Below are 56430 nucleotides of genomic sequence, written 5' to 3'. Positions count from 1 at the left end.
CCTGCGGGTCAGTGCCGGCACGTCGTAGCCGAGTTGATCGACCAGAATGCTCTCAAACGCGCCGGCGTGCTGATCGAACAGCGTCGCCACATAGGCTTCCGATGCCCGAGACGGCGTCTCGCCCCGCCCCATCGAGGCAAGCCGTACTGCTGCACCGCCGTGGTCGGCAGGGTCAAGAGCCAGCACCTCGCGATAGGCTTCGGCAGCTGCGTCGAAATCGCCGGCCTTTTCAAGCGCCAGAGCACGATTATAGGCCTCGGCCAGCGCCTCTTCATCAACGGCGTTGGCTGCTGCGTTTTCGGATGCGGGGTCGGACAATCTCTCTACATCCCGGTATAGACGGGGCCCTCGCCGCCCTGTGGCGGCACCCAGTTGATGTTCTGGTTCGGGTCCTTGATGTCGCAGGTCTTGCAGTGGACGCAGTTCTGCGCGTTGATGACGAAGCGGGCGTCAGCCACATCGCTGCCATCGGTGAGCGCGTTGCCGTCAGCATCCACCCACTCGTAGACACCGGCAGGACAATAGCGCGAGGACGGGCCGGCATAGACGGCGTATTCCGACGTCTTCTGCAGTTCCATGTCCTTCACCTGAAGATGAACCGGTTGATCCTCTTCATGATTGGTGTTGGACAGGAATACGGAGGAAAGACGGTCGAAGGTGAGCACACCGTCGGGTTTCGGATAGTCGATGGGCCTGTGTTTTGCGGCCGGCTCCAGCGAAGCCGCGTCGGTCTTGCCATGTTTCAGGGTGCCGAACAGCGAGAAGCCGAACAGCGAATTCACCCACATGTCGAAGCCGCCAATGCCGACGCCCAGAAGCGTGCCGAAGCGCGACCAGAGCGGCTTGACGTTGCGCACCTTCTTCAGGTCCTTGCCGATGTCCGAGGCGCGCCAGGCAGCCTCGTAGCCTTCCAGCGTGTCGTTGACACGTCCCGCTCCCAGCGCTTCCGCGACATGCTCGGCGGCGAGCATTCCCGAGAGCACCGCATTGTGGGAGCCCTTGATGCGCGGGACGTTGACGAAGCCTGCCGAGCACCCGATGAGCGCACCGCCAGGAAAGGCGAGTTTTGGCACAGACTGGTAGCCGCCTTCAGTGATGGCGCGGGCGCCATAGGAGATGCGCTTGCCACCTTCAAACGTCTTGCTGATCGCAGGATGCGTCTTGAAACGCTGGAATTCCTGAAAAGGTGAGAGGAACGGGTTTTTGTAGTTCAAGTGAACCACGAAACCGACCGCCACCTGATTATTTTCCAGATGATAGAGGAAGGAGCCACCGCCGGTTTTCATGTCGAGCGGCCAGCCGAAGGAATGCTGGACGAGACCGGGCCTGTGGTTCTCCGGCTTGACCTCCCAGAGTTCTTTCAGGCCGATGCCGAATTTCTGGGGTTCGCGATCCTCAGCAAGGCCGAATTTCTCTATCAGCTGCTTGGCGAGCGAACCGCGCACGCCCTCGCCGATCAGGACATATTTGCCCAGAAGCGCCATGCCAGGCTGATAGTTGGGACCGTGCGAGCCATCCCGCTCGACGCCCATATCGCCGGTAGCGACGCCGATAACCGCGCCATCGTCGTTGTAGAGCACTTCGGCGGCGGCAAAGCCCGGATAGATTTCAACGCCCAATCCCTCGGCATAGCCTGCAAGCCAGCGGCAGACATTGCCGAGCGATACGGCGTAGTTGCCGTGGTTGTTCATCAGCGGCGGCATCAGAAAATTGGGAATGCGCATGGAGCCCGCCGGCCCGAGAACCAGAAACTGATCGTCGGTGACGGGTGTCTTGAACGGGTGATCGGGATCATCGCGCCACTCCGGCAAAAGCCGGTCGATGCCGATGGGATCGACGACAGCACCAGACAGGATGTGTGCGCCGACTTCACCGCCCTTTTCGAGAACGACGACGGAAAGCTCCGGGTTCAACTGCTTGAGCCGGATGGACGCGGCCAGCCCCGCCGGCCCTGCGCCGACGATGACCACATCGAATTCCATGCTTTCGCGTTCCACTTCGCTCATTCCACCCTCCGCAGTCTTTTTCTCTCGCGCGCCCCTGCTCTCGTTTCGTGCCGGCGCGATCCGGATACCCATCAGTCCCGCATAACGGTTTCAACGCCGGGCTATAGCGCATCCGCGCGCCTGTCGAAACCAGAGAAGTTGCATCAACCCATTCCTGATTGCTGCAAACCAATATTACTTTAACGTAAACGTAAATAATTGAGAAATCGGGCGCAGGCAATTCCTGTTTGCCTCGCGGCTCGAATCCAAGCAGTTTCAGCCTGTTTCAAGATTGGGGGCAGGACGTGGACATCCGGGAAAACCGTTGCTGAGGGCCTACAGGCAAAGTCCGGTCTTGGTGACCGCTTTCTGTGTTCTCGCCATCCTTGCCATTCAGGCGCTGTTCCTGAAACTCATGGGGCAGACAACATTCTGCGACTGCGGTGCGGTAAAACTCTGGTACCCAGACCCATCTGGCCCCGAGACCTCCCAGCATATCGGCGACTGGTACACCTACTCGCATTTTCTCCACGGTTTGCTCTTCTACGGCCTCCTTTGGCTCGTCGCCCCGCGTATGCCGCTCGGATATCGTCTCGCGCTTGCCGTAGGGCTGGAGGCTGCGTGGGAGATGGCAGAAAACACGCCGATGGTGATCAATCGCTACCGCGAATCCGCACTCGCCCAAGGCTATTACGGGGATAGTGTCATCAATTCGCTCTCCGACACGCTTGCGACTATCGCCGGCTTCTTCGTCGCACGAATATCTCCGCTCTGGCTCAGCATTCTTCTGGTGGTGACGACGGAGATTTTCATGGCGGTCATGATCCGCGACAATCTCACGCTCAATATTCTCCAGCTTGTCTATCCCTCACAGGCAGTCTCCGATTGGCAGACGGGCGGCTGAGGCATGCTTTTTCGTTCTCCGGAACGTGAAATGGCGGTATAATGCGGAAGGAAGGGAGGTACTGCCCTGCCCCGAACCGTGTCCATAGTCTTTCTCCCTCTGCTCGCTGTCCTTCTGGGCGCCGGGCCGGGAGATGACGGTCGTTGGCAGGCTGGCCCCTATTCCTTTTCCGATGAGCTCGGCGGATTTCGCATTCTGGCTGTTTCAGGCACAGGTTCGCGCGGCGACCCCGTGCTTCTCCAACAGGAGCTTTATACGGCGTCTGCCGTCGTGCTCGTCATCCGCACCACCGGGGAGGTTCCGCGATATGCCTATGACGAAAGGGCGGGAGCGGGCTATCTCTTCATGAAGATCGACACACTCAATGCAAGCAACCTGCCTTGGGTCGAGTTTGAATTCGAGCTGCAAGAGTTGCGCGGCGTCTCGAGCGTCTACGGGGACGGCCTCTCCTTCGATCAGAGAAATGTGGGATCCGAGCACATCGGCTCCAATGCGTTCGCAGTGCACGATAGCAAACTCGAACCCTATGACCGGCTTCTGTTCCAGTCAGGCACGGTCAATGCCGGTCATTCCGTGACTTTTCAGCTTCTAATCACCGACCTAACCCCGAAACCAGTGTTTTATCTGGTGCAGGACCCACGCATTCCGGCTTCCTGAGCTTGCAACCAGCGGCAAAGAAAGAGAAACTGCCGCCTTTCACCCTCGCTGACGCTCAGGATACTGGACGCAATGGACTCCGCTGGACTAAGGGAGCTTCTGACTTTCTACGCTGATGCCGGTGTGGACGAGCCCCTTTTGGATGAAGCGCCCGACCGTTTTCAGGAAACGCGTGCGGAGGCGGAAAAAAGGGCCGCGCAACGACAGCAGCCAACGCCGCAGAAACCGGTGGCGACCACGCAGCCCCGCCCCGCGGCTGCGGCCGCAGTCAGAGCAGCGGTCCCTGACGATGCGCAGGCCGCGCGGGCGCGCGAGATCGCCAGAAGCGCTGAAAGCCTGGATGCGCTGCGCGATATGCTTTCGAACTTCGACGGCTGCAATCTCAAGACCACGGCGAAAAATACCGTCTTTGCAGACGGCAATCCACAGGCCAGCGTTATGTTCGTTGGCGAGGCGCCGGGCCGCGACGAGGATATCCAGGGACTTCCCTTCGTTGGTCGCTCCGGAAAGTTGCTGGATCGGATGTTGGCAGCCATCGGTCTTGATCGTACCTCCGTTTATATTTCCAACGTGATCCCGTGGCGACCGCCCGGCAACCGGGACCCCTCCCCGCTCGAAACGGAAATCTGCCGCCCGTTCATCGAGCGGCATATCGAACTTGTAGCACCCAAAGTTCTGGTAACGTTGGGGAATCCCTCAACCAAGCTGCTTTTGAACACGCAGACCGGTATCATGCGGATGCGCGGCAACTGGGCGATGCACAAGACGCCGTCTGGCCTAGACATCCCCACCATGCCCACCCTCCACCCCGCATACCTCCTTCGAAATCCGGCGCACAAAAAGCTCGCCTGGCAGGATTTCCTGCAGATCAAACTGAAGCTGGAAAGCGCTGGTTGAGGCGAAAGAAGAACTGAAGTTAAGCCTGCGTTAACCCTGTTGGCGCACGATTGCGTTTCGTAACAACGTCCCGGAGTCGAGCATGTGTGTTCGTGTCACTTCCGGGGGGCGCCTGTTTTTACTTTTTTCTTTCATCGTCTACGGATCATATCCGGCGTCTGGCGCGGATCTGGTGAGCTCAGATGTTCCTGTTCCGCCGAACGTCGAAAAAGCGCCCTTGCTGCTGGAGTTCAGCCCGCACTTTTCCGGCTTCGTCGAGGTAAATTCGGCACTGGGCAAAGCCCATTTTGATGAAGATCCTGCCAAAACCAGTGGATGGGGCTTGCGCGGCGTGGCGAACCTGCCGATCGGGGAGCGCTTCAATGTCCAGCTCGATGGCCGGTTTGAAAATCTGAAATTCGAGGATCTTGCCGACCAGACCATCGCATTCGGTGCGCACACCTACTATCGCAAGCCTGACCGCTTTGCTCTTGGCCTCTATGGACAGTATGAGCGGATCTCCAGCGAAACCCTGGCATTGGGGCCGAAGGAAATCGCTGTGGGACTGGAAGGTGCCGTCTTTCTCAGCCAGTCAACCGTTCTGGGCCAAATTGGCGTGGAAGCGGCACAATTGGAAGGGGAAGATGCATCCAAGCTCAATGGACTGATTGGTGCGCGATACTATCAGACCGACAATCTGCGTTTCGATCTCGATGCGGGCTTCGAGCGATTGATGAACGAAGATACGGTGCGAAAAACCTACTCTGTTTCCATGGCCGCCAACTACCGGCTTTCCAGTCAACCGATAACCGCGTTTGGTGGATACCGGTTCCGATCAAGCTCGTCGGCCACCGACGATCTGCCTGCCGGGGACACAACCTCTCACGGCATCGTGGCAGGTTTTCGCTATCATTTCGGCTCAACCAGCCTGAAAGATGAAGAGCGCAATGGTCCGCTCTGGACTGCTGCGCCCTATCTCAACTATTGAATGCAAAAAGGCGGGGCCGCACTCGTGTGCGGTCTTGTGCCTTTCAGCTGTGCGTCTCACGCATTGCAGCAAATTGAAGCAATGCGAATAGGGCAACCGCACATGCCTGAGCAATCACGAAGACCATGCCGAGCAGATTTGGAGAGACCCATCCAGTCGCGAGCATTGCGAAGCTCGACACGGCCCAACCGGCGTTGAGCAAGACCACATCGATAAGCAGAAGACGGGGCGTTGCTTCCCGGGAGGCAATCATCCACAGCACGATCACGAAAGGCACCAGCGCCACGCCGGCCCAGAACAGGAGCCCTTCGGGCAAGGCGAGAAGTCGTGACAGCGGTGCTGCCGCAACCAGCAGCAGAATTGCTGCAGCACCACTTGTGACGGCATCGAGCTGAAGTGTTTTTCTGAGTGCGGGTGTGAGCGTGAGCGGCATGGCGGTTTCCCTTCTTCACAGCGTATCTGGATGATCGGATGTCGAACCCGATGCCGGGCAAACTGACCGAAGAAACTCCTCCCGGCGATTACCCGGGAGGTAATGGAAATGGGCGCCGGTCGGCTCTACAGTCACCCCATGAAACCAGACATCACCATGGTCGCCCAAACCAGCGCCGGCGCCCTCATCCGGGAGTGGCGTCAACGCCGGCGCATGAGCCAACTTCATCTGGCACTGGAGGCGGGTATTTCCCAGCGCCATCTCAGTTTCCTTGAAAGTGGCCGCTCCAACCCCTCGCGGGACATGGTTTTGCTTTTGTCGGAAAGCCTTTCCATCCCGCTTCGTCAGCGCAACCGAATCCTCATAGCCTCAGGGTTTGCTCCAGGCTTCTCGGAGCGGGATCTCCATGATCCCGAATTGAAACCCGCCATGTACGCGGTGCAGATTGTTCTTGATGGCCACGCGCCCAACCCGGCCATCGCGATTGACCGGCATTGGACCATGGTCGCAGCGAACCAAGCCATCGCACCGCTGCTTGAGGGTGTGAGCAATAAAGACCTGCTGAAACCGCCTGTGAATGTACTGCGCCTGAGCCTGCACCCCGAAGGTATCGCCCCCAACATTGTGAACCTGTCTGCATGGCGTGCGCACGTGCTGGAAAGGCTGCGCCTTCTCATCGACCAGTCGACCGATCCGCAATTGACAGCGCTGGAAAAGGAACTGGCAGCCTATCCAGTCAGAAAAACCGGGCCAGACCCCAAACCCGGCGCCGCTGACATGATCGCCGTGTCCCTTCGTCTACGCCTCGGAGGAGCGGAGCTTTCCTTCATCACCACGACCACCGTTTTTGGCACCCCACTCGACGTGACACTGTCGGAACTTGCCATTGAAAGTTTTTTTCCAGCCGACGCTGCAACCGCCGCCTTTTTGCGACAGGTTCAGAGCCGGGGCTCATGAGGAAGGCGGCACGAAGCGGCGGGCAGCGACCCGTCTGAGGCCAAGGCGGCGCTCGCGCCAGATGATGAAGAGCCCGGCTCCGATCACAATCATCCCGCCAACCAGTGTGTAAAGGGTCGGCACGTCGCCGAAAGCGAAATACCCGATCACGATGGCGAGGATCATCGACGTATATTCGAAAGGTGCGATGGTGGAGAGTTCCGCATGACGATAGCACTCCGTCATCAGGATCTGCGCCACCCCGCCGCAAATGCCCGCGCCGGCCAAAGCAAGATATTGACCGCGCGATAATTCCGCCCATCCGAAAGGAATGGTGAACAGAGAAAGTACGGTGGCCGTCACCGAGAACCACAGAACAATGGTGGCCGTTTTCTCGGTCTGGACCAGTCGACGGACCAAAAGCATGGCGACGGCAGAGCCGGTCGCGCCACACAGGGCGGCGATAACACCCACGGCCTCAGCGGCCTCCAGACCGGCATCTCCTGTCAGAAGGGTCAGTTTCGGCCAGGCGATGATGATGACCCCCAGAAAGCCGACCGCAACGGCGCTCCAACGGTAGATGCGCACCACCTCCCCCATGAAAATGGCCGAGAAGACCACAACGATGAGCGGTTGAGCGTAATTGAGCGTGATCGCGTCGGGCAGAGGCAGGCGCGTAAGCGCAAAAAAGCCAAGCCCCATGGAGGTAACCCCCACAAGGCCGCGCAAGATGTGGCTGACAGGATGCGTGGTACGGAAAGCCGTTGCCAACTCATGTCGCCAGGCCAGCATGGCGATGATCGGGAATATCGCAAAGAACGAGCGGAAGAAGACGATCTGCCCTGAAGGCACCATCCCCGCCGATTTGATCAGCGAGGACATCATAACGAAAACCGAGACCGAAATAACCTTCAGCGCGATGCCGATCAGTGGTTTGCCTTCGGCACCGACTTCGGTCTCAGCGGGCATGATCTGATTTCCTATAAGGCCGGTAAAGAAGCGGGAGGGTGGAGCAAAACCATCGCCAAAAAAGCCGTCATGCCGCCTCTCTGGCCTGTCGGATCGTCTCCCACACCCGCGAAGGCGTGGTGGGCATGTCAATATGGGTGATGCCGTAGGCGCGGTAGAGCGCATCCGTCACAGCGTTGAGAACAGCCGGCGTGGCACCGATCGTGCCGGCTTCACCAGCCCCCTTGATGCCCATCGCGTTGGTGGTCGAGGGCACGTTGCGGGTTTCAAAATGGATGAACGGCAGATCATCCGCACGCGGCATCGCATAGTCCATGAAACTTGCGGTGACGAGTTGGCCATCTTCCGAGTAAATCGTGTCCTCCGTCAGGGCCTGTCCAAGGCCCTGGGCAACACCCCCATGAACCTGACCAGCCAGAAGGATCGGGTTCACCGTCGCGCCGAAATCATCGACAATCCAATAGGCCAACACCTCGGTGCGTCCGGTTTCCGGGTCAATTTCGACTTCGCAGATATGCGTGCCATTCGGATAGGTCGCCTCTTCCTGCACGAATTCACCGAAGCCTTCCAGATCTTCGGGTGCCTTGGCGGCCTTGGCGATGGCTGCAAAGTCGACCGCGCGATCCGTGCCGACAATGCGGGCGGCTCCATCGGACAGTTCAATGTCATCGACCGACGCTTCGAGTTCATCGGCTGCAAGCTTGCGGATTTTCTCGGCAAGGTCTTCGCCGGCCCGCGCGGCCGAGACACCGCCCAGCGGAATTGAGCGCGAGCCGCCCGTGCCGCCACCGGAGGCCAATTCATCCGTGTCACCCTGGCGCACGGTGATCCTGTCGATGTCGATATTGAGCTTGTCGGCCACGAATTGCGCATAGGCGGTGGCGTGTCCCTGGCCGTTGGACTGGGTGCCGATCAGAAGCGTGACGGTGCCATCCTCGTTCAGCCGCACATGGGCAGGCTCCGAACCGGCAAAGGCGCAGGCTTCAATATAGGTGGCCATGCCGATGCCGCGCAGTTTGCCGTTGCGCCGCGATTCCTCAATCCGCTCATCGAACGTGGCCCAGCCGGCGTTCTCCATGCACTTGTTCATGTGCCCCTCGAACTCGCCGACGTCGTAAAGACGGCCAGTCTGGGTGCGATAGGGGAACTGCTCGGGCCTGATGAAGTTGCGGCGACGGATCTCATCGCGCCCGATGCCAAGATCGCGCGCACAGGCATCCACCAGCTTTTCAAGCAGGAATGCCGCCTCCGGGCGGCCCGCCCCACGATAGGCATCCACCGGGCAGGTGTTGGTGTAGACGCCGTTGATCGTCACATCTAGCGCCTGAATGTCATAGACGCCGGTCGACATGGAGACGCCGACAAACGGGATGAAGGGACCATATTGCGAGATATAGGCGCCCATATTGGCCGTGAGATCGACCCGCAGGCCAAGGAAACGCCCTTCCCTGTCCATTGCCATTTCGGCAGTCACGACGTTGTCTCGCCCCTGCGCGTCGGTCATGAAATGCTCATTGCGGTCACCGGTCCACTTGACCGGGCGGCCAAGGCGTTTCGCCGCCTCCATGACCATCGCGTATTCACGGTAGACAAAGGTTTTCGGACCAAAACCGCCACCAACGTCCGGCGTGATCACGCGCAGATTTTCCGGCTCGATGCCGAAGGTTTTGCACAGAATGCCGCGCATGGAATGAACGCCCTGCGAGCCGGTGGTCAGCACAAAGCGGTTCTCGTCGTCGCGCCATTCGGCCAAGGCCGCGCGCGGTTCCATGTAGTTACAGACGAGGCGGTTGTTCACAAACTGGATGCGGGTCACATGGTCGGCCTTGGCGAACGCCGCATCGGACTTATCCTTGTCGCCCACATGGTAGAGGAAGGCACGATTCGACCCGAGCTCCGGCCAGACAAGCGGGGCATCCTCGGTCAACGCAGCTGCCGTCGATGCTATGGCCTCCTCGTCATCGAAATCGATCTCGATCAGCTCTGCAGCGTCTTGTGCCTGTGCGCGGCTGTCGGCGACCACGAGCGCCACCGCGTCCCCCACATATTGCACACGATCACGGCACAGGATCGGAATGTCACGGGTGGGGGCGCGAGTTCCGTCGGGCTGTTTCTGCATGGCGCCGGAGCGCAAATCCTTCAAATGCGCCACATCCGCGCCCGTCAGGACCAGATGCACGCCTGGCGCGGCCTGTGCTTCCTCGACCGAGGCGATCGTAAACTGCGCCTTGGCGACAGGCGAACGCACCACGTAGAGATGCAGTGTGCCTTCAGGCAGGAAATCGTCCGTATAACGCCCCTTGCCCGTGATGAACGCCGCATCTTCCTTGCGGCGCACGGAGGCACCCATCCCGAATTTCGGCGTCATCACAGTCATGCGGAATCCCTTCTGGCCAATCGTGGTTTGACCGATGTTCGGTGAGCTGGCTGGAAACAGTCGAGCGACATATGCTGTCTTAGTTTTGTCGAGCCTGATGATTGTGTAAAGAGCAGCTATCCGATTTTGTTGGACCAGACAGCCCACAGATTGCCGGCCCGCTCCCCAGGCCGTAGAAAGAGTAGCGATGCGTACAGAAAGCGGCCAGGTTTTTCGTCTCGAGGACTATCAACCAAGCAATTATCTCATTCCGGAGATAGCGCTGGATTTTCGGCTGGACCCTCAGGAGACGCTGGTGACAGCCACATTGAGGGTGGAACGGATCGCACGCGCCCCGGCCGATTCTCCATTGATTCTTGATGGCGATGGGCTGATCCTGGAAGCTCTGCAGATCAACGGGGTGGATGCATCAGCTGACAGCTATGACGTCTCCCCGGACCGACTGGCAATCACCCGCTTGCCGGCTTCTCGGCAATTCGAACTAACCATTGTGACGCGAATTGCGCCATCCACGAACACCACGTTGATGGGACTCTATGTTTCGAACGGCGTTTTTTGTACCCAGTGTGAGGCTGAAGGCTTTCGCCGCATCACCTATTTTCTCGACCGCCCCGATATCCTCTCGGTCTATACGGTGCGTATGGAGGCGTATCGCGAGAAAGCGCCGCTTCTTCTCTCAAACGGCAACCCGGTGGAGAACGGAGAACTCGCTGACGGGCGCCACTTCGCCGTCTGGCATGACCCTTTCCCCAAACCCTCCTATCTGTTCGCGCTCGTCGCCGGCGATCTCGGCGTGGTGAAGGATCGCTTCATCACTGCCTCGGGACGTGAAGTCGAACTTGGCATCTACGTCGAACATGGAAAGGAAGAGCGCGCCACCTATGCGATGGACGCATTGAAGCGGTGCATGCGCTGGGACGAGGAACGGTTCGGGCGAGAATACGATCTCGACGTGTTTAACATCGTGGCCGTTTCGGATTTCAACATGGGCGCGATGGAGAACAAGGGGCTCAACGTCTTCAACGACAAATATGTGCTTGCAGATGCTGACACCGCCACTGATGCTGATTTCGCAAATATCGAGGCGATCATCGCGCATGAGTACTTCCACAATTGGACAGGCAACAGAATCACTTGCCGGGATTGGTTCCAGCTCTGCCTGAAGGAAGGGCTGACCGTTTTCCGCGATCATGAATTCTCCGCAGATCAGCGATCGCGGGCCGTCAAGCGTATCGCCGAAGTGCGCGGCCTGCGGGCGCACCAATTTCCCGAAGACCAGGGTCCTCTCGCGCATCCCGTGCGACCACGCCGCTACCGGGAGATCAACAATTTCTACACGGCGACCGTCTACGAAAAAGGCTCCGAGGTCATTCGCATGCTGCGTACGATCCTGGGTGAGGACGCCTTCCGGGCCGGGATGGACCTTTATTTTGAAAGACACGACGGGCAAGCCGTAACCATCGAGGATTTTGTAAAATCCTTCGAGGATGCGTCGGGACGGGACCTCAGCCAGTTTGCGCTCTGGTACCATCAGGCCGGCACACCCAATGTGGCGCTTTCATCGCGATATGATGCCAAGAAGAAGGCGCTGACGGTGGAGATCGAGCAGTCCATACCGCCGACGCCCTCCGAAAGCCGCAAACGCCTGATGCATATTCCTCTCGCTTTCGGCCTTGTTGGCCCGGACGGCAGCGATCTCGACTATGAGAGCGCAGAGGGAGCAAACGTCGAAAACGGTGTGATCCACCTGCGAAAACGCCGGCACCAGATCACCTTCAAGGGCGTGAAGACGCGCCCGGTCCTGTCTATCAACCGGGGCTTCTCCGCTCCAGTCACCCTTGCCGTCGAGAGCAGTGCTGACGAACAACGCTTCCTCGCGCGCCATGACAGTGACCCGTTTTCGCGCTGGCAGGCGCTGAACACGCTGCTGACCAGCGCCTTGATTGCTGCCAGCAAAGCAGTGCGTGGGGGAAAAACACCGGTGTTCGATGACGAGATCGTCTCGGTCACGGTAGACCTCGCCGCTGACGAAACGTTGGAAGAGGCCTTTCGAGCGTTGACCCTGAGCGTGCCTGGCGAAGCTGATGTAGCACGTGAAATCGGGCGGGATATCGACCCTGATGCGATCCAGGGTGCGCGCAAGGCTCTTCTCTTCACCATCGCGCAGGCGGGTAGGGAAACCTTTCGCACGCTCTACGACGGGCTGCTCGACAACGTGCCCTTTTCGCCGGATGCGCGCAGTGCGGGGCGCCGCGCGCTACGCAACGCATTGATAGAATTTCTGACGTTGGATGATGCCAACCCCGCGGCCGCATACAGGCAATTTGAAGGCGCCGACAACATGACGGAGCGTGCCGGCGCGCTCACGGTTCTTGCTCAACATTTCCATGATACCAACGAGGGCAGAGCTGCGCTGGGGGCCTTTGAGAAGCGCTACAGCGACAATCCGCTCGTGCTCGACAAATGGTTCCAGATCCAGGCAATGATCCCCTCGGCAGGAACAGTTTCCTTGATCCGTAACCTGATGAAACATCCGCATTTTTCGCTCGCCAATCCAAACAGGGTACGCGCCCTGGTGGGTACGTTCTCGATGGCGAACCAGGCGGCCTTCCACAGTGCCGATGGCGAAGGGTATCGACTCGTCGCAGAGACGGTCACCGCGCTCGATGGCCACAATCCGCAGGTAGCGGCCCGCCTGGCCACCGCGTTCCGTTCCTGGCGCTCGCTGGAAAAGGGCCGGCGTGAGCACGCACGCCGGCTCCTCTGCGAGATCACCAACCGCAAAGACCTGTCTCGAGATCTGGCGGATATTCTGGAACGGACCCTCGCCTAAAACGGCTCATTAATATCTTTTTTACCAAGACCTCTGGACAAGGCGAATCACCTTTGATTCCTTATGGATGATTCGGCAGCAGGCGGAGCCGAATCACCGAACTTAACGAGGAACGAGGGAGCCCGTCGGATGGCGAAGGCAGGGGGTTGGGCTTTGCCCCTGATAGCGGGCATCGCAGCCGGGCCGCGAACCCGACGCGCTAGGCGCATGGGACTGGCAGGCAACGCCAAAATTATTGCAGCTCCGGCCTATGAGCGTCTTTTGGCGATAGAGCCCTATCTGCGCCGCTCCATTCCCGTTCTGATCATCATCTTCCTTCTGGTTCTTGCGGCAGCGCGGCTTCTCTCGCTCTTCACCTGGCGCGACGACATAGAACGCGACGCCAGAACCATGCTGGCGCTGGCCGCGGACTCCCTTGCCGCAAGCGTTGCGATCGACACCAGTGAAATGGCGCCCGGCCAAAGGGCGCGCATGCTTATCGAAGAGGCAATGCGCCGCGCTGGGTCGGAAGATGAACGTGTGCTTGCCATCACCGACGAACATTTTGAAGTTCTGGCGAGTTCACCCAACGGCCAAAGGCTCGTCGGCCGTTCGCTGGAAGACGTTTTGACGGGCGGCCAACCGCTCTTCCTGTTCGGTGCGCGTGCCGGCGTGATGAATGTGGAGATCGGGGGAGAACCGTGGCTTGCCTCGCTCGTCCATGTCGCAGGCCAGGACGGCGCGGCGGTGGCCCTCACCTCACGCGACAGTCTCTTCGCCGACTGGCGTCGTTCCGTCTCGATGAATGTCTCGCTGTTTGCCCTGACGGCGGGCATTCTGATGGTCATCCTCTATGCATATTTCAGCCAGGCCGCGCGCGCGCAGGCAGCTGACCGCATCTATATGGAGGCCCATCAACGCATCGACATGGCCATGGTGCGCGGCAAATGCGGCCTGTGGGACTGGGATATGGTGCGCGGAAAGATGTTCTGGTCACGCTCCATGTTCGAAATGCTGGGCTACGAAACCACCGAGGAGATGCTCTCGTTCGGCGAGGTGGCGGCGATCATCCATCCTGACGATGGCGATCTCTTCGAACTGGCCAACCGCATCATGGCACGCGAGATTGATCACGTGGACCGCGTTTTCCGGATGAAGCGCGCCGATGGGCAATGGGTATGGGTTCGCGCGCGGGCGCAGGTCGTGGACCCCAACGCGCCGGAGCTGCACCTGATCGGCATCGCCGTGGATGTGACCGAGCAACGCACGCTTGTGCAGCAGACGGAAGCTGCCGATCAGCGGCTACGTACCGCGATCGAGAGCATCGGGGAATCCTTCGTTTTGTGGGACTATGCCGAGCGGCTCGTCATGTGCAACACGAAGTACAAGCAGGATCTGGGGGTCGATGAGAGTCTCATCGTCACCGGCGCGCGGCGGCGCGATATCGAAGCATTGGCACCTGCTTTCCGCTCCGAGCGCCGGCTCGCCGTACCTTCCGGCAATGGCAATGGCGCGACCTATGAGCGCCAGCTGGCGGACGGACGCTGGCTGCAGGTGACGGAACTGAAAACCCGCGATGGCGGCACGGTTTCGGTCGGAACCGACATCACCCAGCTCAAGCAGCACCAGGGCAAGCTTGTCGACAGCGAGCGCCGGTTGATGGCGACCATTCACGATCTCAGCCTGGCGCGCCGCGCCGAGCAGGAGCGCACACGCGAACTCAGTGAGCTGAACCGCAAATACATGCGCGAGACCGAGCGTGCGGAAGCAGCGAACAGGGCAAAATCTGAGTTCCTGGCCAACATGTCCCACGAGCTGCGTACGCCGCTCAATGCGATTATCGGTTTCTCGGAAGTGATGGAGTCGGGGATGTTCGGGCCACTGGGCTCCGAGCGCTACGAAGAATATGTGCGCGATATTTGCGCAAGCGGGTCCTACCTGCTCGGCGTCATCAACGATATCCTCGACATGTCGAAGATCGAAGCCGGCCAGTTCTCGGTCGATTGCGAGGAGATCGATCTATGCCCGCTGATCCGCGAGACAGTGCGGGTGGTGGAGCTCCAGGCGGCAGAAAAATCCATCGCGATGAAGATGGACATTCCCGAAAGGATGCAGGTCTTCGCCGATCGACGTGCAATCAAGCAGATCGTGATCAATCTGCTGTCCAACGCCGTGAAGTTTACGGGCGAAGGCGGACACATATCTCTGCGTGCACGCAAGGTCGGACCGGCGGTCACGCTCACTATCGAGGATTCGGGTTGTGGTATTCCGCGGGATGCATTGAAAAAATTGGGTCGCCCCTTCGAACAGGTTCAAAACCAGTTCTCCAAAAACCACACGGGCTCGGGACTGGGCCTTGCCATTTCCCGCTCGCTGGCGGAGTTGCATGGCGGCGTGCTCAAGATCCGCTCGACAGAAGGCGTCGGCACCATCGTATCGGTGCGCCTGCCCGCCGGGGAACGCAAGAAACCGGCCGTGGCCGCCTGAATTAACCGACCGGGCCGACCAGCTCTCCAAACAGTCGACGCACCCTGCCCGCCGTCTCTTCGACATGCGCCTCGAGAATGCCCAGTTCCGGAAGATCGGTTTGTCGCAACAGCAAATCGGCAAAGCCGGGCGGCGCCTCGTCAGGATCAAAGCCGCCTTCTAGACAAAGCCGCGTGGTCTGCGTGAGGGTCATATAAAGCTGATGCGCGTCGACGAGTTCCTGTCGCGCTTGAGACGCACAAAACCCTTCTGACAGGGAGGACAGAATCTCACCGGTGGCGGTCGCCTCACTCCCCGCCCGGGTGTTTCTGCTCAGCACCGCCACCTGGGCGATGAATTCGAGGTCGATGAGACCGCCCGGCACAAGCTTCAGATCCCAGACGTCGCGGGCAGGCTTCTCCTCCTCCAGGAGCCTGCGCATCTCGGCTGCTTCTTTGCGGATCTTCTGTGTGTCGCGCGGCAGGGCCAGGATGTCGTGCACTTCCTTCTCAACGCGCCCGATCAGCGCCCGGTCGCCGGCGAAACCGCGTGCACGCGTGAGCGCCATATGCTCCCAGGTCCAGGCATCGTTGCGCTGATAGCGTGCAAACGCGTCTATGTGGGTGGCGACCGGCCCCTTGTTGCCCGATGGGCGAAGCCGCAGATCGAGCTCGTAGAGCACCCCTTCGGCAGTGGGAGCAGACACCGCGGCAATCAGTCTCTGGGTTAGCCGGGCGTAATACTCCGAGGGCGCAAGCGGTTTTTGACCATCCGAATAATCGGCGTCCTCATCGTGATCATAAAGCAGGATCAGATCTATATCGGACCCTGCCGTCAGTTCCCGGCTGCCAAGCTTGCCCATGCCAAGGACAGCAACACGCCCGCCGGCTATACGGCCATGGCGCTCTGCGAAATTTTCCACCACCGCGTCAAGCGCGGCCTCAACCGTGAGGTCCGCAAGATCCGAAAACGCCTTGCCGGCCCGCGCAGCGTCGATGGCTCCGGTGAGAAGCCGGATACCGATCAGAAACTTCTGCTCGGCTGCAAAAATGCGCAATCGATCCAGGATCTCTTCGTAAATCCGGGCGCCGGCCAGAAATGTTTGAAGACGCTCGGAAAGATACGCCCGATCGGGAAGCTCGGACAAAAGTGCCGGATCCAGAAGCCCGTCAAACACATGCGGACGCTTCGTGATGATGGCGGCCAGGCGCGGCGCAGCCCCCATGATGCTGACCAACATGTTGAGCAAGGCCGGATTGGATTGAAGCAGCGAGAAAAGTTGGATACCGGCCGGCAGCCCCGCCAGAAACGTATCGAAGCGCAAGAGTGCCTCATCGGCGCGCCGCGTGCTTCCGAAGGCTTCGAGAAGCGCCGGTGTCAGTTCCGTCAAACGCTCACGCGCCTCTGCCGATTGCGTTGCGCGATAGCGGCCATAATGCCAGCCGCGGATTACACGGCACATGTCACTTGGCCGTTCAAAACCAAGTTCGCTCAGCGTTTCCAAAGTGCCCGGGTCGTCCACGTCACCGGTGAAGACCAGATTGCCGACCCCGCGTGAAAGCTGAGGCGCCGTCTCGAACAGGTCCGCATAGTGCTGCTCCACGAGGCGAAGGCTTTCGCGAAAAGCTGCCGAAAAAGCCTCCGCATCCTCGAAAGCGAGCAGATGCGCTATGCGCTCCAGTTCTTCATCTTCTTCGGGAAGGGTATGCGTCTGCTCATCCGCCACCATTTGCAATGCGTGCTCGACATCACGCAGGAACCAGTATTGTCGCGTCAGTGCCTCTCGCGCCTCTTCGTCTATCCACCCGCAGCGGGCGAGTTCTTCCAGCATGGAGACCGTCCGCCGACCGCGGAGCTCCGGGAAGCGACCGCCGGCGATCAGCTGCTGGGTCTGGACGAAAAATTCGATTTCACGGATACCGCCGCGCCCGAGCTTGACGTTGTGACCACGGACGGCAACCTCACCATGTCCCTTATGCGCGTGGATCTGGCGTTTGATCGAATGGACGTCAGCAATGGCCGCATAGTCCAGGTATTTGCGCCACACATAGGGCTGCAATTCCTTCAGAAAGTTCGCGCCCCCCAACAGATCGCCAGCGATGGGCCGAGCCTTGATCATCGCCGCCCGTTCCCAATTCTGGCCCCGGCTTTCATAATAGTGGAGCGCCGCCTCGACAGGTATCGCCAGCGGCGTGGAGCCCGGATCGGGGCGCAACCGCAGATCGGTGCGGAAGACGTAGCCATGCTCTGTTCGGTCCTGAAGGATCCGCACCAGTCTGCGTGTCAGGCGAACAAAAAGGTCGATGGCCTCATAAGCCTCGATGATGGCCGGCGCGTGCGGATCGACCAGAACGATGAGGTCGATGTCAGACGAGAAGTTCAGTTCATTGGCACCGAGCTTGCCCATGCCAAGCAAGATCCAACCGCTGCCCTCAGCCGGTTTTGTACGGTTCTGGAGTTTCAGTTTCCCTGCCCGATCGGCATCAAGAAGCAAGAAATTGACGGCGGCACGGATGCATTTGTCCGCAAGAACGCTCAACCGCTCGGTCGTTCTGGCTGTGTCCGAGACATTGGCAAGTCTGCAGAGAGCGATAAGAAAATGCGCCTCCGCCTTCAAATCACGCAGCGCCTTCATCTGGCCGCTTTCGCTCTGCTCCTCGACAAGGGCACTCGCATCGATGCGCTCGAACAGTATGTTGAGCCGTTCGTCGGCTGGCGTGTCGAACAGGGCTTCAAGAGCATTCGGGTTGCGGCGCGCGCAGTCGCGCAGGAATGGCGAAAGCTCGAACACCGCCGAGAGGAAATCCGTCAAACCGGTATTGCGTCCGAAAAGATCGCACAGGCGCGCGCATTGAGCCTCCTCGGCCGCTTCGCGGACCATCTGGAGCGCCTCAGCGGCCTCATCCTGATCCACCGGCTTGAGAACGAGTACCGGCGCTCCAAACCAAAGACTTCCATCAGCAACCGCATCACGCTCCATCAAGCCCCCCTCTTCGGTCAAGCATTCTCGCTCGCCCGGCCACGTCAGTCGGAGGCTTCACGCTTCCTGAAGACCGTTTCGACTTTCCGTTTCGAATGTTCGACGGGAAAGACCATTGTCACGACGAGACCGGGCTCGTTGTCGGCCAGTTCGAGACGCCCACCATGGAATGTCATGACAGCCTTGGCAAGGCTGAGACCGAGGCCAGAACCCGGCTGTGTGCGGCTTTCTTCCAGGCGCACGAAGCGTTCGGTGACGCGGCGGCGGTCTGCGTCGGGAACACCCGGACCGTTGTCGCGCACTGTCAGTCGTATCTCGGAAGGCCCGCTTTGAAGTGAAACCTGCACGGCAGGCTTCTCGCCGGATCCCGCCGAATACTTGATCGCATTGTCGACGATGTTCGACAGGGCCTGTCCGATAAGCTCACGATTGCCCTGCAGGGTCACGGCTGCGTGGGCCTCAGCTTCCAGCGCAACTCCCTGCTCTTCTGCAAGCGCTTCGTAAAGTTCGACAACATCTGCAAGGATGGCACGCAGATCGATGGTCGAGGTGGCTTCGGCAGAATATCCTGCCTCCAGCCGTGAGATCATCAAAATGGCGTTGAAGGTGCGAATAAGCTGGTCGGATTCGGCAATGGTGCGTTCCAGCGCGGCACGATAGTCCGCCGTTTTCGGCTTGCCTGCAAGCGCAGCTTCCGCCCTGTTGCGCAGGCGCGTCAGCGGCGTCTTGAGATCATGGGCGATGTTGTCGGAGACTTCGCGCAACCCTTCGTTCAAGGCAGCGATGCGATCCAGCATCTTGTTCAGATTGTCCGAAAGACGATCAAACTCGTCACCCGCCCCCGAAACAGGCAGCCGCCGGCTCAGATCACCACCCATAATGCTACGGCTCGCCTCTGATACGCGGTCAATACGCTTCAGCGCGCGCCGTCCGACGAAATACCAGATCAACAGTGCGCCCGCGCACATGATGGCAAGCGTCACCACAAGAGCGCGCTGCATCACGCTGCGGAATTTTTCAGGTTCGCCCAGATCGCGCCCGACCATGACAATGATCTGGTTGGGCAAGCGGAAAACGACCGCCATCGCCCTGTGCTCGCCGCTGTTCCCGCGTGGTTCTAGACGGGCCTCCCCCTCGCCAAAGCGGCTGTAGGTGAACGGTCTCTCCGTCCACCCCATCACGTCGAGAACGCCAGGTTGCAGGCTTTCCACATTGCCGGAGAGGATCCGCCCATTTGCGTCGGCCAGGAGATAGAGATTCGCGCCGGGCTGGCGCGCGCGGGATTCGATGACGCGAACGAGGAACGGCAACCCGCCGCGACGATAGGCACGATCGAGGCCGCGCACCTCCTCATTGATCGCTTCACGTGTCTGGCTCACCAGCATGCGGGCTGAGAGCGAGGTCATGTAGATGACCAGAAATGTGGCGCAGACGGCGAAAAGGATCAGATAGAGCGCGGAAAGGCGCGCTGCGGTCGTGTTGAGAATTGATAGAAGCCGCGCCATCAGTCCTTCAGCATGTAGCCGGCGCCTCGCACCGTGTGGAGCAATGGCTTGTCGAACCCTTTCTCGATCTTGCCGCGCAGCCGCGAGATATGAACATCGATGACATTGGTCTGCGGGTCGAAATGATAATCCCAGACATTCTCAAGCAGCATCGTCCGGGTCACCACCTGTCCGGCATGGCGCATCATGTATTCGAGGAGGCGGAATTCACGCGGCTGGAGAATAATCTCCTGGCCGGCACGACGGACCGTATGTGACAGCCGATCAAGCTCGAGATCACCGACGTTATAAACGGTTTCAACATCCTTGGTGCCCGCCCGCCGGCGCAACACCTCGATGCGGGCCAGCAACTCAGAAAACGCGTAGGGCTTGGTCAGATAGTCATCGCCCCCGGCGCGCAGACCGGTCACCCGGTCATCAACCTCCCCGAGGGCCGACAGGATGAGCGCAGGCGTATCGTTGCCGCCCTCTCGCAATTCAGCGATGATGGAAAGACCGTCACGACGCGGCAGCATGCGATCAACGACAAAGACGTCATAGCTGCCGCTCTCGGCCATGGAAAAACCGCTATCGCCATCGCGGGCGATGTCTGCGGTGTGACCTGCTTCGGCAAAAGCGTTCTTGAGATAGTCCGCCGCTTCCCGATCGTCCTCTATGACAAGAATCTTCATATGGTCGTTATAACCCGCTCACCGATAAAACGTCTTCCAGAAAGACCGGGACAAAGCCCGGCTCCCCCGAAGAAACCGCGGGGGAACCGGATTGTCAGGATGATCAGCCTTCGCTGGTCGGAAGGGCGACAAAGCGGCTTGCCTCGTCGCGCTCGATCTGCACCAGAACGGCCTTGCGGCCCGCTTTCACGGCAGCAGCAACCGCGTTTTCGACATCCTTGCCCGTTTTCACCTTCTGGGAATTGACGGCGCGAATGATATCGCCGGGGCGGATACCGCGCTCCTCGGCAGCGCTGTCAGGCTCCACATCCGTCACGACCAGACCATCGCCATCCTCCGCCGGTGTGACCTTCAGACCGAATTGTGCATCCATTGTGCTGGACTGGGAGCCACCGCGGGCCGCTGCCACCGTCTCGATGCCGGGCATCTCGGCGAGTGTGACTTCAAGGGTTTCGGTTGCGCCGTCACGCCAAACCGTCACGTCGACTTCATTGCCCGGCGCGAACCCAGCGATCAGGCGTGCCAGTTCCTTCGGCGAAGCGACCGGCTTGTCGTCCACGGCGATGATGATGTCGCCGGAGCGGATTCCGGCCTTGGCTGCAGGCTCGCCTTCCTGTGCATCGGCGACCAGCGCGCCCTTTTCTTCGTCAAGACCGACAGATTCGGCGATGTCCTTGGAGACAGGCTGGATCTGAACGCCAAGCCAACCGCGCTCAACCGTACCGTCCTCGATCAGATCTCCAACAACCTGCTTGGCAACCGAGGCCGGAATGGCGAACGCGATGCCGACATTGCCGCCCGACGGCGAGAAGATTGCCGTGTTGATGCCGACGACCTCACCACTCAGGTTGAAAGCCGGACCACCGGAGTTACCGCGGTTCACTGCTGCATCAATCTGGATGAAATCGTCATAGGGCCCAGCGCCGATGTCTCGGCCGCGGGCGGAAACAATGCCCGCCGTCACAGTGCCGCCAAGGCCGAACGGGTTACCGACTGCAACCACCCAGTCGCCTACCCGGACCTTCTCGTCATCCGCGAAATCCACATAGGTGAACTTGCGCTCTTCTTCGACCTTCAGAACAGCAAGGTCCGTGCGCGGATCGGTTCCGACGAGCTTGGCGTCGATCTCCGTGCCGTCATCCATGACGACGGTGAAGTTGCTGCCGCCATCGACCACATGGTTGTTGGTGACGAGATATCCATCCTCGGAAATGAAGAAACCGGACCCCTGAGAAACCGGGCGGGGACGACGACGCTCGGCTCGGCGATCCTGCTCAAATCCGCGATCACCGCGGAATTCCCGGAAAAAGCGCTTGAGCGGGTGCCCGTCCGGCAGCTCCTCAAAGCCTGGCATGTCGAACAAGCCCGGGCCGCCACGGTTCGCGGTCATCTCGACATCAGCTTTCACACGGACGCTCACGACCGCGGGAGATACCTTTTCAACGATGTCTGCAAAGCTGGGGGCCTGCACGGGCTGCTCGAGCCGAACCGCTTCCGCCATGACGGGCACCGTCCCGCTTGTCACAGCGCCCAGCCCTATCGCCCCGGCGATTGCGACAGACGCGATGGTCGCCATCAGGCGCCCCCGCCTGCCTCCGACAATGCCCTTTTTCGATGCCTTGTTTTCCGCGTCGTGATGCATAGCAACCTGTCCTCTTGGAGAATTTCACTTCAGCGCGTCAACGCGCGTTGAGTGAAGAGATAGCGATCCGTACATTACGACGCCATTTCCAGCCGATGAAATTTTCGTAATGTTTGCGTCGATTTCTTCTCACGCATCTCTGCGCACGGCCGTGTGGACATGAACGAGGCTCTCAAGCGTTTTGTGAACCGGACATTTGCCGGCAATTTCAACCAGCTTATCGCGTATTTCGGGTGTCGTGGGCTTCTCCACATCGATGACGCGATCAAACCTATCGATGCGCCCCTGTGTCTTCGCGGCGTCGGAACAGTCTTCGCAGTCCCTGGCGTGGATCTTTTTATGGGAGACATCCACACTGATGCGTCCAAGATCCAGCTTCTTGCGATCGGCGTAGAGACGCAAGGTCATCGTGGTGCAGGCGCCAAGGGCGATGGACAGAAAATCATAAGGCGAAGGCCCTGTATCCAACCCGCCAAAACTCTCCGGTTCATCGGCAAACAGTCGATGCCTGCCGGCTTGTACCGCATTCTGAAAGGTGCCCTGACCTGTCTCCATCACACGCACATGCTCAATCGACACTGCACCCTGCGCCTCGTCGCCCGGCAAATAGCGTGAAAGCCAGCCACCGATGGCGCTCGCTGCAAAGGCTGCGTCCTCAGTATTGGTCAGCAAATGGTCGCCCTGATCCAGTGAGATGTAGCTTTTGGGGTGTTTCGCCGCGAGGAAAATCTGGGTGGCGTTGTCGATCCCGACAATCTCGTCAAGTGGAGCGTGGAGGATGAGAAGCGGTTTGCGCATCCCTGCTACAGCATCGAGAATTCTGTGCGAGCGGACATCCTCAACAAACTGTTTCTTTACGCGGAAAGCGCGACCCGCCAGTGAAACCTCCGCTTCGCCGCCCTGCTGGATGTCTTCCAGCGACGTGCCAAGATTCTTGAGCACATGCGCCGTATCAGCGGGCGCACCAATGGTTGCGACGGCCTTCACCGACGGCAGCCGCCCGGCAATGGCAAGGACGGCCGCCCCTCCCAGAGAATGACCGATCAACACGGACGGAGCTTCATAATGCTTCTCAAGAAAAGCTGTAGCGCTAAGCAAATCCTCGAGATTGGTAGAGAAGTTGGTAGATGCGAACTCTCCCTCGCTGGATCCGAGGCCAGTAAAATCAAAGCGCAGCACGGCAATCCCTGCCCGCGCCAATTCGGCGGCAATGCGCCGCGCAGCGAGCAGATCTTTCGAGCAGGTGAAACAGTGCGCGAAGAGCGCATAAGCCCTGATTGGTCCGTTGGGCAAATCGAGCCGGGCGGCAAGATCCGCGCCGGAGTGGCCTTTGAACGTGAGCTTCTGGGTTATCGCCGTCATGGGGTCCCTTTCGCAACTCTCCCGATCCTGCCGTCTGGCAGCCCGGTGTCAGGCTAAGTGGATCCGGTTCCCCCGTACAGGCTTGTGATCAGGAAACTCATTCACGGTCGCTCAAGATTTGGTCAAGGCGCTTCTTTTCTTCTGCACTCAGTCTCAATACAGCGCCGCCAGTCTTTTTGCGCCGCGCACCGGTGACGATCAGCACGCCGCCCACCAGCAGCAATATCACGGGGGCACCCCAAAGCAGTGCATTGCGATAGCTGAAACGCGGTTTCAGGAGAACAAACTCTCCATAACGATCCACCACATAGGCGATCACTTCCTCGTTGCTGTCACCTGCCTTGAGACGGTCGCGTACGAGGATCCGAAGATCACGCGCGAGCTCCGCATCCGAATCGTCAATGGACTGGTTTTGGCAAACCATGCACCGCAGCTCCGCAGAAAGCTCACGCGCGCGCTCCTCCAGCACCGGATCATCAAGGATCTCGTCAGGTTGCACCGCCAAGACAGGCAGAAGCGCCATATTCAGCAGCCCAAAAGCGGCGGTAAGCACACCAATGATCAAGCGCCTCATGCCACCCGTCCCTCCACCGCCGGCTTGCGGCGCGGCATAGGCGCGCCGACCCGCAACCGACGATCAAGAAGCGACACGGTCCCGCCCACCATCATCACGAGGGCGCCGAGCCAGATCAGCGTGACCATCGGTTTCCACCAGATGCGTACGACGATCTTGCCGTTGGGGGTCTGATCACCAAGGGAAACATAAAGCTGGCTTAGGCCAAGCGTTCTGATGCCAGCCTCAGTGGTTGGCATTTGGCGGGCTGTATAAAGGCGTTTGGACGACACCACCTCGCCCAGAGGTTTTCCGGTAACCCGGGACAGAACGAAGGTTGCCTGGTCTTCGGTGTAGTTCGGGCCTGTGAAGGGACGCAGGCTGTCGAACCGTAGATTGTATCCCTGAATCTGAACGGTCTCGCCTGGCTGCATCGCGGCGATGCGCTCAGTCTCCAGCGTCGTCACGGAGATGATACCGATCGTGGTCAACCCGATCCCCGCGTGCGCCAGAGCTGTTCCAAACACTGAGCGCGGCAATCCTTTGAAACGACTGAAAACCACGGACGGCGCCGCCTTGCCAACACCGGATTTGACGACGAGATCAGTCATCGCACCCAGCACGAGCCACACTCCCAGTCCAATGCCGAGTGCGGCCAGAACCGAAGCACGATCGACCAGAACGAAAGCAAGAAGCGCGATAGCGAGTGCGGCACCAAAAGCCCCGAAGAGCCTTTGAGACACAGCCCACAGATCGCCTCGCTTCCACGCAAGAAGCGGGCCGAAGGGCACGATCACCAGGAGAGGAAGAATAAGAGGGCCAAAGGTGAGATTGAAAAACGGTGCTCCGACGGAGATCTTGTCGCCGGTCACGGCCTCGACCAAAAGCGGGTACAGCGTGCCGATCAACACCGTGGCGGTCGCAGTCGTCAAAACCAGATTGTTAAGGACCAGCGCTCCCTCGCGCGAGATCGGCTGGAAGAGGCCACCCGGTGCCAGCGTTGCTGCCCTCCAGGCAAAAAGCGCTAAGGACCCGCCAATGAACAGCACGAGAATCCCGAGAATGAAAACGCCGCGTGCCGGATCCGTCGCAAAGGCATGGACGGAGGTCAGAACGCCGGAACGGACCAAAAACGTTCCGAGCAACGACAGCGAGAATGTCAGGATAGCAAGAAGGACCGTCCAGATCTTCAGCGCCGACCGCTTTTCCATAACCAGCGCCGAGTGCAATAGCGCCGTCCCCCCCAGCCACGGCAGCAGCGAGGCATTCTCGACCGGATCCCAGAACCAGAACCCGCCCCAGCCAAGCTCGTAATAGGCCCAGTATGAGCCCATTGCGATACCGCCTGTCAGAAACATCCAGGCTGCAAGCGTCCAGGGCCGCACCCAGCGCGCCCAGGCCGCATCCAGCCGCCCCTCGATCAGGGCCGCAATGGCAAAGGAAAAGGCAACGGAAAACCCGACATAGCCGAGATAAAGCAGAGGTGGATGAACGGCGAGCCCTATGTCCTGGAGAATGGGGTTTAGATCACGCCCTTCCATCGGGGCCGGGTCGAGGCGTGCAAACGGGTTGGAGGTCGCCAGAATGAATATGATGAAGGCACAGCTGATCGCACCTTGCACTCCGAGCACATTCGCACGCAGGGATAGAGGAAGGTTACGCCCGAAAACAGCCACCAGCGCACCAAAAAAAACAAGGATCAGCACCCACAGGAGCATCGACCCCTCATGGTTCCCCCATGTACCGGTGATCTTGTAGAGAAGCGGCTTGGCCGAATGCGAGTTCTCCCAGACGTTCAATACGGAAAAATCCGATTGGATATAGGCGGAGGTAAGCGCCATGAAGGAGAGCGCGACCAGCATGAAATTGGTCAGGGCCGCGGGCTCACCCACGCGCATCAGCGTGTCGTTCTTGATCTGAGCACCGATGATGGGCACCGCCATCTGAACCAGCGCCAGCGCGAAGGCGAGGACAAGGGCAAAATGACCGAGTTCAATGCTCATTGTGTCATCCACTCCAATCGATCCGTTCTGGCTGGTCCGGACGCGTTACAACGGCGTCAGTTTTCCTGCCAGACACCCTTTTCCTTGAGACTGTCGGCCACTTCGCGCGGCATGTAATTCTCGTCATGCTTGGCAAGCACGGTATCCGCAACAAAGATCTTGCTGTCGTCGAAAACGCCCTCGGTGACCACACCTTGCTCCTCTCGAAAAAGATCGGGCAGGATGCCATTGTAGCGCACCGTCACCGTGTTGCTTCCATCGGTCACCGTAAAGCGAACATGGGTATCGTCGGAGCGTACTATAGAGCCCTTTTCCACAAGGCCGCCGAGCCGGATGCGCTGACCGGCAGCAACCGGGTTTTCCGCCAGATCTCCTGGCATGTAAAAATAAGATGTCTGTTCGCCCAGAGCATAGAGCGTGAGCCCGGTGGCTGCTCCGATAAAGCCTAGGGCGCCTGCGATTATCGCCAGCCTTTTTTGTTTCCGTGTCACATCCAACCTATTCGATTGTCACGCCAAGATTGGCCGCGAACCCCTTCAGTTCTGCACTTTCGGAGGCTTTATCGCCGAATGCCGCCACAGCGCGCGCGAGCGCTTCCTTGGCGGCTTCAGGACGCTGAAGCACAACGTATGAACGAATGAGACGCCGCCATCCTTCCAGATCGGAAGGGTTTTCGCGCAGCTTTTCGTCCAACCCTTTCACCATGCCTTCGATCATCGCCTGACGATCGGTCTCGGAAAGGTCGGAAGCCGCAGCCACCTCGCCTGCCGCGGGGCCGCGAGCAGAATTTCCCTCGCCGCCGGATTGTGCCATGGCCTGCTGCGCTGCCTCACGCCATGGCGAGGCATCAGGAAGATTTTCCAGCATTCCGCGCCAGATCGTCCGCGCATCCTCGGTTGCGCCTTCCTGAGCACGCGCCAGCCCCAGGAAAAATCGCGCTTTCGGCTCGTTGGGGTCGAGCGCGAGGGCCTGCTCGAAAACCCCTTCTGCATCGGCCGTCACCATGCCGCGCGCAGCCCCGACCATCGCCTCTCCCAGCGCCGCTTTCAGCTCTGCTGTTTCGCCTGAGAGCCTCATGATGTTTTGCAGGGCGGTTTGAGCGTCCGCAAAGCGCCCCAGACGCATGTAGACCGGAGCCAGAACCTGCCAGCCGCGGGCATCGTCAGGATTGGTCGCCAGATGCGTCTCTGCGCGCGCGACCAACTCGTCTATAGACGCATCGGCGGGCTCGGCAGCTGTTCGCGCATGCAAAGGTTGTGCGGGCATGCCGGGTTCCCCGGTGAACACGTAAAGGCCCCAGCTCACCAATGGAATTGCGAGAACGGCCGCGGCAGCCGTCAATTGGGTAACACGACGATTCGACCTGGTACTATCGCGGATATCAGCAGCCTCGGAGACCTGCAAAATGCGACGTCCTATCTCGGCCCTGGCCTGTTCGGCTTCCTGCTGGCCAATCAGTCCGCGCTTCGCGTCACGTTCCACTTCCTCAAGCTGATCACGGTAGACCTCGATGTCATGGGCGCCTGCATCTTCGGCGGGCGCTTGGCGCACGGCGAAGGGTCGCAGCACTGCAAAGGCGGCAATGAAAGTCAGAAAGGCTGCAAGGATCCAGAACAACATGGATCCTAAATAGCCGCCGGGGAACGTGCTGCCAACTCGGCGCAGCTGCGGCCATTTGGCAAACTGGCCGCCCCCCGTTCCCCAACCCTGAGATTTTTGCTGAAAATCTTATCCCAGCAGCATCCAGCTTCCATCCTCGTTGCGACAAGCGGTTCCGCGTGCTTCCCGGGGCGTCCCGTTGATCTGGATGGTGTGGGTATATTGCCGACAGTCCTGGGAGCCCACGCGGTAAGGCTGCGCCGCGCGTACGGTTCCAGTCCGGCCGGAGCCGGCATCCTGCCACGACACGTCTTGGCCAGCGGGTGTGCTCTCGAGGGCCTTGTACTCAGCTTCTATCGCGATGCGTTTTTGCCGACGAGATAATTCAGCGCCGAATTCGCCACCAATCAGGCCACCGCCCTCCATGCCAAGTATGGCGGAACTGTCCGTTGCAGCCTGAGATGCTGCAAACTGATTGGGCTCGAGTTGCGCGCTCGACATGCCGTTGCTCAGGCAGCCGGACAAAACTGCGGATAGGGCTACTGCAAAAACTGCTGAGAGTTTCATTGATACCAATGGTCCCTTGAGACACATGTGTCGTTTGCAAGGTGTTTAAAGCTTCGGTTTGGCCCAATTTGGGCAATTCTGCTCAACTGGCGCCCTGAGCTTCCGCACGAGGCAGTGCAACAACAACTTTGAGCCCACCAAGCGAGGAACGTTCCAAAGCGAGAGAACCCCCATACTCTTCCACCAGATCTGCGACAATCGCAAGCCCGAGCCCGGTACCAGGCTTGGTTTCATCAAGCCGCCGGCCACGCTTCAACGCGTCCCGCGCCCTCTCTTCGGGAATACCGGGACCGTCGTCTTCAATGATAATAAGAAGCCCGCGGGCATCGCCCTGCGACGCGGCGTCCTTGACAGACAGGCAAACGCGCGTCCTGGCCCATTTCATGGCATTTTCCATCAGGTTGCCGCTGATTTCCTCCAGATCTTCCCGTTCCCCGGCAAAGATCAAAGGATCGTCAGGAAACTGCACTTCAAGGTCGATCGTGGGATTGAGCTTGCCCATGACCCGCGCCATGCGCTCGAGCGATGCCTTGACCGGTGTGCGAAAGACAAGACTGTCGCGCTGGGCTGCTGCTCGCGCCCGCTGCAGATAGTGATCGAGCTGACGCTGAAGCGCGGTGGCCTGGGCTGTGATCAGCTTTCCCCGTTCACCGCCCACCGCATGACCTTCGTTCATGAGAACGGCTAGAGGAGTTTTCAGGGAGTGAGCCAGATTGCCGACCTGTTTGCGCGAACGCTCAACGATACGTCGATTGTTGTCGATCAAGGCATTGGTCTCGTCCGCCAACGCTTCGATTTCGGTCGGAAACGGGCCCTCAAGCCGCTGCGTCGAGCCTGCTCGAATCTCTGAAAGAGCCTGTTGAACGCGATTGAGCGGGCGCAAGCCGTAGAGGATGGCAAAAACATTGATGGCAATCATCCCAAGGCCGAATATTGCCAGATAGCCGTAAAGTCTGCGAACAAATTGGCTGACTTCGTCCTCCAGCTCGCTTCGATTGCCCATGACGCGAAAACGCGCCACCTGGCCCTGGTCACCCACGACCAGTTCGGCCTCAACCACCTCGATCGTTTCGCCACCTGGCCCCATGGCCATGTAGCTGCGCTGAAATCCGGTGTTGAACGGCACATCATTTATGCTCGGCGATGGGACGGGCTCTGCCATGGAAGGCGAGCGCAATGCTCGGCCCAGGTCATCGGTCAGCGGTTCCACCGCCCAATACCAGCCGGATTGGGGCTGCAGAAAACGCAGATCATCGAGATTGGGGCTGCCCTGCAAGGTTCCGTCTTCCGCAAGCCCCACCGAGCCAATGACATTGTTGAGGTAAGCGGACAGGACGCTATCGAAACCGCGTTCTGAAACCTGACGAAACAAGGCGGAGATGATGGTTGCGATGACGACCAGTGCGATGATCGCCCAGAAGGAGGAGAAAGCAATAACGCGGACAGCGAGCGAGCGCGTTACAATCCGCATGAGCCAAGGCTGCTTCTTCTGATCCGCCATGTCAGGAAGGCCTAGCCGGCCTCCGGTTCGCGCAGTCGATATCCCATGCCGCGCACCGTTTCGATCAGGTCCACATCCCCGAGCTTCTTGCGCAGGCGACCGACAAAAACCTCGATTGTGTTGGAATCTCGGTCAAAATCCTGATCGTAGAGATGTTCGACGAGCTCCGTTCTGGAAACAACCGTGTCCCGATGGTGCATGAGATAGGCGAGCAGCCGGTATTCGTGCGAGGTGAGTTTCAGCGGAACCCCATCGACATCCGCCTTTGAGGCTCTGGTATCGAGGCGCACGGGTCCGCAGCGCAATTCCGTTGAAGCGTGCCCTGCCGCGCGCCTGATGAGCGCGCGCAAACGCGCGAGAACCTCCTCAATATGAAACGGCTTCGTCACATAATCATCGGCCCCGGCATCGATGCCGGCCACCTTGTCGCTCCAGCGATCACGGGCAGTGAGAATCAAAACGGGCATCTTGCGATCATCCTGACGCCAGCGTTCGAGCACACTGATCCCGTCCATCTGCGGCAGACCAATATCGAGAACCACTGCGTCATAGGGCTCCGTATCGCCGAGAAAATGCCCCTCTTCCCCGTCAAACGCCTTGTCAACGACGTAACCGGCGTCCGTCAACGCTTCGCATATCTGCCGGTTCAGGTCCTTGTCGTCTTCGACAACGAGAATGCGCATGAACCCCTCAACATGGTTTGTTTCAAAATTCAGTTTTGTCGCGGCTGCCGTGCGACGTCAATTTGCGGGGACCACGAATTCGGCCCGCTTCGGGCGTTCCCCATTCCCCCCGGGGATCACCACCACAACCCTGCAGACCGTCTGTCCGCCACGGTTCTCAGGTGTTGCCTGAACCAGTGTGCCGCCGTTTTGTGAGGCGACCCGGGAGCCAACGGAGTAACAATCCACGCCCGATTGGGCTGGAGATGTCGTCGGCCAGGCCATCGCCGGCAAGAGCGCCAGTGCGACGAAGAAGCCAAGTTTATATGTGCGGTGCCAGAACATGTCTGTGATGTAACCTATCGAGGCTGAATAGGAAATGAACAGCATGTCATTTTACCCCCATCCAGCCCCGTGGCCGCCGTACCGATTCTAGTCAGAACCGTAGTGTCGGCGGCTGCCTTCCCGTTGCTCCAGTCTCTCACCGGATAAGGCTGCGGGCCTGAACTCTACCGAAGATGGCGATCAGCCCGGAGATCGCGGTGACTACCCGCAAAACTTCATCGGACACGGCTGAACTGTCGATGTCTCCCAAAGGATAACCCAGCATGCTCGCAGCCGTAGCTGCAATCGTCACCATCGACGCCCATATCGTTCGGGAGAGGTACCATGGTTTGCTGTCACTCATCGTTCTTCCTTTCCTTCATTGCACACTCAACCTGCGAAGAACATTGTTGCCGGCAATCCTGGGCCGACCCGTTCGCTTAGCTGGCGGACCGTGAAACGAATGTCCGGCGACGCCTCCGCAAAATCCTCGGCCTTCATTTCCGGCGTGTAAGTCCAGTTTGTCGAAGTAGACGTGACGCTGCGCACGACAGTCCCGCTGCTGCCGGCCACGTCGACGCGGTAGCGCTCGCTCGCCTCGCCAAGGGGCACGTCGTCGCCCAGCCAGCTGTCGGCGTCCACACGCCCTCGCCTCACCCAGGACAGAACCACCGCTTCCGTAGCGGTTTTACGTGCCCTGAGGTGGACCGGTGACAAAGGCAGGAGCGCACGCAGGCCGCCCGTGCCCTGTGTCTGAAAAAACCGTGTGCTGCCAAGAGCTTCCCCGGCTGGTCCGATACGCCAACTGCGTTCAAGCCCGATTTCGCCAGCCCGTAGTCCCGCTGCCTGTACAGCCTGGTCTAGCAAGACAAACCCGGCTCCAGCCGGTGCGCCTGCTTTCATGGCGTCATCGGTTCCCAGTTGCCCCCGCAACAGACCGCTAAGACGCCACACGGACGGTTCAATCTCTTCGGCTGTGGTGAACTGCAATATCTCCCAGACACCCGCCTCGCTGAAAACGGCAGCTGCGTTTGCACCATTGACGAGTTGGGCCACCGAAACACTTTCCAATGCGCCGGAGAGAAGCTCCACTGAGATCGTCCGGCTTGTGTCCCGCCGGCCCAACACACCGCTTCCGAGTGGTTCTTTGAGGAAGCCGATGGTGGCACGCTTTTCAATCCGGCTGCGCAATTCGAAACCACTGTCCTCAGGCGAGGCAAAGGCGACATGACTGCTCCAGGGGGCTGAATGAACGGCGAGCCGAAACTGCTCGTGACTTTCGCGTGTGTCGGGCTGCCACGGCAGATCGAGCATCAAGGCAAAAGCAGCACTTTCCCCTTGTTCAGCATTGTCGGTCGGTAGTGAAGGAGCCGCACCTGTCGCTGGAGCTGGATTTCCAAGCACACGCCGTGCCTTGACCCGACGCAACAGGCCATCTTCCACCTCGGTGACGAGGTATCGACCTGCCCCCAGAATCTCGGGGAGATGCAGGATCGTGCCTGGCTCGATGCCGTGCTCTGACGGCGGCAAGGCGAACTGGGCTTCCTCCCGCGCAGCCCAATGGCGAAAAAGCCATTCCTTCGCCTGGATGTCAGCTTCCGGCGCCGTCAACACACCCGGGAAACTGAGAAAATGTGTTCTCCGCCCCTTCGCACCTATATGCAAAACACGTGTAGTGGCCGCCTGATGATCGCGCATCTCGTCACGGAAATCCAAATGCAATTCGGCAGGCAGGGCATGATCGGGCTCCCGCATCCGCTCCACGACCACACCTTCATCCTGCATGGCCAACTCCGTGATCTCTCGCTTACCGCTCAGAGCGGCGGCGAGTGAACGGAAACTGAGTTTTCCTTCCCGCTCATGAGCACCGATACCAAAAAGATCGAGGATCGGTTCGAGTGCTGCTCGGGCAGTGGTCGGATTGGCGATCGCATAGCCGGCGATCCAACCGTCCGCATTCTCCGTTTCGGCCCTATCCAGCCCATGATCGTCCAGTATGGCGTTGATAAGATCGCCGGCGGTTGCGCTGCTTGCGCGACCGTTGAGCCAATGCCCGGTCGCCCAATTGCCACCGTCACCCCAAACATCCGTTCGAACAGGAAAGGCCGGGAAGGGACGGGCATCCCAGGCCCAAAGGCTGAACATTTGCGGATCAACCATAGGGGCTTGATAAACCGGTGAAACCGGGTTGTGCGGACCCGTCTCGGCCCAGTAGTCAAAATGCGCCTCGAGCAGCCGATGCTGGGCCAGGTCCGAGCGCCCACCATTGGAGAAATACGGCAACGCGTTTTCGGAGGATTTCGCATCCGGAAATACGTTCGGCTGATTGGGGCCCTTGTCGACCGCTGGGCAACCAAGCTCGGTAAAGATGATTGGTTTGGAAGCAGGCAACCAGGCGGTCGGAAGGGCCTTTTCCACCCCGCCAATCCTGTCGAAATGCGGGTTCGACCACCAGCTAACAAGATCCTTGTAGCGGAAAACCCAGGGTTTTCCATAAGCCCCGTCCGCAATCAGGGTGCGAAACCGGGCGCGCCGATCTGCCTCACTGGCATAAAACCAATCGAAGCCCTCGCCTGAAGCGATGCCCGCCTTGAGCCCCACCGGGTCGTAGGGTCCATAAAAACCATCTGGGTTGCCTCCCGCATGATCTTCATCGCGCCAGTCGGACAGCGGCATGTAATTGTCGATACCCACCGCATCAATCGCATCGTCCGCCCATAGGGGATCAAGGTGAAACAGTACGTCACCGCTTCCGTCAGCAGGCTGATGCCCAAAATACTCGGTCCAGTCCGCGCCATAGGTTATCGTCGCTCCCGCCCCCACAATTGCGCGCACTTCATTGGCCAAGATCCTTAACCCCTCGACAAAGGGGAACTGACCGTTCTGGTTGCGCAACTGGGTTAATCCTCGCAGTTCCGAACCGATCAGAAACCCGTCCACGCCGCCAGCCACGGCGGCCACATGGGCGTAGTGAAGCAAGAAACGTCGATAACCCCATTCATCGGGATCACCGGTGAAGTCCACCGTATCCTCGTTAGGAGTGTAAGCGGCCGCCGCAGCATCTCCCAGCAGAGCAGCGACCTGCGCATCCGCCGCCGCGCTCTTGTCTGCAGTCCCCGGGCGACCCGGTCCCGGATAACATGTAATCCGCCCCCGCCATGGATAAACAGGCTGATGGGTTTCTCCATCCGGACTGGGGAGATCATTGCCGGCGGGCACATCCATCATAATGAACGGATAGAGCCAGACCTTTAGACCCCGCGCCCTGATCGCCTTGATCGCGGCTACCACCGTATGGTCGGACGGCGTCCCTCCATAAGCAGCGCCCTGCTCGGTGTAGGAAACCACTTGGGCGTTCTCTCGCTCCAGGCTCGAAACCTTCCATTTTTCATTCTGCCCGCTGCCCGAAAGGTGGTCGAGAAATGCCGGGGGCACCCCCATCAGTCTCCAGATATTTTCCCAGTCCAATGGAAACGCGCTGCCGCCGTGAGAACTCACCATAGGTTTGATCTGGCAGTGCCCTGCCCGCAGATCCGTACCGAACCATGAAACGACAAGGGAAACGCTCTTGAGATTCGGCATTAATGCCTGCAACTCATCCAGCGAGGCTTCGAAATCGCTTTCGGCGACGCGCGTGTTGCGGTTGACGACCGTGTGCTTTCCCGGACTGTTGCGAATTTCAACTGTTTTCGGAGAAAGGCCGAACTCGGTGGAGCCGGGGATAAGGGCCACGGATCCAACCTTCGCATTCAACGTGGAAACCGGCCGGAGCACTTCAAACTGAAGCTGAGGGATTCGTCGCCCGTAATCATCAATTGGCATGCGGTCGATCACCACATAGGCGGTTCCGCGATAGGCCGGCGCATTGCCGGTGCCTTGCTTTGCCTCGATCAGCGGATCGGGCATTTGGTCCTCTGTACCGCGGTAAACTCGGATACTGACCCTGCTTTGATCCACTTCCTGGCCGTCGGCCCAGATGCGACGGACACCGGCAATCTCACCATCGCAGACCGCAAATGCGGCGTTGGCAAAATAAGAATAGGTGGTTACTTTCGGCCCGCCCTTGCCGCCTTGACGCTCCGTGGTGCTGGTTTCTTCGAAACGCGTCGCCCAGATCAGGGTGCCGCCCGTGCGCACGGTTCCATAAAGTCTGGGCAAGGGAGAGCCTTCCTCCCCGGAAAATGGCCTTGCTGCGGAAAGCCGCGGTCCTTCGTAGTGCTGCGCTCCTCCAAACAGAGCCCTATCCACTACATAGCCGGCCAGAGCGCCCGCAGCTGTCCCTAGCGTCACGCCGACAGGCCCGAGAAAGCCACCGAGGAACGCACCGGCAGCCTGCAAGACGAGTGTAGCCATAAGCTTCTACTTTCCAGGTATCGAGGATGGGGGTAGTGGAAAGGCGAACACACCTGCAATCCGTCTGCGCCATTGCGGTACGAGCGCTGAGACCACGACTGCGCTCCCTTCATAGGCGTGCACGAAGGCATCCGTCGCCGTCATGATGCCCACATGCTTGGCTGGCAGATGTATGCGCCAGCGAAACAGAACGATATCGCCAGGCTTGGGGGCCGTTTGCGCCTGTTCAATGCAATGACGCCTGGCTGCAGAAAGAAGACGCTCTTCCCCGCCACACTCAGCCCAGTCCGCGCTGTAAACACCCGGGTCCTCTGCTTCGCGGCCCAGTACGTTTCGCCACACACCGCGCAACAGTCCGAGGCAATCGCAACCCACGCCCTTGCGGCTCGCCTGATGCCGGTAAGGGGTGCCGACCCAGCTCAAGGCTTCGTTCAGAATGGCTTCCCGCAGGGCCTCCTCGGTTGTATGGGTACGCTGTCTCATCGCACCAAAGCCTTGCCGTCGAAGACCCCCTCGCCCCGTACATAGCTGTAGGCTGCGTCATCGCCGGGCAAATGCGGAAAACCACGGAAGTTCAGGGCGTTTTGGAACTTCCCCTTGCAGGTGGAAAATTGCTTGTCACATCCGGACACGACGGTAAAAAGGTCGCCGGCCTCCCCAGAAAGCGGTGCTTCGCGCCAGAGTGAAAGCCGGGTCTCGCTTCCCGACTTCACATGCGCGATGACCCGTTCCTTGCGACCAGATTGCGCTCCGCTGGCCCAGGTCAGAACGCCATTGTCAAACCAGCCAGCCGCAAACGCATCGAGGCCATCAACCACCACAACGTCCCCTTCTTCAACGCGAAGGAAAGTGCCGCTGCCTGCAAAACGGTCATCGGTCAGATCCACTCCGCATCGCTGGTCGCCCAGTTCAGCATCGCAGCATCGTCCCACGGTTCGACCGCTTGGTTGATCAAGTGTCCATGCTTCGCTCTCCAATTCGGCAACGAAACGTCCATCCTGCCGCGTCACCTTGCCAATCACCGCCACGCGCAGTTTCTGAAACGTCGATGGATTTCGCCAATTCACGAGCAAAGTCTCAACCCTTGCACCGTCATAGAGACCTGAGAGAATGTCGTCTTCCAGGATTTCCGAGGCCGAAAGCGCTCCAGCCACATCGACCGTATCCACCGATAGTCCGAATGATGATCTGGCTTCGCTCGCCGTAAAACCCGTGTTCGGATGGAAACTCGTGCCATCGCAATGCAATTGCCTGTCGTGGTCGGTAAAACCGAGGATGACCCCGTCGGATCGGCTTAACCGCCAGCAATGGCAAAGACTTGTCACCTCCCCTTGAATGTGGGCTTCCAGCGTTTCTTCGGTCGACGTCATGCCAGGATCTCCACCAGCGGGATTGTGGGAATTTGCCCCGCCTTGAAAGCACTGAGGCTCACCGACAATCTTTCAATGTCGAAGCGGACGGGCACGTCGAATTCGAACCCCGCCGTGACCACAGCGCCTTCAGCGGGCACCGCCTGAGATTGGAACACCACTTCTCCGGTGGCGCTGTCGATGGCAAAGTCGAGTGAGGTCTGCTGAAGCACACCGTCGACGCCGACGAGAACCGTGTCCGCGACTGGGCGGGTGATCGGACGCGCAACCGCATCGGGTCCCTCGCCATATGTCTTCACCAACTGAAAGCGTGTGGTGACGCCATCGCCTACGCCGACAGACTGGTCATTCGCAGCCGGCGTCCCGGAAGGCCCACACGATTTCATGTCGAATGGATCGCGGAACCGAAACCCGTGAAGCGAACCGCGCCGCGCCTCGAAAAATGCGATCACTTCATGCACATCGTCGAGCGAGCGCAATCCCGTGCCGACGTCGTAATACCGCCGCGCTAGCGCATGTCTCGCATTGCGCTTCTCGCGGCCCGATGTCAGCTCCACGATTTCGTTGCGTCTTTCCGGCCCTCCAGTGGCCCCAAAGGAGATGGCCACGGGAAACCGCACATCGTGAAAGGCGTTCATGCCGGTTCTTCTCCTTCCTCAAAAGGTCTTCGCGCCACGCGATACAGCGCGTGCCAGCATGCCGGTGATTTGGGCCTGCGACTTGCGGAACGATGCCGCGTCCGGTGTCGAAACGTTGAAAACGATGTTTGGGGCGGTCGACCCGCTTCCTGCAGCAACACCCAGTCGCCCGTCGGAACCACGCTGCAGAGGCAGGATCGCTTCTGCGCCTGCCTCGCCCATCAATCCGACCCTGCCCCCCATCGGAAAAAAGGTGGGCGAGGAAACGACGCCACCATCGGCAAACGGCACCACGCCCCCTTTGGCGAAGGGCAGGATACCCCCGACCACACTCGAAAACAGCGACGATCCCAGCGCCGCCAAAGGCTGCAACGCCTGCGAAAGCGCCATACTCGCCAGGTTCATACCGATATTGCGCAGCACATCCTCGAACGATTTGCCACTCACCACCGCACTTTTCAGCGCCCCGGTCATGTGTCGGCCAAAGCCGTCCGCCAGTGTCTCCAGTTCGCTCAGGGCTTCGGCAAACGGCTTGGTGTCCGCGCGGATTTCAAAGGTCATGTCTTCCAAGGAATAGCCTCCGCTCATTGTCCGACGTCAAAGTCTGGAAACCGTTGCATGAGCTGATCGAGTTCGCTGCGTGCCGGGACACCTGGAGCGCTGCCACACAACGCTTCCAGCGCACAATTCAGCTCGCGCGGTGTCATGCTCCAGAATGCGCCCGGTGGAAGCCGCAGCACCCCAAACGCAACGCCCATCACCTCATTCCAGGGGAAAGGCCGCACTTGGGTTGCTGCGGCATTCAAGGGTTTGGGGTCGGTTCCTCCGCGCCGCCGAACGTCGCCACCAGAAGTGCACTCACAACCCGCGCAAGCCCGGCCAAGCCCTCTTCGCAGCGCATGGCCTGCACATCGTCCTGGCTGACGGCATGACCGCCGCCACGAAGACCGGCCCCGATCACGCGTTGCATGTCGCGCGCCGAAAGGCGTCCGCTCGAAAACCGTTTTGCAAGTTCGCCCAGATCCTCCGCAGCGAATGCGTCTTCGAGTTCGGCCAAGGCACCCAGTGTCAGGCAAAGCGTGTAGTCTTTGCCGTCGATCCGCGCAGCCACCTCGCCGCGCCTGCGGTTGACACTGATCATGGGACCTCCGCAAAGTTCACGGCCCCGGCAGATTCCAGCGCGATCTCAAAGGTCACCTCACCATCGTGATTGCCGCCATACTCCAGCGCGGTGATCTGAAACGGGCCTGACACGATGCCGAAATCCGGTATCGTCAATTGCCAGTCGGCTATCTCGCTGGCAAAGAACCGGCTGCGAATTGCGGCATCTGATGCGCTGTCCTTGAAAATTCCGGAGCCGCTGATCGCGGCCCGCTGCACGCCGCTGCCGGCAAGCAGTTCCCGCCACCGGCCTACCGAATCCGCATTCGTCACGTCCACCGTCTCACTGTTGAAAGCGAGACGCTTGGCACGCAGCCCTGCAACGGTGGTGAATGTTCCCGCCCCGCTCGTGTCGAGCTTCAGGAGCAGGTCCTTGCCTTTCTTGGCAACCATGCTTGTCCTCCAGGGAAATATTGATGTCTCAAACGGGCTCGATCACTGCGCGAAAGCGCATCAGGCCGTGATAGGCGATGAGGTCTTCGTCGAAGTGGATTTCGCTGCCCTCACGACGCAGGTTGACCAGGTGATGTCCGGCGACTGAAAACGGGGAGGTCATCAGCGCCTGATCGATGCGATCCATCAGTTGTAGCGCTTCGCGTCGCCCCTTGCCGTTGGCCCAGACATTGATCGTGAAGAAGTGCTCGCTGCCTTGCTCGGTGTCCGTGCTCCAGTCATGCGTGCTGGTCGGTCCAAACGTGACATAGGGGTAGGCCGTGCGGGCAGGTGCCAGATCGTAGAATTTTTCACCGCCCAGAGCGCCAGTCAGCCCCGTATCTGCTGCCAGCGTCCCGAACACCGCCTTCTGCAGTTCAAACGCGGCGGCGAGCATTGTCACGCTCCTGTTTTTCTGGGTCCGCTTTCGGCGCTTTGCGTTCTGCACGCCTTGCGGCCTCTCCCACCTCGGCCACCTTGTGTGATAGCCGTCGCAATGCCTGGGCCAGCCCGTCGCCAGTCAGTCGCAGGCTCATCTTCATGTCTGTTCCTCCTCACAGAGACAGACCAGGTAGCGGCCTGTCTCATCGGGATCATGGGCCGTCAGGATCGAGAATCGCCGCGTCCCCCTCACGATCCGCATTCCGCCCGTCACACCGGTACGGAACCGCAGCGTGATGCGATGGGTCACCCGTTCGTGGCGTTGTCCCGCTCCGAAAGGTGCCGCGGCCCTCACTGGCTCTATGAAACCGAATATCGTCGCGGTCTCGCTCCACGCCTCGGTGTGCCCGCCTGCGTCGTCCGAAACGAGCGTTGCTTTCTGCAGGCTGAGCTCGGCGCGGAATGCGCCAGGGTCGATGAACTGAACACGCATCACAGCCTCGGCTTCCGATAGCTGCTGACAAGTCGCTGGAAGCCGGCCGGCATCGAAACCGGCTGGTCACTGGCCTCAAACGCGGCCCGGAACTCGAACCAATGGGCCACAAGCACAAGAATGGCGCGCCGCAGAAGGTCCGGCACATCCGTCCCCGCTTCTCCGTAACCGGCGCTGAAATCGATTTCGATCCCGTTCATCTTTTGGCCCGGAAGCGGTCGCACCTCCAACAGCAGTCGAGCCGGCTCGGAATTCGCATCCAGCCGATAGGTTGATGGATCGACAACCGACGCGGCTCCATCAGCGTCGAACACCGTCACCGATAGCACTTCGCGCACCGGGGTTCGGTTCAGAAAAAGCACATCGCTTGTTGGCCAGTCGTCCAGCGTAAGCCGCCAGGACTGTTCGATCAGTGCCTGACCCGTGGTCTTCTCCACCTCCTCGCGCGCGGCGCGGATCAGCCCTTCGATAAGCGTATCTTCGCTTGCCTGCTCAAGCCGAAGATGCGCCTTCGCCTCGGCCAGGGTCACCGGCTCGATCAATGGGCCGACCGTTCGAAATAGCGTCATGCGGAAACTCCGTTCAAAGAAAACGGCCCCGGAAATGCTTCCGGGGCCGTATCGGCATGGACGTACAGGGAGGATTACACCGTGCCGAATTTCAGCAGCTTCACCGCATCGAAATCCTGGATCCCGCCACCCACGCGCTTCGTTGTGTAGAAGAGCACGTAGGGCTTGGCAGAGTACGGATCGCGAAGCACCCGAACGCCGGCCCGATCCACCACCAGGTAGAAACGGCGAAAATCGCCGAAAGCGATTGGTGTCGCGTCGGCGCCAATGTCGGGCATATCCTCCACTTCAACGAGCGGAAAGCCCATCAGCATGGCACGGCTTCCGGGGGTGGCGGGCGGCTGCCACATATAGTTGCCGTCCGCATCCTTCAGTTTGCGCAGCGTCGCCTGCGTCTTGCGGTTCATCACCCAGCTTGCGTTCTGGCGGTAGCCCGCCTTGACCGCATAGACGAGATCGACAAGAACGTCGGAAGCGTCACTTGCAGGAAGGTCGCCGCTGACGCCTGTCACATTGTACCCCACATTGCCCCAGCTCCAGCCGGTTTCGTCCGCCTGCGGGTAGCTGAGGAAGCCTTTCGGCTTGTTGATGCCGTCACCGTTGACGAAAGCCGCCCCTTCCTGCTCGGCAAAGGCGCTCTCCACTTCGCTGGCAATCCATTGGTCAAGATCGACCACGGCATCATCCAGCAGCATCGCGGTTGCCGCCGGCATGGCATAGAGTTCAGCGGTGGGAAATTGCAGTTCCTCCAACGTGCCTGCCGCCGTCTCCGGACGTGCTGCGGTTTCGGCGACCCAGCCCACCGCCGGACCGGTCACGGCAAACGGCTTCTTCAAAACCGCACTGGAGACCTGCCGCACCGAAGCAATTGAGCGGATCGGTGATAGCTCGGACAACCGCGCGCCGATTGCCGCTTCCGTCTCGTCGGGCACCAGATAGCCGCCATCCGGTGCAGAGCCATAAGACATTGCCTTTTCTTCCAGAGAGCGTATTCCGCGCTCGTCTCCGGACCGCATATAGGCTTCAAAAGCCTGTTTTCGCTCAAGATCCTGTAGCGTTGTAGCACCGCCACGGCCCAGAACCGGCCGCGATTTCTTCAACACCAGCGTATCAAGCGCCTGCTTTTGCTCGTCGAGCGCTTTTGAAATTCGCTCCACCTTCTCCGACGTCACCACATCCGCACTGCGCGTCTCAAGCTGTTTCAGCTTCTCGTCATTGGCTTCCTTAAAACTCTCGAACGCATTCATGAAATCATGGAAGGCGCCCGTCACGTCACCCTCATCAAGCGCCGATTTCACCTCCGGCGCGCGTTTTGCCTGTCCTGCCGACATGTCTTCATCCTCAATCGTTGAACATGCGGGCCGCCTTGCGGATCAGCGCAGCAAGCCCGTCATCAATGCCCCGCACGGCATCCCGCTCGCGTCTCAAGGCGCAAAACCCCTTGGCGATCACCAACCGGGCCTCTCGCCGCGTCAGGCCGGCATCCCGCGTCAGCCAACGCTCGAACTCACGCGCCGTGGGCAGCGGCGCGTCCCTTCCCTCCGTTTTCACCTCATCCACACGCGCCTCCGGCAGCATGGGAAACGTGACCACGGAAATCTCCCAGAGATCCGCCTCCACGATGCGGCGAACCCCGGTCTTCGCTTCGGTCTTCGCCTTAACAGTGCGAAAGCCGATGGAAAGCCCGTCGAGCGCCCGGTCGCGCATCAGCTCCCAGACCTCCCGCGCCTTGGCGACGCCAAGCGCCAGCCGCCCGCGCACCAGGAGGCCGCGCGCGTCCTCGCGCAGCTCCTCCCAGGCTCCTATGGGCTGGTTGGGATCGTGTTGGAACAGCATGCGTACGCCGCCTGGGCCACGTCTTTCGAGCGAGCGGGCAAAAGCGCCCCGCTCCACCGCATCGCGTCCGAGATCGACTTTGCCGAACAGGCTCGCATATCCAGAAAACGTCCCGTCTGCCTTCACGGTCTCGATGTCGAGACCGGTATATTTGCGCTCATCGGGTATCGGCGCGATCTTTGCCTGCATGGTCTAGCGTCCTTTCTGATTATCCAGCCTTTCGGACCGTCCTTGCGGCAACGGCCCCACCGGCCGCGTCTGGAAATATCGCAGGGCCAGACCGATGGCGCTCCAGGCGCATAGGCTTGCTACAGCCGCCCCCATGAGCATGGTCTCCGCAGCCCCAAGCCGCCCGGTAAGCTCAAGAATTTCAGCGAGTTTCAGCCCCGTCGCCCCGCCGAAAACCATGCCGCACACCACACCGACCGCAAAGCGAACCGCCGCGTCGCGCCGATGCTTTGGCAGGATATAGGCGAGCGAGATGGCGGAGCCGGCCACAGCGCCAGCCCCCTTTGCGAGCCATATCCAGCCCGCATGGGTGATGTCTGTCATTGATCAGTTTCCTTGGAGTTTCCAGCGACGATGGTCAGTCTGTCGAGGCATTCTCATTCGACCCGGGGGCCATAACCCACCGCCTGACGTTTCTCCGCATCGCTCAGGAAGTCGGCCGCTCCCACCCGGTTCCATAGCGCTTCACGCTCGGCGGCCAGCCCCTCAATGCCGTCAGCGTCGTACCAAAGTCTTACCTCAGATCCGAAGACCGGATGGAGCCAGGCCGAAAACTCCTTCGCCACCCGCCCCACAAGCGGCAGCACGGTCAGACGGTAAAAGGCCCGGTTCGCCTCTTGATAATTGGCATAGGTGTTGTCACCGGGGATGCCGAGCAGCATCGGCGGCACGCCAAGCGCCAGCGCGATGTCTCGGGCAGCGCCATTCTTCGCCGCCATGAAGTCCATGTCGCGCGGCGACAGGCTCATCGCCTTCCAGTCGAGCCCGCCTTCCAGAAGGAGCGGGCGCCCGGCGCGCGCAGCACCGCCATAGCCCTGCTCCAGCTCCACCTTCAATCGGTCGAACTGATCGTCGGAAAGGTTCCCGCCCTCTTTCGGTGCGTAGACCAGAGCTCCCGAGGGCCTCGCCGAATTGTCGAGCAGCGCCTTGTTCCAACGTGCTGCCTGGTTGTGCGTGTCGAGCGCCATCAGCGCTGCGCCCAGCGGCGCAAAGCCGTAATGATCGTCGAGCGGGTGAAAAAGTGAGAGCTGCAGAGCCGCCCCCGCTTCCAGCGGCACGTGCTCGCGCGCCTTGCCCTCGCGATAATCCAGCGCCACCGGCCAGCCGCCCGCATCCGCCATCACCGACACCCGGTCCGGCCGCAAGAGATGCAGTTCGCGGGTCCCCGTACCTGTTTCCAGCATGCGTAGATAGGCATTGCCTGACAGAAGCAGATGCCCGTAGAGCGCCTCCATGAAACTGCTACCAGCTTGTCTCTGGTTTGGACGTGCCATCAGGTCCAGAATCGGGTGCGTGTCGTGTTCCTGCGCACCCTCATAAAGCAGCCACGGGATCGCAGCCGCCGCCTCAGCCACCAGCCGCACGGCGCGATACGCGATCGGGTTTGACATGAACCCCTCGCGCGACATCGCGCCATAGTCCCGCCGCGTAAACCGCGCCTCAGCCTCCCGGTGCAGCGCCACGAAACCGCCCGCGTGCATCTGTTTGGTTTCAACCGGCGCACGAGCACCTCCCGGACGCTTCGCCCAGGGCCAATACCAAGCCATATGATTTTCCCGATTTGCGTTGTTGATCCGCCTCAACCGAGTGCGCGCACGCGCGGCTCCCGCCGGTTGGAAAGCATGAGTTCGCTCAGGGCCCAGACCAGCGCATCGACCCGGTCCGGCGAGTGCCCGCCCGAGAGACCGTCGAGGCCAAAATCGCACATTTCATCCTCAAGCTCGGGAAAGCGTTGCGCATGCCGCACACGTCCCTGCTCATAAAGGGCGGCTACCGGTTCCGCCCTCAGCCACTTGCCGCGCGTTGCCCGCGCCGCTTTTACCGGCACGCTGGCGTCCACCGTGGCAATGACCGTCGCCACCATTTCACCACCCTGGTTCACCTCGGCCACAAGACAATCGGCTTCAAGCCGATGATAAAGCCCCACCGCGCGCGCCGCCCATTCCCGCGGCTTGGCGCCCTTCACCGTGTCATCGCTCAGGACCACACCATTGCCCTCCGCATCAATGCCAGCCGCAACCAGCCCGCAAGCATCCGACCTGTGGCCGGAGGCGGCCGGGGGATCGACCGCGACGACAATGCGTTTGAGTTCGCTTATCGATCCGAAGGCACCAGCTTTCTCCAGCATCGCCCGCGTCCACAGCGCATCGGGCCGGTCCTCGATCAGTTCGCCGTCCAGTTCCTGCCGCCCAAGCCGCGTCCCCGCGTAGCGCTGCCTTATGGTCCTTATGAAGCCCGGAGCCAGATTGTCCCGGTTTTCGTCCGTCCGCATACGGGTCACGGTCACATGTGGATCGTCCATCAGCCTGCGGATCAGAGGGATTGGCCTCGGTGTCGTGGTCAAAAGCTGCTTCGGTCGTTCTCCCAGCCGCAGGCCGAACTGCAGCATATCGAAGGTTGCGTCGGCCTGCCTCCATTTGGCCAGTTCATCGCACCAGGCCGCATCGAATTGCGGCCCGCGTAGACTGTCAGGGTCCTCGGCAGAAAAAAGCTGCGCTACCGCACCATTCTCCCAAACGATGCGCCGCCTGCTCGCCTCGAAGCGTGGCCGAGCGCGCCGCGAGACCGCCAGAATTCCCGAAGGCCCCTCCACCATCACTTCTCGTGCGTCAGACAGCGTTTCGCCGATCAGGGCCAGCCGGCCATAGCGCTTTCCGCCGGCAAAGGGAGGCAATCCCCGAACCAGCGCGTTCACCCATTCCGAGCCAAGCCTGGTCTTGCCGGCGCCACGACCGCCCATAACCAGCCAGTTGTCGAAAATCGAACCGAGCGGATACTGCGCCAGTCGCGCAACGCCCAGCCATTCGCGTTCAATGGCGTATGCGAGTTCCCGTGCCAGGTTCAGCCTTGCCCATCCGTTCTGCAAGCTCTGCAGCAAGGCAGCGGATCCGATCGTCAATGCGTTCGAGTGCGGCGGCCATTTCTTCATCGCTGGGGGCGTGCTTTCCATCCATGTCCTGCTGCTCGAGCGCGATCTCGTTCATTCTTTCAAGCACCTTGAGCAGCGTACTGAGGCCTTCGATCTGCCCCTTGTCGAAAAGATCGCGATGAACCGCATCCTCGATCAACCGCTGGAGTTGATTGAAGAGCATCGCGGTCATGCTTCGCGTCCGTTCGATCGATGGCGGCAGCGCCGGATCGTCTGGCGACCCCCAGCTTTCCTCCTGTGCCCGCTTGCGCAAAAGCCGCTCCGAGCGGCCGCTTGCCAGCGCCAGCAGTTCAAAAGAAGGCGGCGCGCCTTCTCGCAGCGCACGCACGGCCATCAGATCGGCCGTACCCATCTTGCCCATAACGTCTCACCCATGTCCGGAAACAAAAAAGGCGCGTCCCGTCAAAGGACCCGCCTCGAAACGCCGCAACTGTGCGACCATGCCTGAACCCTATCAAACGACCGTCACGCTGTCAAGAATTTTTTCCTATTAATGCATGTTGACGGGTCCGGCGTTAGCCATTTCGGTGTTTTTCCCTTGCGGAAGAGACGGAAATGCGAAGAAACTCACAGAACAATCCGCTAGAATAGCCGTTATATGATGAACATCGATGTGGGGTCGTGTTCGCCTGGCGATTTCGCAGAGTGGATTTGTTCGGGTTGGCCCTAAAAGGCCGGACGGGAGTTTGGGTGAAAATGCCGCGCGAAAAACGGCAGAGCAAGGCGCCGCGGGCGACCAGATTGCTGGCGCTTGATGCCTGGATCGATTCCACGCTTTATGAAGCGGGTTTCAAGCTTGCCCAGTTCTGGGAAAGCATAACGATCTTCTTCCGCCGCTTCCGGGTCTACGGCGTCAAACGCGCCGTGGTCGAATTGTTCAGTGAGGGCGCCACACTGGGCGCCATCGGATCGGTCGTTATGCTGGCGCTGGCCATGCCCGCTTTCGAAGAGACCGCCAGAGACTGGCGCGCCCAGGACGATTACGCCGTCACATTTCTGGACCGCTATGGCAATGAGATTGGCCAGCGCGGCATCATCCAGCGCGATTCCGTGCCCGTCGACGAGCTTCCCGACCACGTGATCAAGGCTGTGCTCGCCACGGAGGACCGGCGCTTCTTCGATCATTTCGGCATCGACTTTCTCGGTCTCGCACGCGCGCTGACCGAAAATGTGCGTGCCAATTCCGTCGTCCAGGGGGGCTCCACACTCACCCAGCAGCTCGCCAAGAACCTGTTTCTGTCCAATGAGCGCACCCTCGAGCGCAAGATCAAGGAAGCCTTCCTGTCGATCTGGCTCGAAATGAATCTCTCGAAGACCGAAATCCTCCAATATTACCTCGACCGTTCCTATCTGGGCGGCGGAACATTTGGCATCTCGGCCGCTGCGGACTTCTATTTCGACAAGCCGGTCAAGGACTTGAATCTGGCCGAAGCTGCGATGATCGCCGGCCTCTTCAAGGCTCCCGCGCGCTACGCCCCGCATGTGAATCTTCCCGCCGCGCGTGCCCGTGCCAACGAGGTTCTCACCAACATGGTGCAGGCCGGCTTCATGAGCGAAGGACAGATACTCTCCGCCCGCCTGCATCCGGCGACTGCCGTTGACCGCGAGGGCGCCGACACTCCTGACTATTTCCTCGACTGGGCATTTGAAGAGGTCAAGCGTGTCGTCCCGCGCAGCGCCACCCATTCACTCGTCGCACGCACCACACTCGACCCGAACCTGCAGAGGGCCGCGGAAGAATCGCTGGAGTTCCACCTGCGTCAATATGGAAAAGACTATGACGTCTCCGAAGGTGCCATTGTTCTGATGGACACCGAAGGGGCCGTGCGTGCCGTTGTTGGTGGCCGCGATTACGGCTCGAGCCAGTTCAACCGCGCCACCAAGGCCGAGCGCCAGACCGGCTCTTCCTTCAAGCCCTATGTCTATGCAGTGGCGATGGAGAACGGGTTCGAACCCGGCTCCGTCATTTCCGATGGACCGATTTCATGGGGTAGCTGGTCGCCGCGCAATTACGGTCGCAGCTATGCCGGCCGGGTGACGCTCACTCACGCGTTGATAAAATCCTACAACACGGTTCCTGTTCGCCTTGCGCGCGATCATCTGGGCATCGATCCCATCATCGATCTCATCAAATCCTTCGGCATCGAATCCCCGATCAACGGCCACAAGACGATGGTTCTGGGCACGTCCGGCATGACCGCACTCGATCAGGCGACCGGATATTCCGTCTTTGCCAATGGCGGCTATGCCGATACGCGTTTCGCCATCGTGCAGTTGATGACCCATTCGGGAAATCTCATCTACGATCACGGTCGCGATGCCCCGCCGCCGCGCCGTGTGCTTTCGGAAAAGGCTGCTGCGTCCATGAACCAGATGCTCATCCTTGTTCCTGAGCAAGGTACGGGGCGCCGTGCGGCTTTGCCGATGACGCGTTCTGCAGGCAAAACCGGCACCACTCAGTCTTATAGAGACGGATGGTATGTCGGTTACACCGGCAATTACGTGGCATCCGTCTGGTTGGGCAATGACGATTTTCATCCCACAAGGCGCATGACCGGCGGCTCCCTGCCCGCCATGGTGTGGCAGCGCCTGATGTCCTACGCACATCAGAATGTTGAAATCAAACCCTTGCCCGGTATCGAAGGACCGATGCGCATCGAGACGGATGCCGTGGAAACAGCCAGCGAAGACGGCGCGGGAGAGCTTCCGCAGACTGACAACCTTCCTCTCGCCCTATCGGCCCGAACATCTCTCTTCCTCAAGGGGCTGGCAAAGAATTTCGAGGCGGCGCCGCGCCTGCACAAGCCCGCCGTTCACGAAACGCTGTCCGCCTTGTAATGCAGCGTAAAGCACACCTCAAAACGCTTGAACCCTCCGTTCAAGTTGAAGTATCCGGATGCGTCCATAGCTTGCCGGATCGCGCATGCTGAAAACCGTACTCTTCGTTGTCATCGTTCTGATCATCGCTCTCGGCGGCGGTGCAGGCAGCGCATGGCTGGCGTTGGAATCGACACGCTCCATAGGTTCCGTGGAAATCGGGCCTTGGGTCACCTTTCCCAATCAGGGAACACGCGAAGCCGACCCTTATTCCCGGGCAAGAAGCGCGAGGCTCGGTCAACTCAGTCTCGGACAGGCGGAAGGCGTGGTTTTTGTCGCAGTGACAGACGGTGATGGACGCCCTCTTCTGCGCCAATGCACCTATCGCCTAAAAGGAGGGCTCCCTCCCACCCGCTTCTTCACCCTTCATGCCACCGGTGAGAACCGGCAGATCCTGTCTGCGCCGGCTCGTTTTCCTTCCGCCCTGCACTCGCAGGACCTCCTTTGGCGCGATGGCCAGACACTGGACGTGATCGTTTCGCCACACCCTCAGGCCGACAACTGGATGGCAATCGCTGGGAACGGATCAATGCAATTGGTGCTGACCCTGGTGGACACTCCCATTTCAACAGGTGCGCGTGTTGGAGAAACCGGTTTGCCAGGTATCTCCAGGGTGGATTGTGATGCTTAAGCTCCTTCACGCCATCCTGCTGGGACTCTTCGGAGCAGCGGTGATTCACATCGCCATTCTGTTTCTGCTCCCCACTTATTCCGAACGCGATGTGTGGGCTGCAATGGCAGAGGAAGCGGCCCCTTATGCATTTGTCAGGCTGGGTGAAGGCAATACCAATCCCCTGCTTGCCGAAGAACAAAATCCATTCTTCGAAACAGCAGCGTGCCGATTCGATCTTGAACGTGGCATGGTGCGGTTGACCTCTGCAGAACGCGTGCCGTTCTGGTCATTCTCCGTTTATGACCGCGACGGCTTCAACGTGTTCAACACCAATGACCGAAGCGCGACCAATCATGCGTTGGATGCACTCGTTGTAAACGCAGCCCAGTTGCTGGATCTGCGCAAGGGCGTGCCGGAAACGCTCGCGTCTTCTCTGATTGCTCAGACGGATATAGAAGAAGGTATGATCGTGATCCGCGTCTTCGTTCCCGATGAGAGCTGGCGGATCATCGTCGAGCGCTTCTTTGAGGGCCTGCGCTGCGAAGCTCTGTAAGAGCCTCGATCAGGCGACTTGAGAGGGTTCCAGAAGCCCGGCCCTCACCCTTTGGTCGAGCGGCGGCGGACGTCCTGCGGGCGATCGTCCCCGCCATTATCGGGGTCGCTTTCCGGTCGTCTCTCATAGCGCACACCAGGAAAAATGATGATCGACGCGCTGGAAGACCGTTGTTTGGACACAGCTCCTGTCGTGCGTTTCGCAGCTGCTGCAAAGCTCAGTATCGTCGCCATGACATCGCGTCCCTTTCTGTGACGGAGTGGTACGCAACGCCTCCTTCTTCCAGTAAGGCAGCACATGGTTAACGTTCCGTTACCGGTAAAGAACGGGCGCTACCTTCAACCCGTCCTGAAGGGCCGGAACCTGGAAAGTCTGAACGCAAGTCTAAAGAAACCGGTTAACAGCTTGCTAAGGGAATTGGTGTAAATCTCATCAATCGCTGGCTTTCTCGCTACTGTCGCCGGCAGCGTATATTGTTCTCAGTCGCGTTTCGGAGGTATTGGTCTGCGTGTCGTCCGCTGTATTCAGGCAACTGGCTTCAGGCGGGGAAGCGCAAAGACCCGAGCGGCTGTTTCGCGCGGCAGTCTCCGCATTTGCGTCCCTTACACGTCCTACTCGACGCGAAGTCGCACAACTGGATGACCTCGCCCTTCCTCTCTATTCCTTGATCTCCACGGAAACACGCCGTTACGCAGCCGCAGTGCTGTCCGAATGCCAAAACCCGCCAAGGGGTCTGCTCAAGAAACTCGCAGACGAGCCTGCAGAGATCTCCGCTCCCCTTTTGATGCGCTCTCCGGCACTGTCGGATGTGGACTTGATCGGCCTTCTTGCCCGTCACGGCAGGGCTCATGCGCGGGTTATCGGACGGCGAGTTGGCCTAAATCCGGCAATTGCCGCCCTCACGCGGGCGCTCTCGGCCCAGGAGGCCGAACCCTGCAGCGATACGCAAACAAGTGGCAGCGCCGTGGAAGCGGAAGTCCGTCACCGTCTCCGTCTCATCATGCGCGCAGCCAATTCGCAGCACGCGCCCGCGCAACAGGACAGCCACCCTGCTCTTCCCGCAGCGAATGAAGCGGCCCGGACGTTGCGGGCTGCGGCCTTTTCCGGAGAACAGGGCGCCCTGGAAACCGCGCTCTCGACGGTTCTGGGCATCTCAAACAACGCCGCCCGCGAAATCACCGGTTTTCCCACCTATGGTGAACTCATTGTGGCGCTGAAAGCGCTGGACATCGGGGAGGCGGAAGCGTTTCTTCTTTCCGCCGCGGTGTTTCCGGGGCTTTTCACGCAGCGCAGCGCAATTTCCTTCTTCCTGGAACGCTACAATGCTCTGTCACCCGTTGTCGCGCGACAAAGGTTGAGTGATTGGCGAAGTGGGCTGAGCTGCCCCGGCCAAACACCTCAGCCAGCAGCAATCTCGAAATAGCGCTCTGCCTCATCGAGGTCCGTTACCTCGATTTCGACCAGCCAGAAATCCGGATCGAAGCGACGCTCCCGCTCAAGCCGCTTCTCGATTGCCTGATCGTCATCTTTCGCAATCAGCGTGAAGCGTCGTTCATTGGGCCGCGCCTCGTCGTAAACGGCCTGTGCAGCAGGGCCATAAAGAGCTTGCTGGCCAAGACGATTGCGCAACAGAATAAAAATGGTTCCGGCTTCGCGCGCGCCTTTCTGCAGGACCGTGGCAAACCCACCCTCTGCAAAGAGACGCTTGGTCAAAGCTGAAACCCAGAAATCACTGGTCAGACGCATGGACAGCGTCTCCTTGGTGCCGGCGGACGATCAACCTGCCATAAGGGTCTCAGCCCCATTAGTTGGTCAGACCAACCTCACGCATTTTTGCAAGGAGCGCCTGATCCGGCTGTCCGGTAACAGGGAGCCCGAAAAGGCTCTGAAACTCACGGATGGCGGCCTGGGTATTCTGGCCCAGAAGACCGTCCACCTCGATCCCGTCATTGCCAAACGCTTTCAGACCGGCCTGCACACGCATGATCGTGGGGTCCGCCTCGGTGGTTTGCAGTGCGGCCGTCTGAACACGCGCCTGCGGCACGTCCGCCGTCGGCACCGGCACTGGCCTCGCTTCTGGTTCCGCCTTTGGGGGAGCAGAAACGGAACGCTGGTAGGTCGGGCGTGGTGTGGGCGTCGGTGCGACAGGCGGGATTGTCGCCGGGGTTGCCGACAGATTTGACGTGGTGTCAGCCGGCTGCGGCGCTACCGAAAGGCCAAGCTGGCGCAGCAGGGCTTCGTCGACGGTGGGCGTTGGATCCAGATCCACAATGCGACGATAGTTTCCGATCGCGGTGCGGGTTTCGGGGCCCTCAAGACCATCAATCGTACCGCGATAAAGTCCCAGATCCCGGAGCACCGACTGCACCTGACGTATGGTCGGATCCCCGCCGTCCACTTCCTCCGGGCGCTCGACCGGAATCGCCCCGGTTGTGTCCTGATCGGGAGCCACCTGACGTGGTGCCTGGCGCGGGGTTTCTTCGAGGATGGCTGGTTGGTCGGACGCTGGCACATTCCGTGGTTCGGTGAAGACCGGCGCACGGGTCGAGATCAAAGCACCAGAATGAAAATGGGGCTGATACCAGAGCGCATTGGCCGAAACGAAGGAAAATGCGACAGCAAAGGCCGTTGCACCACCGACTGCCAGAGGATTGCGAACAATCGCCATCCCGACGCCGGCGGCTCCGGCGCGAAGCAGAGTTCCAAACGTGACCTCCGGTTCAGGCCGTCTTGCGGTATTCTTCATTACCCCACTCATTTTCAGTTGCCGGGTCAGTTGCCGGTTTGCCACCTCGGCCAATCTCGTCCTTTTCCGTGCCCACACCCACTGGCAGCGAAATGCTCACACATGTCCCCTCACCCGGCGCGCTGTCGATGGTCATGCCACCTCCCTGAAGGCTCACCAGTCCTTTCACGAGCGCCAGGCCGAGGCCGGTTCCCTCAACATGCCTTGTCGCTTCGTTCCGAACCTGCGCAAAAGGCTCGCCGATTCGTTCAAGATCATCGGCCGAAATCCCGATACCATTATCGGTTACACTGAAGTCAAGGCGATTGCCGGTCCGCTCTGCCTTCACCCGCACGCAGCCGTTGGCGTGGGAGAATTTCACGGCGTTTGAGAGAAGGTTTATCAGCACCTGCTGCACCGCACGCCGGTCGCAATAGACGACGCCGACATTCTCCGCGATCGCCACATCCACATCCACCGCACGTGAAGCGGCATCTGCTCGTGCGAAGGCTACACTGGCATCCACGGCGTCCGAGAAATTGAACGCCTCCGGGTGGAGCGTGTAGGTTCCCGCTTCCAGCTTGGAGATTTCCAGCGTCGAATTCACCACCGAGAGAAGATGTTCGCCGGCCTCGTGAATGAGCCGGACATATTCGCGCTGCCGATCATTGGAGAAGCGTCCGAAAATCTCGGTCTGAAGCGTATCGGAAAATCCGAGAATGGCATTCAGCGGCGTCCGCAGCTCATGACTGACGGCTGCCAGCATGCGTTTGCTTTCGACCTTGGCGACACGTGCCTCTTCCCGCGCCCGCGCCAGGTCAAGCTCCAGATCGGCCCGGTCGCTCTCGTCACGCACAATTGCCACGACCTGCTCTGCGTCTTCCAGTCTAAGAAGCTCAACGCCGAACTGACGATAACCGGCTGGACGGCGTGCCTCTTCTTCTGCAGGCATACGAAGGCGGATGCTGATGGTGCGTCTGCCTGCTCCACCACTCACCTCGGAAACCGCGCACAGATAGGCCACGCGATCGCCCACATGAATGCGCTCGAAAAAACCGTTCCCCAACAGAATATCCGACCGGACATTCAAGGCCTGCTCGGCCTGAGCAGACGCATCCACCACATCTCCGGTCCCTTCAAGGCGCAGCACGAGCGCGCTCATCATGGCTTCGATGCCCGCTCCTTTCGAAGGAACCGAAATGCGCGCTTGCTCAGCTTGCAAGGTTCCGAAACGCATGCCGAGCGTCGCCACATAAGCAAGCGGAATAAGCCAGTGCGCAGCCAGCGGCAGCGATGGAGAAAAATAAATGCCCAGAAGCCCGCCGAGCGTGGTCAGTCCGAGCGAGAGTCCACCGGCAAGAGCACCCGTCCAAACAGCGCGGCGTGTCCTTGCCACCCAAACGCATTCTGCTGCAAGAGCTCCTGTCAGTGCTGTCATCGGAGACGCAAATCCCCCGGAAAGAACCGTCACCGTGCTGACGGCAGCCACACCAAGAACCAGTGCGAGCACTTCGATCAATGCCCGACGCCCACTTGCAAACAGGCCAGCGGCAGCAAGCCAACTTGCGGCGAAGCCAGCGCTCGCGAGCGCCAATGTCGGGGCGAAGCCCAAAGTGCCGGCCAGAAGCAGAGCGACCGCTCCCGCAAAGAGGAAAGGCGCTGTCAGAAGCACCACTGCCAACCGCAACTGACGCGAACGCTCCACCCCCTCTTCGACACTGGGGTGAATCAGCCTTTCGCAAGCGGCTGATAGGGCTGCCAGCCATTCTTGATATGATGCTACTCGTGAACTCAACTCGACGCGCTCTTGCTTTGTCCGTTCGGCGGGTTCTTGTTCCTGCCGAGACTCGCACCGAGCGTTTAAGGAAAGGATAAGCGCAGGCGTCCAGGGACCGGTGGCAAGGGTAAAAATGAGAGAAATCGGCCCTTCAGACCCCGGTGAATGCCGTCATGGTTAACGCCTGCTGAACAGAGTTGTCGACACAATGGCGACGCAGAAAAGCTTTGAAACAGGCCTCGCCGAAGAAAAAAGACAATTGTCTCAGATCATTAGATGGCGAACAAAACGTAACCATGTTCCTACGGGTTTGAAACGGCTTTGCCTCAAAGGCAGACATTTCCGAACTTTTAAAAAGTTTGCCTTCAATTTTAGGAAAATTCTCAAGAGCTTCTTGGCGGAAGCATGGGATTGTATTCGCCGGGGACATCCTTCGGGGCAAGAACGGGACTGGACGTCATGGGCTTTATCATTCGCTCGATCTTCTGGCTTTCGCTGGTGCTGCTGCTGTTGCCTATCGGGGGAACAGGCGGCCAGGACAGCGCGGAGACGCCACAGGTCGGTGCGCTGCAGGCATTGGGGGCAGCGCGCGAAGCCATCACCGACATGATTGGCATCTGCGAGCGAAAGCCCGAAGTCTGTGCGACAGGACGCGCGGCGCTGCAGACGATCGGGGCCCGCGCCCGTGAAAGCGCCCGCTTTGCCTACGAAATGCTTGAAGAACCGACGGACGCTCCATCCGAGGCCGCCGCTACAGGAGCGGAAACACCTTTGACGACCGGAAGTGTTCCAGAGCAACCGGCCGATCAATAAGCCCCCGACATTCTGGACAATTAAAGGTTTTCCGTGACGAATGGCCGGTCAATCACTATATCCGGCCCAATGAGCACGACGATTGACACCCTTTACGACGATTTCGCCTTCCTCGATGATTGGGAAGAGCGTTACCGTTACATCATCGACCTTGGCAACAGCCTGCCTCCCTATCCCGAAGCTGCGCGCGACGAGGCGCACCGCGTACGCGGCTGTGTCAGCCAGGTCTGGCTTCATACCGAGCGTGGAGAAGGCACCGACCCCGTCCTTACCTTCAAAGGCGATTCGGACGCGCATATTGTCCGCGGTCTGGTGGCCATCATGCTCCTCCTGTTTTCCGGCAGGCGCGCCAGCGAGATTCTCGACATCGATGCCGAAGACGTGATGGCCAAACTCGGTCTCGACGAACATCTCACACCACAGCGCGCCAATGGTCTGCGCTCCATGGTGCAGCGCATAAAAAAAGAAGCTACGGAAGTGGCCCCGGCAACAGGTTGATTGCCTGTTGCCGGGCAATCAGCACATCGCTCATGCCATTTTCGGACGATAGTCCTGTGCACCCCAATGCAGGATCGGCCTGCCGGTTTCGCTTTGTCTGCGTGTCTGAGGCTCATAATGGCGGGCCAGCGCACCCAGCGCGGTCTTAAGCACCACCTTTGCCGAACGGACGGGCCATCCCCGTTCCAATTCCACCTGTTCGAAGCCCTTCAGAAAACAACATATATCAACCAGGACACCGGCGAGCTCCGGCCCGACGGCCTCGAGCGCACGATCGACACGTTGACGCGCGGCCAATGCGGCTTGCGTCAGTTCAACACCGCCCCCGGCGCCGGTACCCCGCTTTTTGCCCGACACGCACGCCATCCAGTTGGCAGTCAGGCGCGGCATGATCTGACCGCGCGTGTAATCGGCGCGCAGTTTTTCACCAGCGTCGAATTCAGTCCGCGTCAAGAAGGGTTCGCCATTGCGCATACGCCGGCTCGCCAGGAGCGCCAAGGGAGATTCGCTCAGCGTTGCAGTAAGGATCGTTTTTTCGGCACCCTGCTGTAAAACCCTGCGCTCGATCTCGCGATGCTGGCTTGTAAAAGGTTCCCGCTTTGCTGCCACTCGCCGCGCACAGGCGACACCCGCACTCGACAACGCCACCCTGTCCTTGCCAAGGCGTACGAGGTCCTCCTTGTCCAGCGCCTCCAGAACCTCAAGCGATATGGAGATCGTCCCCTGCTCGCCGCCATCGAGAAGCACGCTTCCCTGCTTTGCGCCGGGTTGCAGCCATGCCTCTCCCTTCTGGAGAAACCGCAGACAGCGGGATCGTTCGCGCAGATGGCGAAATTCGCTCTTGTATACAGCCATATCAGCGCAGCTCCGTGTTGCGAAAAGCAGCCGCAGTAACGCGCTCGGTCATGAGGACGATCCGATCGAATTCTTCGTCGTCACGCATATCCTCAACAATGTGGCATGCGTATTGAACCGTGGTTCGGTCACGACCGAACCCGCGCCCGACTTCACTCATATTGAGCCCGAGCACCACATGCGCAGCATACATACCGATCTGCCGCACACGTGTGACACTTGTCGAAGACCGGCGCGTTTCACGCAGTTCGCGTCCGCTTACATTGAACAGTGCAGCCACGATGTCGAGAACGCATTCGCAAACCTCTCCGATCCGTTCTTCAGGAATCGGACTGAGACGGCGTTGCAGCGTCACCGGTGAGTGATTCTCAGGCGATTTTACCCGCCCGTCTTCTTGTTCCGTCGATTTGGCAGCGTTTGAAAGCACAGACTTTATCCCTTCACAGGAAAGAGGAATAAATTCTTATACCCCACACCTCCATAGGCGGGAACAAATTACGAACAGATAAAACGGTGAAATTTCATAAACCTCTGAAATTACTACCAAAACAAAATTC

The 56430-nt window shown here is 59.8% G+C and carries 56 protein-coding genes (1 of these 56 only partly in view); 13 read left to right on the top strand and 43 right to left on the bottom strand.

Going from position 1 to position 56430, the window contains the following annotated elements:
• A protein-coding gene (locus AC2CHD_RS13505) for a class I SAM-dependent methyltransferase (protein ID WP_484554093.1) crosses the window boundary here: on the bottom strand, positions 1 to 318 show its beginning. The gene continues 534 nt to the left of window position 1, outside the view; 318 of the gene's 852 nt are visible here — the first part of the coding sequence; the start codon lies at positions 316 to 318; the stop codon falls past the left edge of the window.
• Between the two features lie 5 nt (positions 319 to 323).
• Entirely contained in the window at positions 324 to 2006 is a 1683-nt protein-coding gene (locus tag AC2CHD_RS13500; protein ID WP_484554092.1) for an electron transfer flavoprotein-ubiquinone oxidoreductase, read from the bottom strand.
• A gap of 337 nt (positions 2007 to 2343) precedes the next feature.
• On the opposite strand from AC2CHD_RS13500, the gene AC2CHD_RS13495 reads away from it, so the two are divergent.
• The 4 genes from AC2CHD_RS13495 (at position 2344) to AC2CHD_RS13480 (ending at position 5410) form a co-directional block, all read left to right on the top strand.
• On the top strand, positions 2344 to 2889 hold the full coding sequence (locus AC2CHD_RS13495) for a DUF2585 family protein (RefSeq protein ID WP_484554091.1): 546 nt from the start codon (positions 2344 to 2346) through the stop codon (positions 2887 to 2889).
• A gap of 78 nt (positions 2890 to 2967) precedes the next feature.
• Positions 2968 to 3546 carry a hypothetical protein gene (locus AC2CHD_RS13490; protein WP_484554090.1) on the top strand — a complete coding sequence of 193 codons (579 nt, stop codon included), beginning with the start codon at positions 2968 to 2970 and terminating at the stop codon, positions 3544 to 3546.
• Positions 3547 to 3618: 72 nt separating this feature from the next.
• Positions 3619 to 4443, top strand: a complete 825-nt coding sequence (locus AC2CHD_RS13485; RefSeq protein WP_484554089.1) for a uracil-DNA glycosylase — start codon at positions 3619 to 3621, stop codon at positions 4441 to 4443.
• Positions 4444 to 4660: 217 nt separating this feature from the next.
• Positions 4661 to 5410: a hypothetical protein gene (locus AC2CHD_RS13480; RefSeq protein ID WP_484554088.1), complete on the top strand. Its 750-nt coding sequence runs from the start codon at positions 4661 to 4663 to the stop codon at positions 5408 to 5410.
• Between the two features lie 43 nt (positions 5411 to 5453).
• Here AC2CHD_RS13480 and AC2CHD_RS13475 read toward each other — a convergent pair whose 3' ends face one another.
• Positions 5454 to 5843: a hypothetical protein gene (locus tag AC2CHD_RS13475; protein WP_484554087.1), complete on the bottom strand. Its 390-nt coding sequence runs from the start codon at positions 5841 to 5843 to the stop codon at positions 5454 to 5456.
• A 138-nt stretch (positions 5844 to 5981) separates the two neighbouring features.
• Here AC2CHD_RS13475 and AC2CHD_RS13470 point away from each other — a divergent pair, with 138 nt between their 5' ends.
• Positions 5982 to 6800 carry a helix-turn-helix domain-containing protein gene (locus tag AC2CHD_RS13470; protein WP_484554086.1) on the top strand — a complete coding sequence of 273 codons (819 nt, stop codon included), beginning with the start codon at positions 5982 to 5984 and terminating at the stop codon, positions 6798 to 6800.
• Here AC2CHD_RS13470 and AC2CHD_RS13465 read toward each other — a convergent pair.
• Together AC2CHD_RS13465 and AC2CHD_RS13460 are read right to left on the bottom strand one after the other, a co-directional pair.
• Positions 6795 to 7748 carry a DMT family transporter gene (locus AC2CHD_RS13465; RefSeq protein WP_229447448.1) on the bottom strand — a complete coding sequence of 318 codons (954 nt, stop codon included), beginning with the start codon at positions 7746 to 7748 and terminating at the stop codon, positions 6795 to 6797. The two genes, AC2CHD_RS13470 and AC2CHD_RS13465, sit on opposite strands and share 6 nt — an antisense overlap.
• Positions 7749 to 7815: 67 nt before the next feature.
• A complete protein-coding gene (locus tag AC2CHD_RS13460) occupies positions 7816 to 10125 on the bottom strand; it encodes a xanthine dehydrogenase family protein molybdopterin-binding subunit (RefSeq protein WP_484554085.1) in 2310 nt (769 codons plus the stop codon).
• Positions 10126 to 10312: 187 nt separating this feature from the next.
• Here AC2CHD_RS13460 and pepN point away from each other — a divergent pair, with 187 nt between their 5' ends.
• Together pepN and AC2CHD_RS13450 are read left to right on the top strand one after the other, a co-directional pair.
• Complete coding sequence (pepN, locus tag AC2CHD_RS13455) at positions 10313 to 12958, top strand: aminopeptidase N (protein ID WP_484554084.1); 2646 nt, start codon at positions 10313 to 10315, stop codon at positions 12956 to 12958.
• Between the two features lie 129 nt (positions 12959 to 13087).
• A complete protein-coding gene (locus tag AC2CHD_RS13450) occupies positions 13088 to 15424 on the top strand; it encodes a PAS domain-containing sensor histidine kinase (protein WP_484554083.1) in 2337 nt (778 codons plus the stop codon).
• Between the two features lies 1 nt (position 15425).
• Here AC2CHD_RS13450 and AC2CHD_RS13445 read toward each other — a convergent pair whose 3' ends face one another.
• From AC2CHD_RS13445 to AC2CHD_RS13290, 32 genes are all read right to left on the bottom strand, one after another.
• A complete protein-coding gene (locus tag AC2CHD_RS13445) occupies positions 15426 to 18383 on the bottom strand; it encodes a bifunctional [glutamine synthetase] adenylyltransferase/[glutamine synthetase]-adenylyl-L-tyrosine phosphorylase (protein ID WP_484554082.1) in 2958 nt (985 codons plus the stop codon).
• 44 nt (positions 18384 to 18427) lie between these two features.
• Positions 18428 to 19888 (bottom strand): sensor histidine kinase, encoded by a 1461-nt coding sequence (locus AC2CHD_RS13440; protein WP_484554081.1) that lies wholly within the window; start codon positions 19886 to 19888, stop codon positions 18428 to 18430.
• Positions 19888 to 20559: a response regulator transcription factor gene (locus AC2CHD_RS13435; RefSeq protein WP_229447453.1), complete on the bottom strand. Its 672-nt coding sequence runs from the start codon at positions 20557 to 20559 to the stop codon at positions 19888 to 19890. The genes AC2CHD_RS13440 and AC2CHD_RS13435 overlap by 1 nt, the downstream gene beginning before the upstream one ends.
• Positions 20560 to 20662: 103 nt before the next feature.
• Positions 20663 to 22201: a DegQ family serine endoprotease gene (locus tag AC2CHD_RS13430; protein WP_484554080.1), complete on the bottom strand. Its 1539-nt coding sequence runs from the start codon at positions 22199 to 22201 to the stop codon at positions 20663 to 20665.
• A 129-nt stretch (positions 22202 to 22330) separates the two neighbouring features.
• Positions 22331 to 23563 carry a bifunctional alpha/beta hydrolase/OsmC family protein gene (locus AC2CHD_RS13425; protein WP_484554079.1) on the bottom strand — a complete coding sequence of 411 codons (1233 nt, stop codon included), beginning with the start codon at positions 23561 to 23563 and terminating at the stop codon, positions 22331 to 22333.
• A gap of 97 nt (positions 23564 to 23660) precedes the next feature.
• On the bottom strand, positions 23661 to 24137 hold the full coding sequence (locus AC2CHD_RS13420; RefSeq protein ID WP_484554078.1) for a cytochrome c-type biogenesis protein: 477 nt from the start codon (positions 24135 to 24137) through the stop codon (positions 23661 to 23663).
• Positions 24134 to 26119 carry a heme lyase CcmF/NrfE family subunit gene (locus AC2CHD_RS13415; RefSeq protein ID WP_229447457.1) on the bottom strand — a complete coding sequence of 662 codons (1986 nt, stop codon included), beginning with the start codon at positions 26117 to 26119 and terminating at the stop codon, positions 24134 to 24136. The genes AC2CHD_RS13420 and AC2CHD_RS13415 overlap by 4 nt, the downstream gene beginning before the upstream one ends.
• Positions 26120 to 26175: 56 nt before the next feature.
• Positions 26176 to 26610, bottom strand: coding sequence for a cytochrome c maturation protein CcmE (gene ccmE, locus AC2CHD_RS13410; RefSeq protein ID WP_484554077.1), 435 nt, complete (start codon positions 26608 to 26610; stop codon positions 26176 to 26178).
• Between the two features lie 7 nt (positions 26611 to 26617).
• Positions 26618 to 27739: a c-type cytochrome biogenesis protein CcmI gene (gene ccmI, locus AC2CHD_RS13405; RefSeq protein ID WP_484554076.1), complete on the bottom strand. Its 1122-nt coding sequence runs from the start codon at positions 27737 to 27739 to the stop codon at positions 26618 to 26620.
• A 108-nt stretch (positions 27740 to 27847) separates the two neighbouring features.
• Positions 27848 to 28285 (bottom strand): RT0821/Lpp0805 family surface protein, encoded by a 438-nt coding sequence (locus AC2CHD_RS13400; protein ID WP_484554075.1) that lies wholly within the window; start codon positions 28283 to 28285, stop codon positions 27848 to 27850.
• A gap of 82 nt (positions 28286 to 28367) precedes the next feature.
• Positions 28368 to 29756, bottom strand: a complete 1389-nt coding sequence (locus tag AC2CHD_RS13395) for an ATP-binding protein (RefSeq protein ID WP_484554074.1) — start codon at positions 29754 to 29756, stop codon at positions 28368 to 28370.
• A gap of 41 nt (positions 29757 to 29797) precedes the next feature.
• A complete protein-coding gene (locus tag AC2CHD_RS13390; RefSeq protein ID WP_229447462.1) occupies positions 29798 to 30469 on the bottom strand; it encodes a response regulator transcription factor in 672 nt (223 codons plus the stop codon).
• A 57-nt stretch (positions 30470 to 30526) separates the two neighbouring features.
• The gene (locus AC2CHD_RS13385) at positions 30527 to 30838 is read right to left on the bottom strand and encodes a hypothetical protein (protein ID WP_484554073.1); all 312 of its coding nucleotides are present in this window, start codon (positions 30836 to 30838) and stop codon (positions 30527 to 30529) included.
• 91 nt (positions 30839 to 30929) lie between these two features.
• Positions 30930 to 31136 (bottom strand): hypothetical protein, encoded by a 207-nt coding sequence (locus tag AC2CHD_RS13380; RefSeq protein WP_229447463.1) that lies wholly within the window; start codon positions 31134 to 31136, stop codon positions 30930 to 30932.
• 26 nt (positions 31137 to 31162) lie between these two features.
• On the bottom strand, positions 31163 to 35125 hold the full coding sequence (locus tag AC2CHD_RS13375) for a baseplate multidomain protein megatron (RefSeq protein ID WP_484554072.1): 3963 nt from the start codon (positions 35123 to 35125) through the stop codon (positions 31163 to 31165).
• Positions 35126 to 35131: 6 nt separating this feature from the next.
• Positions 35132 to 35608 carry an NlpC/P60 family protein gene (locus AC2CHD_RS13370; protein WP_229447465.1) on the bottom strand — a complete coding sequence of 159 codons (477 nt, stop codon included), beginning with the start codon at positions 35606 to 35608 and terminating at the stop codon, positions 35132 to 35134.
• Positions 35605 to 36495 (bottom strand): DUF2163 domain-containing protein, encoded by an 891-nt coding sequence (locus AC2CHD_RS13365; RefSeq protein ID WP_484554071.1) that lies wholly within the window; start codon positions 36493 to 36495, stop codon positions 35605 to 35607. Before AC2CHD_RS13365 ends, AC2CHD_RS13370 begins: the two co-directional genes overlap by 4 nt.
• Positions 36492 to 37133: a phage distal tail protein, Rcc01695 family gene (locus AC2CHD_RS13360; protein ID WP_484554070.1), complete on the bottom strand. Its 642-nt coding sequence runs from the start codon at positions 37131 to 37133 to the stop codon at positions 36492 to 36494. Before AC2CHD_RS13360 ends, AC2CHD_RS13365 begins: the two co-directional genes overlap by 4 nt.
• An 18-nt stretch (positions 37134 to 37151) precedes the next feature.
• Complete coding sequence (locus AC2CHD_RS13355) at positions 37152 to 37721, bottom strand: phage tail tape measure protein (RefSeq protein WP_484554069.1); 570 nt, start codon at positions 37719 to 37721, stop codon at positions 37152 to 37154.
• On the bottom strand, positions 37718 to 37918 hold the full coding sequence (locus AC2CHD_RS13350; RefSeq protein ID WP_484554248.1) for a rcc01693 family protein: 201 nt from the start codon (positions 37916 to 37918) through the stop codon (positions 37718 to 37720). Before AC2CHD_RS13350 ends, AC2CHD_RS13355 begins: the two co-directional genes overlap by 4 nt.
• Before the next feature lie 17 nt (positions 37919 to 37935).
• On the bottom strand, positions 37936 to 38274 hold the full coding sequence (locus AC2CHD_RS13345) for a gene transfer agent family protein (protein ID WP_484554068.1): 339 nt from the start codon (positions 38272 to 38274) through the stop codon (positions 37936 to 37938).
• On the bottom strand, positions 38271 to 38687 hold the full coding sequence (locus AC2CHD_RS13340; protein WP_484554067.1) for a phage major tail protein, TP901-1 family: 417 nt from the start codon (positions 38685 to 38687) through the stop codon (positions 38271 to 38273). The genes AC2CHD_RS13345 and AC2CHD_RS13340 overlap by 4 nt, the downstream gene beginning before the upstream one ends.
• Before the next feature lie 28 nt (positions 38688 to 38715).
• Entirely contained in the window at positions 38716 to 39123 is a 408-nt protein-coding gene (locus tag AC2CHD_RS13335; RefSeq protein WP_484554066.1) for a DUF3168 domain-containing protein, read from the bottom strand.
• Positions 39104 to 39268 (bottom strand): hypothetical protein, encoded by a 165-nt coding sequence (locus AC2CHD_RS13330; protein ID WP_484554065.1) that lies wholly within the window; start codon positions 39266 to 39268, stop codon positions 39104 to 39106. Before AC2CHD_RS13330 ends, AC2CHD_RS13335 begins: the two co-directional genes overlap by 20 nt.
• Positions 39265 to 39600 carry a phage head closure protein gene (locus tag AC2CHD_RS13325; protein ID WP_229447472.1) on the bottom strand — a complete coding sequence of 112 codons (336 nt, stop codon included), beginning with the start codon at positions 39598 to 39600 and terminating at the stop codon, positions 39265 to 39267. The genes AC2CHD_RS13330 and AC2CHD_RS13325 overlap by 4 nt, the downstream gene beginning before the upstream one ends.
• Entirely contained in the window at positions 39600 to 40169 is a 570-nt protein-coding gene (locus AC2CHD_RS13320) for a head-tail connector protein (RefSeq protein ID WP_484554064.1), read from the bottom strand. The genes AC2CHD_RS13325 and AC2CHD_RS13320 overlap by 1 nt, the downstream gene beginning before the upstream one ends.
• A gap of 74 nt (positions 40170 to 40243) precedes the next feature.
• Positions 40244 to 41500, bottom strand: coding sequence for a phage major capsid protein (locus tag AC2CHD_RS13315; protein ID WP_484554063.1), 1257 nt, complete (start codon positions 41498 to 41500; stop codon positions 40244 to 40246).
• Between the two features lie 10 nt (positions 41501 to 41510).
• The gene (locus tag AC2CHD_RS13310) at positions 41511 to 42194 is read right to left on the bottom strand and encodes an HK97 family phage prohead protease (RefSeq protein WP_484554062.1); all 684 of its coding nucleotides are present in this window, start codon (positions 42192 to 42194) and stop codon (positions 41511 to 41513) included.
• Between the two features lie 3 nt (positions 42195 to 42197).
• Positions 42198 to 42557, bottom strand: a complete 360-nt coding sequence (locus AC2CHD_RS13305; RefSeq protein ID WP_484554061.1) for a DUF6107 family protein — start codon at positions 42555 to 42557, stop codon at positions 42198 to 42200.
• A gap of 53 nt (positions 42558 to 42610) precedes the next feature.
• Positions 42611 to 43780 (bottom strand): phage portal protein, encoded by a 1170-nt coding sequence (locus AC2CHD_RS13300; RefSeq protein ID WP_484554060.1) that lies wholly within the window; start codon positions 43778 to 43780, stop codon positions 42611 to 42613.
• Positions 43781 to 43812: 32 nt separating this feature from the next.
• Positions 43813 to 45078 (bottom strand): DNA-packaging protein, encoded by a 1266-nt coding sequence (locus AC2CHD_RS13295; protein WP_484554247.1) that lies wholly within the window; start codon positions 45076 to 45078, stop codon positions 43813 to 43815.
• On the bottom strand, positions 45044 to 45523 hold the full coding sequence (locus AC2CHD_RS13290; protein WP_484554059.1) for a hypothetical protein: 480 nt from the start codon (positions 45521 to 45523) through the stop codon (positions 45044 to 45046). Before AC2CHD_RS13290 ends, AC2CHD_RS13295 begins: the two co-directional genes overlap by 35 nt.
• Positions 45524 to 45858: 335 nt before the next feature.
• Here AC2CHD_RS13290 and AC2CHD_RS13285 point away from each other — a divergent pair, with 335 nt between their 5' ends.
• From AC2CHD_RS13285 to AC2CHD_RS13275, 3 genes are all read left to right on the top strand, one after another.
• On the top strand, positions 45859 to 48000 hold the full coding sequence (locus AC2CHD_RS13285) for a transglycosylase domain-containing protein (protein WP_484554058.1): 2142 nt from the start codon (positions 45859 to 45861) through the stop codon (positions 47998 to 48000).
• A gap of 85 nt (positions 48001 to 48085) precedes the next feature.
• Positions 48086 to 48670 carry a DUF1214 domain-containing protein gene (locus AC2CHD_RS13280; RefSeq protein ID WP_484554057.1) on the top strand — a complete coding sequence of 195 codons (585 nt, stop codon included), beginning with the start codon at positions 48086 to 48088 and terminating at the stop codon, positions 48668 to 48670.
• Complete coding sequence (locus tag AC2CHD_RS13275; RefSeq protein ID WP_484554056.1) at positions 48663 to 49205, top strand: DUF1254 domain-containing protein; 543 nt, start codon at positions 48663 to 48665, stop codon at positions 49203 to 49205. Before AC2CHD_RS13280 ends, AC2CHD_RS13275 begins: the two co-directional genes overlap by 8 nt.
• Positions 49206 to 49249: 44 nt before the next feature.
• Here AC2CHD_RS13275 and AC2CHD_RS13270 read toward each other — a convergent pair whose 3' ends face one another.
• Entirely contained in the window at positions 49250 to 49438 is a 189-nt protein-coding gene (locus tag AC2CHD_RS13270; RefSeq protein ID WP_484554055.1) for a hypothetical protein, read from the bottom strand.
• 551 nt (positions 49439 to 49989) lie between these two features.
• On the opposite strand from AC2CHD_RS13270, the gene AC2CHD_RS13265 reads away from it, so the two are divergent.
• A complete protein-coding gene (locus AC2CHD_RS13265) occupies positions 49990 to 50628 on the top strand; it encodes a hypothetical protein (RefSeq protein ID WP_484554054.1) in 639 nt (212 codons plus the stop codon).
• On the opposite strand, the gene AC2CHD_RS13260 is transcribed toward AC2CHD_RS13265, so the two are convergent.
• From AC2CHD_RS13260 to AC2CHD_RS13250, 3 genes are read right to left on the bottom strand one after another with little or no spacing between them, the layout of a single operon-like run.
• On the bottom strand, positions 50604 to 50951 hold the full coding sequence (locus tag AC2CHD_RS13260; RefSeq protein WP_229447483.1) for a DUF1491 family protein: 348 nt from the start codon (positions 50949 to 50951) through the stop codon (positions 50604 to 50606). The two genes, AC2CHD_RS13265 and AC2CHD_RS13260, sit on opposite strands and share 25 nt — an antisense overlap.
• Before the next feature lie 58 nt (positions 50952 to 51009).
• Positions 51010 to 51951 carry a peptidoglycan-binding domain-containing protein gene (locus AC2CHD_RS13255; RefSeq protein WP_484554053.1) on the bottom strand — a complete coding sequence of 314 codons (942 nt, stop codon included), beginning with the start codon at positions 51949 to 51951 and terminating at the stop codon, positions 51010 to 51012.
• Entirely contained in the window at positions 51926 to 53635 is a 1710-nt protein-coding gene (locus AC2CHD_RS13250) for a sensor histidine kinase (RefSeq protein WP_484554052.1), read from the bottom strand. The genes AC2CHD_RS13255 and AC2CHD_RS13250 overlap by 26 nt, the downstream gene beginning before the upstream one ends.
• Positions 53636 to 54112: 477 nt before the next feature.
• Between AC2CHD_RS13250 and AC2CHD_RS13245 the strand changes: the two genes are divergently transcribed.
• On the top strand, positions 54113 to 54520 hold the full coding sequence (locus tag AC2CHD_RS13245; protein WP_484554051.1) for a DUF5330 domain-containing protein: 408 nt from the start codon (positions 54113 to 54115) through the stop codon (positions 54518 to 54520).
• 69 nt (positions 54521 to 54589) lie between these two features.
• Entirely contained in the window at positions 54590 to 55018 is a 429-nt protein-coding gene (locus AC2CHD_RS13240) for a SufE family protein (protein WP_229447487.1), read from the top strand.
• A gap of 30 nt (positions 55019 to 55048) precedes the next feature.
• On the opposite strand, the gene AC2CHD_RS13235 is transcribed toward AC2CHD_RS13240, so the two are convergent.
• The gene (locus AC2CHD_RS13235; RefSeq protein WP_484554050.1) at positions 55049 to 55873 is read right to left on the bottom strand and encodes a DUF6456 domain-containing protein; all 825 of its coding nucleotides are present in this window, start codon (positions 55871 to 55873) and stop codon (positions 55049 to 55051) included.
• A 1-nt stretch (position 55874) separates the two neighbouring features.
• Positions 55875 to 56228, bottom strand: a complete 354-nt coding sequence (locus AC2CHD_RS13230) for a helix-turn-helix domain-containing protein (RefSeq protein WP_229447489.1) — start codon at positions 56226 to 56228, stop codon at positions 55875 to 55877.
• Positions 56229 to 56430 lie beyond the last annotated feature (202 nt).

Source organism: Nitratireductor sp. ATLC21, assembly GCF_057196525.1.
Note: the sequence above shows the minus strand (reverse complement) of the source record. Positions and strands in the feature narration are given on the sequence as shown.

Coding starts and splice junctions, on each gene's coding strand:
- AC2CHD_RS13500 (WP_484554092.1), bottom strand. CDS start 2,006: ATGAGCGAAGTGGAACGCGAAAGCATGGAATTCGATGTGGTCATCGTC.
- AC2CHD_RS13485 (WP_484554089.1), top strand. CDS start 3,619: ATGGACTCCGCTGGACTAAGGGAGCTTCTGACTTTCTACGCTGATGCC.
- AC2CHD_RS13475 (WP_484554087.1), bottom strand. CDS start 5,843: ATGCCGCTCACGCTCACACCCGCACTCAGAAAAACACTTCAGCTCGAT.
- AC2CHD_RS13470 (WP_484554086.1), top strand. CDS start 5,982: ATGAAACCAGACATCACCATGGTCGCCCAAACCAGCGCCGGCGCCCTC.
- AC2CHD_RS13465 (WP_229447448.1), bottom strand. CDS start 7,748: ATGCCCGCTGAGACCGAAGTCGGTGCCGAAGGCAAACCACTGATCGGC.
- AC2CHD_RS13460 (WP_484554085.1), bottom strand. CDS start 10,125: ATGACTGTGATGACGCCGAAATTCGGGATGGGTGCCTCCGTGCGCCGC.
- pepN (WP_484554084.1), top strand. CDS start 10,313: ATGCGTACAGAAAGCGGCCAGGTTTTTCGTCTCGAGGACTATCAACCA.
- AC2CHD_RS13450 (WP_484554083.1), top strand. CDS start 13,088: ATGGCGAAGGCAGGGGGTTGGGCTTTGCCCCTGATAGCGGGCATCGCA.
- AC2CHD_RS13445 (WP_484554082.1), bottom strand. CDS start 18,383: ATGGAGCGTGATGCGGTTGCTGATGGAAGTCTTTGGTTTGGAGCGCCG.
- AC2CHD_RS13440 (WP_484554081.1), bottom strand. CDS start 19,888: ATGGCGCGGCTTCTATCAATTCTCAACACGACCGCAGCGCGCCTTTCC.
- AC2CHD_RS13435 (WP_229447453.1), bottom strand. CDS start 20,559: ATGAAGATTCTTGTCATAGAGGACGATCGGGAAGCGGCGGACTATCTC.
- AC2CHD_RS13430 (WP_484554080.1), bottom strand. CDS start 22,201: ATGCATCACGACGCGGAAAACAAGGCATCGAAAAAGGGCATTGTCGGA.
- AC2CHD_RS13425 (WP_484554079.1), bottom strand. CDS start 23,563: ATGACGGCGATAACCCAGAAGCTCACGTTCAAAGGCCACTCCGGCGCG.
- AC2CHD_RS13420 (WP_484554078.1), bottom strand. CDS start 24,137: ATGAGGCGCTTGATCATTGGTGTGCTTACCGCCGCTTTTGGGCTGCTG.
- AC2CHD_RS13415 (WP_229447457.1), bottom strand. CDS start 26,119: ATGAGCATTGAACTCGGTCATTTTGCCCTTGTCCTCGCCTTCGCGCTG.
- ccmI (WP_484554076.1), bottom strand. CDS start 27,739: ATGTTGTTCTGGATCCTTGCAGCCTTTCTGACTTTCATTGCCGCCTTT.
- AC2CHD_RS13400 (WP_484554075.1), bottom strand. CDS start 28,285: ATGAAACTCTCAGCAGTTTTTGCAGTAGCCCTATCCGCAGTTTTGTCC.
- AC2CHD_RS13395 (WP_484554074.1), bottom strand. CDS start 29,756: ATGCGGATTGTAACGCGCTCGCTCGCTGTCCGCGTTATTGCTTTCTCC.
- AC2CHD_RS13390 (WP_229447462.1), bottom strand. CDS start 30,469: ATGCGCATTCTCGTTGTCGAAGACGACAAGGACCTGAACCGGCAGATA.
- AC2CHD_RS13385 (WP_484554073.1), bottom strand. CDS start 30,838: ATGCTGTTCATTTCCTATTCAGCCTCGATAGGTTACATCACAGACATG.
- AC2CHD_RS13380 (WP_229447463.1), bottom strand. CDS start 31,136: ATGAGTGACAGCAAACCATGGTACCTCTCCCGAACGATATGGGCGTCG.
- AC2CHD_RS13375 (WP_484554072.1), bottom strand. CDS start 35,125: ATGGCTACACTCGTCTTGCAGGCTGCCGGTGCGTTCCTCGGTGGCTTT.
- AC2CHD_RS13370 (WP_229447465.1), bottom strand. CDS start 35,608: ATGAGACAGCGTACCCATACAACCGAGGAGGCCCTGCGGGAAGCCATT.
- AC2CHD_RS13365 (WP_484554071.1), bottom strand. CDS start 36,495: ATGACGTCGACCGAAGAAACGCTGGAAGCCCACATTCAAGGGGAGGTG.
- AC2CHD_RS13360 (WP_484554070.1), bottom strand. CDS start 37,133: ATGAACGCCTTTCACGATGTGCGGTTTCCCGTGGCCATCTCCTTTGGG.
- AC2CHD_RS13355 (WP_484554069.1), bottom strand. CDS start 37,721: ATGAGCGGAGGCTATTCCTTGGAAGACATGACCTTTGAAATCCGCGCG.
- AC2CHD_RS13345 (WP_484554068.1), bottom strand. CDS start 38,274: ATGATCAGTGTCAACCGCAGGCGCGGCGAGGTGGCTGCGCGGATCGAC.
- AC2CHD_RS13340 (WP_484554067.1), bottom strand. CDS start 38,687: ATGGTTGCCAAGAAAGGCAAGGACCTGCTCCTGAAGCTCGACACGAGC.
- AC2CHD_RS13335 (WP_484554066.1), bottom strand. CDS start 39,123: ATGCTCGCCGCCGCGTTTGAACTGCAGAAGGCGGTGTTCGGGACGCTG.
- AC2CHD_RS13330 (WP_484554065.1), bottom strand. CDS start 39,268: ATGAAGATGAGCCTGCGACTGACTGGCGACGGGCTGGCCCAGGCATTG.
- AC2CHD_RS13325 (WP_229447472.1), bottom strand. CDS start 39,600: ATGCGTGTTCAGTTCATCGACCCTGGCGCATTCCGCGCCGAGCTCAGC.
- AC2CHD_RS13320 (WP_484554064.1), bottom strand. CDS start 40,169: ATGACGCTATTTCGAACGGTCGGCCCATTGATCGAGCCGGTGACCCTG.
- AC2CHD_RS13315 (WP_484554063.1), bottom strand. CDS start 41,500: ATGTCGGCAGGACAGGCAAAACGCGCGCCGGAGGTGAAATCGGCGCTT.
- AC2CHD_RS13310 (WP_484554062.1), bottom strand. CDS start 42,194: ATGCAGGCAAAGATCGCGCCGATACCCGATGAGCGCAAATATACCGGT.
- AC2CHD_RS13305 (WP_484554061.1), bottom strand. CDS start 42,557: ATGACAGACATCACCCATGCGGGCTGGATATGGCTCGCAAAGGGGGCT.
- AC2CHD_RS13300 (WP_484554060.1), bottom strand. CDS start 43,780: ATGGCTTGGTATTGGCCCTGGGCGAAGCGTCCGGGAGGTGCTCGTGCG.
- AC2CHD_RS13290 (WP_484554059.1), bottom strand. CDS start 45,523: ATGGGCAAGATGGGTACGGCCGATCTGATGGCCGTGCGTGCGCTGCGA.
- AC2CHD_RS13285 (WP_484554058.1), top strand. CDS start 45,859: ATGCCGCGCGAAAAACGGCAGAGCAAGGCGCCGCGGGCGACCAGATTG.
- AC2CHD_RS13280 (WP_484554057.1), top strand. CDS start 48,086: ATGCTGAAAACCGTACTCTTCGTTGTCATCGTTCTGATCATCGCTCTC.
- AC2CHD_RS13275 (WP_484554056.1), top strand. CDS start 48,663: ATGCTTAAGCTCCTTCACGCCATCCTGCTGGGACTCTTCGGAGCAGCG.
- AC2CHD_RS13270 (WP_484554055.1), bottom strand. CDS start 49,438: ATGGCGACGATACTGAGCTTTGCAGCAGCTGCGAAACGCACGACAGGA.
- AC2CHD_RS13265 (WP_484554054.1), top strand. CDS start 49,990: ATGCGCTCTCCGGCACTGTCGGATGTGGACTTGATCGGCCTTCTTGCC.
- AC2CHD_RS13260 (WP_229447483.1), bottom strand. CDS start 50,951: ATGCGTCTGACCAGTGATTTCTGGGTTTCAGCTTTGACCAAGCGTCTC.
- AC2CHD_RS13255 (WP_484554053.1), bottom strand. CDS start 51,951: ATGAAGAATACCGCAAGACGGCCTGAACCGGAGGTCACGTTTGGAACT.
- AC2CHD_RS13245 (WP_484554051.1), top strand. CDS start 54,113: ATGGGATTGTATTCGCCGGGGACATCCTTCGGGGCAAGAACGGGACTG.
- AC2CHD_RS13240 (WP_229447487.1), top strand. CDS start 54,590: ATGAGCACGACGATTGACACCCTTTACGACGATTTCGCCTTCCTCGAT.
- AC2CHD_RS13235 (WP_484554050.1), bottom strand. CDS start 55,873: ATGGCTGTATACAAGAGCGAATTTCGCCATCTGCGCGAACGATCCCGC.